Source organism: Lysinibacillus odysseyi 34hs-1 = NBRC 100172 (assembly GCF_001591965.1).
GTDB classification, from domain to species: domain Bacteria; phylum Bacillota; class Bacilli; order Bacillales_A; family Planococcaceae; genus Lysinibacillus_B; species Lysinibacillus_B odysseyi.
On the sequence record NZ_BCVX01000001.1, the window covers coordinates 1 to 57,671 of the forward strand.

The window sequence follows — 57,671 nt, forward strand, 5'->3', positions numbered from 1 at the left end:
GAGTTTTCATGTTGAGCGCGTTCTTCCTTCACTGCTGTCATTAATTGCGGGAAAGCCTCCACATGTGCATGTGTGTCATTTACATGAAGAATTGATAAATCAAACGCTTCTTCTTCAGGTGTAGTTGTTGGCGGTTGTGTATTTTTTTCAGCCCAATCTAAACCTCGAACAACAAATGATGCAAACTGACCACGTGTTACATTCGAATAAGGACTGTATGTAGTAGCAGATGTACCTTTTGTCAGTCCATTTTCATACAAAGCTACAATTGAGTTATAGTATTCGTGCCCAGTAGAAATATCTTTAAAAGGTACTGTTCCTTCACCAGTTAAATCTAGAATTTTTGTCAGCATTTTAGAGAATTGGCCGCGTGTAATCGCCTGGTTCGGCTTGAATGTACCATCGGAATATCCTTTAATAATCCCTTGGCTTGCCAATGTTTGAATAGCATCATGATATTCATTTGAAGCTGCTACATCAGTAAACGGAGAGCTTGCCGTACCTTTTTCTAATTTAAATGCACCTACAAGCATCTTAGCTGCCTGGCCGCGTGTAACTGCTTGTCCTGGCTTAAAAGTACCATCTGAATATCCTTTAATAATTCCAGCTTCTTGTAAAGCAAGAATATTCTCGTAGTGAGAATTTGTTTCTTTCACATCTGTAAACCCTGTGTTCGCTGATACTCCAGTAACAGCTACTAGGCTGGCTGTCACAGCGCCTGCTGTGATAAATAACTTACGTTTCTTCAATAAAAACCCTCCATTCGAGATAATTACCACGTTTTTATTGTACATAATAAGTCTCAATTATTCTACAACTATTCTTTTCAATTATCCCAATTTACTAAAATTAATAGTTTCCAGCCTTTTATCTACTTGCCTAGAAGAGAAAAACTCCAAAGACTTTATGTCTTTGGAGCTATTTTCCTAAATTTGTGCTTCGGGAGTATTAATATTCGAAGAGAACGATTTGAAGCTGATTAAGAATACAACGAGTGCCAAGATTGACGATACGACCAAGAAGATCAGTAGCACTAAAGCATTAGACGATAGTAAGGTAGTATCCCCAAGTGAAATGATCGCCTTGAACCCTGCATTCGAGTACGTAAGTGGTAAAAACTTACTGATGGCCTGCATATTTTCAGGCAGCATCGGAATTGGTAAATTCGATCCTGTAATCGATAATTGCAGGACGATAAACGCCAATCCAATGAAACGTCCGATATTATTGCCCACTGCAACGAGGAAGAAAATAATCGTCATAAATGTTAAGCTGACAAAAATAGCGAACAGTATAAAGAGCGGAATATTTGTGACTGATAGCTGAAGGACAGTTAATACAAATAGGGATACGAGTAAAGCCTGCAGTACCGCAAATAATGCCAGCTTCAGCCACTTGCTAATATACCAGCTGATAGCTGAAGAAGGACTTGTCGCCGGCTGTTTAAAATCAATGAAGAACGATAAAATCAGCATACTCACAAACAATGCCAGCGATAAAATATATGGAGCTGTAGAATCACGATAATACGTATACGGATTTACATTTTCGCCTACCAGCTTTACAGGGCTTGCAAACATTGCAATATTTGATTCGGACACCTGTACTGCACTTACTTCCTCTGCCCCGCCTGCTAAAGCGGTTGCCAGTTCTTTGCTCCCATCCTGCAGACGAATCGTACCATCATTTAACTGTGTCACACCGTCTGTTAACGTATTCCAGCCGGATGCCACCGTTGCATTCCCATTGCTGATTTGTGCTGTTCCTGCCTTCAGCTCAGCAATACCATTGCGTAATGTCGTCCATGATGACATAAGCTTCGTATTGCCTGCCGCTACTTGGTTGGCACCACTTACAAAAGTCGATGCACCTGCATTTAATTTTGCAGCCCCATCTGCCAGAGAATTTGCTCCCCCGGCTACCTGCTGCTGACCTGCAACAAGCTTATCAACGCCTGCTACCGCCTGCTGCTGACCTGCTACTAACTGATCAATGCCGCCGACAACAGATGTTTGACCGGCTACTAATTGGCCCAGCCCTTGATTTAATGATTGACTTCCCTCAACAGTTGCGCCAACACCTTGGTTCACCTGTGTTGCTACGCCTGCCAATTGTGTCAACCCTCCAGAAAGTGTCTCGACTTGCTTTGGTAATGCCCCGACATTTTCCTTCATTCCTTGAAGATTTGAGCTGATTCCTTCAGCAAGCTTTAATAATTGCTGATACTCCTGCGTTTGTGCGAGCTGGCTGTTCGCTCCAGCGATGGCTTTTGCCAATTGGTTTAACTGGCCTGCTGCAGTCCCCAGTCCATCGATCCCACCTGTTAGTGTTGGGATTGACTTATTCAGCGCCGAAACTTGTGTTGCGATCGAATTCAAATTCGTATCAAGAGCACTCGTACCTTGCTGGACTGTCTGTAAGCCCGTTACTAACTTTTCAGAACCAGCCTGAGCTGACTGGATTCCTTGTAATACTTGCGGAGCACCGCCCTGTAATTGCTGAAGACCGCCAAGCACTTGATTTTGACCGCCTTTTAAATCATTCAAGCCCGTCAGCACCTGATTAGCACCCGCACCAAGCGATTTTGCCCCAGTCGCAAGCTGTGAAGATCCTGTTCCGATCTGACCAGCACCTTTGGCAAGCTGTCCAGAACCGTCTGCTAAACGCTTAATATCGCCTGTGCCACCGTCAACAGCATGTAATAAAGTTGCTGCGCCGGTATCAGCCTGTTTTGCCCCAGTGGCCAATCGTTCAATATCGGGAGCCTTTTCCGTCAAGGAAGTTAAAATTTGATCAGTACCTTCCGACAAAGCGATTGTTCCATCCAGGATTTGCTGAGAACCATCTGCTCCCGCCATAAATCCTTCCGCTATTTCTGGAAATTTGCCGAACACTGTAGAAGCAAATGTTGCCGTAATTTTATCCCCAAGCTGCTCCTTAATGCGCTCGACCGCACTGTTTGTTACTTGCGAAGCCATAAAGTTCATACCCTCATTTTTAATATAGCGGATTTCGGGTATTTGAGGTTCCGCATCCAACACTGTCGTAATTTTCTGTGAGAAATCTTCTGGAATTTCAATTACCATATAGTAGTTATTCTTTTTTAATCCGGCATCCGCTTCTTCTTTTGTGACAAAGTGCCAGCCGAGTGTCGGACTACCCTTTAGCGTATCTACCAGGTCATTTCCCACATGGATTGGATTCCCATCCGATACAGCGCCTTTGTCACTATTAACAATAGCCACCGGAAGATTATCCATGTTGTCATACGGTCCCCATTTCGCAGACAACAATACTGCTACATACACAATCGGAATTAGCAGCACACCAATCAGTGTAAAGAGCAGAGCCTTATTGCCGATCAGCCGTTGAAGCTCTGACCGAAGTAAACTAAATGCCCCCATTCAAAACCCCCCTCAATTTTTTTGAACCGAGATAGTCGCCTATCTCTATATACAATATATTCTATTAATTTCAAATTTTCCATCACTTTTTACTTATTTTTCTGCTTAATGTATACATTTTTGTCGTTTAAATAATATTTTCCTGCATCATTATAATTTTGAAATACCATTTCAATGATTATATATGCCTATATAATTAGGTTTTAGCATCTGATTCATTATTCAATCTGAATATTGTGAAAATTTTAACAAAAGTATTATTTTTCACCAGTTCTTTTCCTTACTGCTTATTTTTTTTATATATACATAAGGAACGTATTTGCTAGCCGTTATAAAATTAATTCTTTGGTATCTTATTGGAAATATTTAGATTATAATTAGGAAATCGTTACTCACCTTTTTCCAGCTGTTTTTCTGACTTCTTTATCAAGTAATCCTTTATTTTCCCTTGCTCCTCTTAAGCTGTTTTCTGATCATTGGCAGATTCAAAGAAGTGAATAATCGAATATATGGAGGCAACATTTTATGCTGTATGATGATAATAGTAAAACGATCACAACCAAAAGACTTCAATTAAGACTTTTCACAAAGGCTGACGCTCCGAATGTTGCCAGGCTGTGTAATAATTACAATATTTACAAAAGTACAATGTATCTCCCCTTTCCGTACAATGTAGAGGATGCCTTGAGTTGGATTGATCGGCATCTGGATAATTTCGAGGAGCAGAGATCCTATGAATTCGCTATAACGGACAAGGAAAACGGCGAATTATACGGTGCCATTGCCCTTAGTCATAACCATCATTATAACAACGGTGAAATCGCTTATTGGATCGGTGAAGAATTTTGGGGGAATGGCTTTGCTACAGAATCAGCGGAAGCGCTAATCTATTTTGCCTTTGAAGTAAAAAGGCTTCATAAAGTATTCGCGCGGTACTTTGCTTCAAATCCAGCCTCAGGAAAAGTAATGGAAAAGCTGGGCATGAAAAAAGAAGGCGTTCTTCTCGATCATATAAGAAAAGACGACCGTTACGAAGATTTACTCCACTATGGTATTCTGAACCTGAATTGATAAACTCTTTACAAAAAGAAAATCTGAATAACGAAAAAATGCTTATCAGCACATAGCTTGATAAGCATTTTCTGTCTTGTTATTCCATTTATACAATCGACATGATTTCTGGTAGTGACTCTATTACATAATGCGCATGCTTTAATTCATTTTCCTGTGAAAAATCAAAGCGAACACCAATCGATATCAAACCACTATCTTTCGCCGCCTTGATATCAGATGCCCGGTCACCAACAACAAAGCCCCGTTTAATCTCATTTTCTGTTTTAACCAGCTGCACAAGCTCCGACTTATTCCCAGAGTCAATACGCTCAATACTATATGTTTTTTCGATAAAGCGCTCTAAATTGTACTTCTCTACAATTGCCTTCAAATATTCTACCTGGCCATTGCTTGCAATGTACAAGTGGTACTTGCCGTGTAGCTGTGCTAGTGTTTCTTCTACCTGATCATAGAGAGCGCCTTTTCCACTCTTTATTAATTGGATCAACTGCTTATGAAAGAGTGCATTACTTTTCTTACGGACTTCTTCTGAATGATTCGGACATAACGCCTGCCAAACTTCCGGTAACGTAGCTCCCATTATGTCGCGGTATTGACCGATCGGCGTATCACCCGTCCATAGGTTTTGACTGCGTAATACTTCAAAAGTCGCCTCAAGCGCCGGCTCCAAAATAAGATTTGTTTGAAATAACGTACCGTCCATGTCGAAAATTACAGCTGATTTCATAACTGCTTGCTCCTTTGTTTTGCAGATTCATTAAAGGCTATTTAATTATTTTTACTATACGATTCATGTACTGATTGAAGAGCAGGACTAACGATTTTTTTCCTTATCAACGTTTTCTACAAGCTCCTCAAATGTGTTTTCCCTTCAATAGAAGGAAAAGGACTGCTGGATAAGGCAGCCTGGAGCTGTGTGTATGTCTCAGTTCCGCTGTTTCTGCAACAAATTTGCCGGCATATATAAGCTGGAACCTAAACAGTCTTCAGCTCTGCCCTTTCAACAATTAGCTAATAATTAATAAAATCTGCATTTGTCATAAAGCCACCGTCATTATCCAGCTTTAAAATACTGCGTAATTCCGCACTAACACTTTCAAGGCTTTCTTCCTCTGGTATATAATACGAAGTCCTATCGATGATTTGATCTGTCCCTTTGATATCTATAGTTTGTATTGATAAATCCTCAGATTTTGAGAATTGCTTTTGCAATGCATAGATTTGCTTGGCTGTTAAATCTGTTTCTATATTATCCCCTAAAATATCAGTGATTTGGCCAATCTTAAATATGGTGCCTGCAGACATTGCCTGATCGATTGTCGCTGTTAAAAACTGCCGCTGTCTTTCCTCACGCGAATAGGCAGCATTGACCGCCAGTTTTCTCATACGCACGAAAGCGAGTGACTCTTCGCCATTCAAATGGGCTGTCCCTTTCTTGAATTCAATTTTGGATCGATCGTAAAAGTTCTCTTCCCAAAAATCCTCTTTTATATCAATTGTCACGCCACCGAGTGCATCCACAATATCACGGAACCCATCAAAATTCACAGCAACAAAATTATCGATCGGAATATTAAGGAATTTCTCAACGGTCTCTACTTGAAGTTTGATTGCTCCATAACCTGTAATTGCTCCGTAGTTATACGCTGCATTCAACTTATGTATCCCTGAATACTCTCCTGCGTTTTCAATATTGACTCTCGTATCTCTTGGTACTGTCACCATATGAATTTCAGATGTTGAAGGATCGATCGTTATAACGATTTGAGTATCGGCCCGGCCGCTCTTATCTCCGCTTGAATAGTTTTCGACACCTAATAATAAAATAGAAAAAGGATCACTAAATGTAATTTCCTCCTCCCTGAGATTGGATTTGCCTCCCTCTCTATTTAAATCGACCTGCGAACGGTCATAAGCATTTTTTGCTTTCACAAATGTGTAAATACCAAAACTTGAAATGACTAGAAACAATAAAATAGCTACTGCTAAAGTAAACTTTAATGTCTTTTTCTTAGAGCGAACTCTCCTGGACATTCTTGATTTCCTCTCCACTGCCAACCCTCTTCTGCGGATAAACACCGCCATTTATTTCCTACAGACAATTTTACATAAAAAATATAAAACTTATACTTAAATTTACATTTAATAATATACCAGACATTTAACTTAATTCCACTTTTTGTTTCTATTTGTTATAAATAGTATTATTATAGGGATATTTGTAGTGAGTTATTTATAATAGATCTAGTAAATTACAAAAATATGTATATTACGAGGATAAAGAGTAAGAGTATAATAGCATGTTAATGGGGGTTTCTATGTTTTCTTTTAAAGTAGATGAAGAGATTGAAATGGAATTGCTGCAGCAGCATCATAAGGAGGAATTATTTGAATTAATTGATCGTAACCGACAGTACTTGCGTCAATGGCTTCTGTGGGTGGATAAGAGAACCTCGGCTGAAGATTTTGAACCGATTATTCCCATTTGGCTAAATAACTACGCTGACAATAACGGGTTCGATGCAGGTATTCGGTATAAAGGAAAGCTGGTAGGTATGATTGCTCTCCACTATATTGATTGGAAAAACAAGGCGACAAGCATTGGGTATTTTCTAGCGGAAGATGCACAGGGAAATGGTATCATTACGAGAAGTGTAAAAGCCTTGATAAACTACCTTTTTGAAATACTGTCTCTTCATCGTATCGAAATACAGTGTGCAAAAAACAATACGAAAAGCATCGCAATTCCCGTGAAGCTGGGCTTTGCCGAAGAAGGCATAAAACGTGACGGACAATGGCTTTACGACCATTTTGAAGATATCGTTACTTACAGTTATTTAAAAAGGGATTGGCTTACAGACGGAGATAAATGATTCATTCCTTCAGTGCAAGAGTAAAGTGTTTTTTCATAAAAAGCGTTTCCGCAATGACCTGTACATTCCGTTGGCCATTCGGAATACGCTTGTTTTAATATGGTACGGCATCAATTTTACTTGGTGTCAGCCGGTTATTCTCCCAGTCTTCCTTTATCGCCCCGTAAAGTACCGTGTCGGAAATTGTACCGTCCGCATTTTCCCAGGCATTCCGCAAGTACCCCTCTTTTACAAAACCGGCTCTAGTAAAGCATTTCCTCATCCCTAGATTGTCCGCTCTTGTATAGCCTTCCACCCGGATTTTTTGCTTTGTCCCAAAAAGATAGTCCTGCAGCCATTTAAGCGCCTGCATGCCATAGCCTTGGCCCCGGTATTTTTCATCCAGCCGTATATCAAACAACGGGATTGTATCGTCAATATCATGAATTAATAAAAGCCCAACTTTCATGCCATTATCGATTATCCAAAACGTTTCGCGGTCCTTATGATAGTATCCTTCGTGAAAGAATTTTCGAATGGATTCTTCCGACACCTGGTTATTTCCGTGATACGGCCAATTGTTTTTTGTATAAAGCTGGACCAGTTCATCTATTTCATTTTCTAATAGTTTATATTCCATAGGGGTTCCTCCAGTCAGAGGTAAATTAGTTTCCTATTCATTTTGGCCAACAATGTTAAAGCACCTTTGTTGAACGAATCGTCCTAACTACAAGAAAACCGATTTCTTTATCTTTTTCCTTCGTATTGTTTACTGTCCACCACAGGGTAACTGAAAATTCAGCTTTGATAGCCTTCTTTTTCTCCTTTATATAAAATATCGGCAATTGGATGTTCATTGTCGTTGATTTGTGAGAAAAAATGATTATCCGAAGGAAGCTCAAGCTCTATAAATGGTATATAGGAAGTCTCCTCTCCACGAAATGCTTCTCACTGCTAACACCAACATTGCAAAAAGCAATCACGCAAACAATAGCTTTTTCACGTACAGTCCCCTATTCCCAAACATCGTCCAAATGCTCGGCATAGAACTCTATTGCTTTTTTATAACTTTGAATTTCCTTGTCAACAGTCTGATCAGCAATAGTTTTAAGCAAAACATTCATTGCCTGGCTATGGTCCTGTAGATTATAAAGTGTCATCGCATAAAATACCTTCATGGCACCGTTTTGCGGAAAATGTGATAATCCGTTCTTCAGCAGTTCTCTCGATTCTTCGTACCGCCCAAGTGTACGATATGTGCTGCCGAGCCCGATAATTGCCCCTTGCAGGTTTTCCTCATCCAGACCTAGCTTGATCGCCTGCTCATAATGAGGAACAGCATTTGCTTCCTCGCCAAGTATATCGAAGCTCCATGCTGTCTGATATTGGATATATGCATCATGTGGATGGAGGTCTGCCAGCTCTACTAAAAGCTGATTGGACTTCTTGACATCACCTTCCTGTCTTAATAGTAATGCTCTTTGCATTGTTTCTTCCATTATTTCTCCTCCTGACCTTTTTGCCTGTCCAACGCCAGTTTGCCAACCATAATATATGTCATTTAAAGGCCCGGCATCTCTACTTTAAAGTTCATTGTATAATACCGGGCGCACTATAAAACTAATAGGAACTGCTCCAACCTGTTTCAATACAAACCTTTGTGTTCAATAGTACCGTATTTACGAAAGACTTGCCTCGGCCACCAATTTCTCCATCAGTTCTTTAACCGGCATAGCCCGGACTCTTTGAAAGCCTTCACCAGCCCACATCGACATCGCCTGGGTATTTTCGCTTGCTAACGCTTTTTTTCTTATTGATTGAGTTAAAAAATGTAGTGTCGGATAAACTGCTGGAGCAACGGCTTCATAACGGTGCATAAAATCATTTTCGAGACCCCGTGCAAGTCTTCCTGTAAAAGTACGTGTTAATTTTGTGCTCGTAAACTGGCGCTCTATTAAAGCACGCTTATATAGTTGGTTGGCCCCGCTTTCTTCACAGCAGATGAACGCCGTACCAAGCTGGACAGCTGCCGCGCCAGCCTGTATAAGTTCAGCTATCTGCCACCCTTCCATTATGCCTCCTGCCGTAATAACAGGAATTTCCACCGTTTTTCTTACTTCCCGAAGAAGATCAATCAGCGGTCTGCTTTCTTGAAGGTCCGAATTTTCAAATGATCCCCGGTGCCCGCCTGCTTCTATGCCTTGCAAACATACTGCATCTGCCCCTGCTTGCTGCGCAAGGCGTGCCTCATTAGCATCAGTTACCGTTATAATGATATATATGCCTTGTTCCTGTAAGTCTTTTATTATTTCTTTATTTGGACAGCCAAATGTAAAGCTTGCTGCGGGTACTTTATAACGCTTCAGTAAGGTAAGTTTTTGCTGCCATTCATCATCAGACCATGCCGGCAGCTCAAGCTCCATGTCCCAATCCTTTTCGAGCAATGTTTTATATGTGCCGACGTCCTGCTCGACAGGTTCTTTCGACGGAACGAATACATTAACACCGTATAAAACGCCTATCTGCTCCATCTCCAATATTTCTTTTTCCAAAGCTCCAGCTGTTTTATAACCTGCAGCCAAAAAACCAAGACCTCCATTTTTGCTGACGGCTGCTGCCAATGCGACCGTGGATATTCCTCCAGCCATTGGTGCCTGGATGATTGGGTATTTACATTTCTCTAGCATACTGATCCTCCGTTCATTTGTTTGTGTATTATTTTGTAGCTCCTTCTTATCGTAACAACTTTCAGATATAATATAAAATTCATTTATTATATACTTGGTATTAATAATATTAATACCTGGAGGATGAGTAGATGGACATCGAGGCATTACGGGCTTTTAAATATGCAGTAGAATCAGGCAGTATTTCACAGGCTGCCGAAAGATTAAATTATTCACAATCAAATGTTACTACTAAGATACATAAGCTGGAACAACAGTTGAAAACGACGTTACTATACCGTCATAACCGAGGATGTTCTGCAACACCAAAGGGAGAGGAACTGTTTCAATACGCTGTCCAGATCTTTAAAACAATTGATCTCGCTGAATATGCGATGCAGGATGAAGATCACCCAAAAGGTACCTTGAAAATCGGCTCCATGGAAACAACGGCTGCTGTTCGTCTGCCTGAAATTTTGGCTGACTATCACAGACAGTTTCCGCTGGTTGAGCTTTCCTTACAGACATGTCCGACAAAGCAGCTTGTGGAATCCATTTTACAGTTTGACATCGACGCAGCATTTGTCACAGGACCAATCGTTCATACAAGCCTTCTTGCAGAAACCGTGTTTAGGGAAAAAATGCTGCTTATTTATCCGCAAGATAAGCCAGATTTCAATTTGGAATCTGCCACAATTCTAGTTTTCAAAACCGGCTGCTCGTATAGGTTCCAGCTCGAGAAATATTTACGGTGTGAAGGCATTACATCTTACAGGTTGATGGAATTAGGCTCACTGGAAGCAATTGTCGGCTGTGTGGCTGCGGGCCTCGGCATTACCCTGCTCCCCGAAGCAGTTTATGAAACATATGCTAAATACTATGAACTCTCATACAAAGAGCTTCCTCAAGAGTTTGCGGTAATTGATACACAGCTCATTTCCCATAAGGAAAATCCTTCTGTCCCGCTTCAGCGCTTTTTGCAGCTGTTGAGAAAACAGTGTGTCATGTAAAATTCAAGCTGCCATAATAGAAGCTGCTGATTAAACTTAGCTGCTATTGGCAGCTCTTTTTATAGTTTGGAAGCAATTAATAGACAATACCCGATCGATAATAGGCAAAATGAATGCGTTAATAGAAAATTCTCTATGATTAATAGACAATTTTTATATAATAATAGACAATTCCATGCGATTAATAGACAATACCACTTTTTAAAGGGTCATCTCACCGAGGACATTTTTTCAAGCAGGAGAAAATCCTTCGTTTTATTATAGGAAATGTTATTCGCTTCACAAAAAGCTATTAGTTCTTCCATTAATGTATCTGGCATAAAAGAAACAAGGCGCAGCGGAAATCCTCCATTCATTTTAATGGCTGCCGATTTAGTCTTCCATCCTGCACGCTTGAAAATAATTTGTTTGATGCGTATTTTATCAGCACGCTTTACATATAATTTCAACTGAAAAAGATATATGCTAAACGTTATAAAATCTGCTCCAATGATGCATTTATAATTTATAAAAGTGCGAGAATATTGATTATCATGACGACCATAATCGCTGCTCTCATATAGACAGAATCCCATGCCAGCAGTAATAAAGGCATTAACATAAGTGCCAATAAAAAATGTACTCCGCGCTGCGGCCTTGTCTTGTAAATCACGAAGCTTCTCCTGAACAGTCGCTGCATGAAATGTTGACAGCCCTCTTGGCAAGCATTTTATCTAGCTGTCCGACTGGCATTTGCTTGTCCGACGGCTTAACTAACGTAACGGAAAATCGTTCACCATCTTCAACCATTCTTCCACACTTTGAACATATTAGTTCTGCCTCTTTAAAGTGGTCTTTTAATTTCTCCAGCATTGCTTGTCTCCCTTCTAGATAACTCTTTTTTCCTTATTATAAGGGATAAGTAAATACATTGTTAGTTTTCCTATATACTAACCTTCATAATCCCACTATATTTTTAACAACAACCCTATCCATTTCTGAACTCCCAAGAACGCTCCCCAGCAAATCAAACCAACTGTAAAAGCGAAAAGGATATGCACGTTATGTTTAAGGGCTATATAAACACCTGCAAGTAAAGCAATCGTTGCAGGCAGACCGATGATGACGCCTAGCAGGAACTGCTGAAGATGGGCGGATGGCTGCCCCTGTATTTTTAGCCATACCAAGCTCAGTAAACTGACTAAAGGCAAAGCAGCTATTATTCCGCCGTACAATGGATATCTTCTTGCGAGTTCCGTAACTGCCCCTATTAAACAAGCTGAAACAACTATCTTAACGACCGTATACATCTTTTGCTGCCTCACTTAACATATAAAATGCTTCTTCTACTTGCTTCTGCTCTTCGACAGATAAACGGGCAAAAACCAATGCTAGTTTCTCCGCATCAAGCTCCGTATTTTCCTTTACAACTTTCAATCCCTGCTCACTCAATGTCAGGTTGACAACCCGCTGATCATTTTCAGAGCGTTTCTTTACGACCCAGCCTTGCTGCTCAAGCTTTTTAATATGTTCTGAAGCTGTATTATGCGAAATTTGAAACGCATCCGCAACCTTTCTGACAGTAACGTCAGGTTCCTTCTGTATCAACTGTAAAATCCGCACACTTTGATGCGTAATCGTCTGCTGCTGATGTTCCGGATGCAGGTAATAATAAATCGAAGTAAAGTATTCGTTTAGTTTTTTCACTACCTTATTCACTCCTTTTATATCTAATATGACGATTATATCGTATTAAGCGATATAAATACATAAAATAATTACGTCTCAAATAAAAATGACCTCGCACTTGAGGTCCATTTTTTGCTGTCTTATTATATTTGACCGATTAGTATCTCAGCCGTTTCTGACGACGCCTCTTGGTTTAGTTTCACATACTCATTGTTCTTTCTTAGCTCAATAGTCTCACCATCAGGACTTACCCAAAGTTCGTACGGTACTGCTTTTGCCTCAATATTTGGGTTTTTAAACTGAAAGAAAAAGTGGTAATCCGGATGACGCTCCATCTCTACTTTTGCCTTTTCCCAATCAGCACTATGAAGAATTGCACGCACCTTTTCGACTTTCTTTTGCTCTGTCACTTCGTTGAATTCTTCATAATGATTGTCCATTCCAACACGTTTCTCAATTAGTATATACTGTCCACCATCAAATATAGTTTTTGAGCATGCCGCCAATAAAATGAAGCATATCCCTATTAATATAATGGAATAACACAGTTGCTTCATTCTAATTTTCCCTTCTAAACATAAGTCGTTTGAGTATCGGGGAGTTACAACTATCTTATTATAAAATGAATATAGGAATATTCAGCATCAAAGAATTTCCCTGCTAATCTATTTGCTTTATTATCTCTAGGTATTCTCTATGAAAACCAACATGGATCAAATGTGCGCCTTTTTCATAAAAAACAATTTGACCCTCACCGCCTATCCTCTGCCACCCACTCTTTTTCAGCATAATCCGGTAACTGAGCGGGACCTCTGTTCCTGTGGACTTCTTCCATATATAGTGTTTACTATTAGTTCTCTCCATATCCAGAACTGCCTCGCTTGGTACAGGGAAATCATGAAATTCTTCTAAAGCATTATATTGCACATCGACAATTATATAATAGTAAACTCCCGCTGCTGCTAAAAGTACAATTAATACAACCAGTGGCGTCCAACGTTTCATAGTACCTCCCCTTACTATTTAACCGCTCCTTACTAGCTTCTACCTACAAATCCAGCGATAATCTCACCATGTCTACACACTGTATGCCATTTTCAAAAATGGGCTCCTCATAATGCCGTACGAAGAAATCCCGGTCAATATGGGTCATTCGAAAGCCGCATTTTTGGTACAGGGCAAGCTGCGCAATACTAGAATTCCCGGTCCCAAGCTCGACTGTTACGTAACCTTGGCTGCGTGAAGTTTCGATTGCATGTTGAATCAGCATCTTTCCGTAGCCCTTATTCTGCTCGGATTCAGCGACTGCGACATTTACGAGTTCAACCGTACCGGGGCGAGTCGGCAGTAAGCTATAGACGCCGACTATACCCCCTTTTTGTTCCAGCACAAAGCACTGTGCCCTTGCCATATAATCAAGTACTATCTCTTCCGATGGGTCCGCCAGCAACAGTAAATCCATTGGCAGCGGCTCTGTTTTCTCTAGTTTTCTAATCATTGCTTTCACCTCTTGCTATGCTTTGTACCAGGCTGGGATACTTTTCGTGAAGCCTTCGTGATCTCGCATGAAGCGCTCGATATGGCGAAGCATCACTTCTTCGTTACCTTGGATATGTCCCCAAACAGCAGAAGAAAAAACGTTCATGGCCAAATAAAGCGCATACAGCTCCCAAAATAATTGCGGTGGTTTTCCGCTATGGTATCCTTCAATCAAACCAACTGCAAAAGGGACGCTTTTTTCCGTACTGAACATCCCAAGCTTAATGAAATCACATACCGGATCCCCCCAGTCAAAACGCCCGAAATCGATGGCACCAGCATACTTTCCGTTATGGATAATCAGGTTCGATAGGTGGAAATCATCATGCTGCAGTACACTCGGCCGCTCCTTCATCAATGGAATCCGCTCCTCGATAAAGCGAATAACCTGCTCGTCTCCCACTATTTCCATCGGTAATTCCCGGTACCGTTTCACATATTTCTCGTATTTAGCCAGCTGGTAGTCATACCATGTATTTTCCTCCGCCTTGATAGAATGAATTTTCAAAAGGTCCCGACTTACTTCCCAGCCAATGGCATATTGCTCTTCTTCCGTTAGGTTATCGATGGTCTCCTCTGCATCAGTTCCTTCGATAAAAGAAGTTACCATTTTTCCTTCTTCAATACTAATGGCGCGCAACGTATTGGCGCCAAGCCGCTCAAGCATACGTAATATCCGAAATTCCTGCTCCCGGCGTTCCTGATTGCCCTCAAACAACCTTACAATTACTTTTTTACCCCCGTCCTGTACGACAAACTTTTGGTCATTTGAAAATCCCTTTGTAATAGGATGGAGTACTGTATATTCATTCAGCATAATCTCTCCCCTTATTCGTCTAACACTCAGTAATTTCCACTTTCCAACAGATCTTCTGATAAAGAAAAGCCTCTTCCCTTCTCCGCCACCCATTCCTTGAACAGCTTAAAATCTGTATAGACAAGCTTTTTATATGCCATCGCCTGGAGGATCGTGCTTTCTACAAATAGGTCACGATGCAGGTCAATTCGTTTCAAAATCTCATCTTCACTATGATAGGTGAACACGTCTGAGTAATCGATATCTGCTCTTGCATGCACTTTTGCCGCGATTTTCCCCATTATCCCCGCTGTTACGATATAATCCTCGACTGATTTGTAATGCTTTGGCTTAACTTTTTTCTTATAAGGCGAACGTTCCCGAACATAATATTCCTGCCCATCCATTGTTACATAAGCCAAATGCGGATCCTCCAAATGGTGCATCGCTTTTTGTGTTCCTACGACACGGGCTCCCTGATGCTCGAAAGCAGACCAAAACTTCTCTGAATATGAGAGGAAATAAGCCGGGATTGCTGTTCGTACTTCCTTCATTTCCAATACAAGATCCTCTTCCCCAGCCGCGTCTTTCTGCCCTTCAACTAAAATATAATAGCGCTTCAGACCGATGGAGGCTGTCCCGGATCCGTATTTCAGTGCGATGTCCTTGATGATATAGTTTGGGAGCGCTTCTTGTATAGCTGTATAGATTTCTGCCGAAACAGGCTTAACTTCATCACTCCATATAAAGCCCCTTTTGCCATTTTGTATTTCTGTAATATCTTCAAGCAAATGGGAGCGCTGGCAGCTTTCCAGTTTTTTTAATAGTTTTTTTATAGGGCCTTTCGTGTTGTCCTTTGTGAAGCTAAGGGTAAATGCATCATCCTTTTTCTTCTGGAAGCGTGCAAGCTGCTTAACATAGCTGTTTAAAAAGGATTGGATCACAAGCTTCTGTTCGGCTTCATTGATTTGCTGCTCATCCATATATAAGCCAATGCTGATACTCATACGGATAACATCATAAAAATAGGAGCCGACATATCCTTCGTCAAAATCGTTCACATCGTATACGATCTCTCCTTTTTCATTTTGGAATGCGCCAAAATTATCCATGTGCATATCGCCCATAATCCATGTCGGTTTTTCATCTGGCGCATGGAAAAGAGAGGGAGTTGTCGTCATGTCATAGTAAAATAAATAGGCCGAACCACGGAAAAAACGGAACGGGCTTTCCAGCATTTTATTATATTTTTCCATCCGTTGTTCAAGCGTCAGCTGCATGCATTGTGTATCGAACTCTTCGAAAATCATGGCAATCTGCTGTGCCCTTAATGCCAGTCTTGTATTTTGTACGCGTGATAGTAAAGCCTCTTCCAACATAATTCCCCCTGTTTTTATAAACGTTTCTAACCTTCCCATAATCATTTAGCAGCGCTTAATTTGGAAATTTTATCTATCTATAGCATATCATAATTCGTGGCTTGCTGAATGAATATTTAGTCATTTCCCATTATGAAACAGCGAGCAGAAAAACAAAAAGAACGAGAAATCCATGCTCCCGTCCTTCACCTTTTTATTATTTATCGCCATCGTCTTTGTCCGACATTTTACGGCTATTCCGTTCTCGTTCCTCTCTCTTACGTTGCTGATCCAGCAGACGATCCACATACTCCTTTTCTTCCTCAGGTGTTAACAATCTTGTAGCTTTACCGATTGTCCCGTCCTGTGAAGCCCAAATTTCATTATGAACCTCAACGGCATTCGAGAAATCTCCCCTCTTCCAAGCAGTAAGTGTCTCCTCGTAAAAGGAAGCATTTTTGAAGTCATCCTTCTGCTCCTCTAGCTTTTGCATCATTGCATCAATGAGTTCTTCTGTCACAATGACCTCGCCCCATTTATCCGCTGCATATACTTTTTGATGTGTCATCGCATGGATTTCCTGTTTGAAAACCCATTCCGGTGTGTTTTCCTCTACTGTTTCCAGACTGTATTCCATCTGGTCCTTCTTATAAAACTGTTGTCCTACTAGAATACAAACAGCAATAATTCCAACTGCAAGGATGACTATAATACCTTTTTTCATATTACCCCCTATATATTTTTCGTTTTCCATAAATAGTAATATAGTTGACTTCCTTTTTCAAATTATCTCTTAATAGGTAAGGTTATAGTGAATGTTGAACCTTGCTGCAATGCACTCTCCACTGTGATTACACCTTCATGTGCTTTAATCAAACTTTTCACAATCGCCATGCCTAAACCTGTTCCTTCAGATTTTTGTTCCGTAGTTGTCCCGCGATAATAACGGTTAAATAAATTTTGCTGTATTTCTTCTGTCATTCCGACCCCATTGTCCTTGATAAGTATTGTTAGCATATTTTGTTGTACTTCCAGAATGGTTTTAATGATGACAGGCTTTCCGTTGTGAATTATCGCATTCAAATAAATATTTTGCAGTGCCCGTTTTAATAAATGGGGATCAAATTCCATCGTTAAATCATTTAGTTCTGTGTGTAACTCCAGTTGATGCATTTGTGCGCGTACATCATTGCTAATATCAGCTAAAACTTGTTGGACGAACGTTACAATATCTTCTGTTGTTTTACGTATAGGTACAGTTTCGGAACCATCAAAGCGCATTGCTAAATTTAAGTCTTGGACAAGCTGTTCCATATGTGTTCCCTTATCATCAATTTCCTGTATAAAGTCACGCTGTTCTTCCCTTGACCAGTTATAATCAGGGTTTAATAATAATGTAGAGTAGCCTTTAATATAAGTCAGCGGTGTCTTTAAATCATGTGAAATACCCGCAATCCAGTCACGCTTCGCTTTCTCCAGCTGAACTCGTTCACTCTCTGCTTTCTGCAATTGCAGCCACATATCGTCAAGTTGAACAGTCACTTCCTGGTATAAGCGGAAACGCATTTTTAACTTACCTTTGCGGTTATATATTTTTTCACGTTCTTTAAGAGGTGAATAATCTTCATTCGCAAGCTGTGCAATCCATTTCAAAACCAGCAATAACGGGCTGCCAAAGTACCAGCCAAACCATAATATGCATATGACTGTATCTATACCAATGATAATCATGACAATCCATTCATACTGTTCTGCACCGTACCCTAATTTAGGTAAAATCCCCTCCATTATAATTGGTACAGTAATGGCTAAAAGCACTAACCAAACAACAAAACCTAATAATAAGTGCTGAATAAAGCGTTGTTGGATTTTCATGTAATATCCCCTGCTGGTGGAGTAAATTTATAGCCGATGCCCCGCAAGTTTACAATAATAGTTGGTTTTCTCGTATTATCCCCGAGTTTTCTACGTAATTTTGCGATATGAATGGTAACGGTTTTTTCTTCACCGAATACATCTTCGCCCCACACAAGCTCATAGATCTGCGAGGTCGTAAATACACGGTTCGGATTTCTGCAAAAGAAATGCAGAAGTTCTAATTCTTTTGCGGTAGCTTGTATTGCTTCACCATGAACAGTTAACAAAGCTTGGTCCGGTGAGAATGTGAACGTATTATATACATAGTTTTTTTCTTCAGTTTGTATATTTTTATTTCCATATACGTGCTGACGCCTTAATATTGCACGTATTCTCGCTACAACTTCAAGCGGATTGAAAGGCTTTGTAATATAATCGTCGCCTCCTACACTAAGCCCCGTTAATTTATCAAAATCACTGGATCGTGCACTGATAAATAAAATGGGTGCTGTCGTTTGTTGACGGATGGCTGAACATAGTGCAAAGCCATCACCATCCGGCAGCATTACATCCAATAAAATAATATCGAAATCTTTCTCCGCTAGAGCTTCCATTGCTTCCTTTTTCGTAGATGCAGTTGTTATATGTGTAAAATGTTCTTTTTGCAAGGTAAGCTCCAACATTTTTAAAATGCCGATTTCATCATCTACAATTAAAATCTTTTCATTATCTTTCATACGATTGCCTCTTTTTTTATCTCTATCCTACCAAACTTTCTCAACAGGACATACCTATTATGTAAAAATTACGTACACTTTCCTGCCTGTTTACTTTATTTTTACTTTCGTCTTTTACGATGGTATTAATCAAGTATAAACAGGAGGTCTTATCTGTGGGATATATTATTCAAACACAGCAATTAACAAAGCATTTTAAACATGCACCAATTATCAACCATGTAAGTATGAACATTAAAGAAGGCGAAATCTATGGTTTTTTAGGTCCAAATGGGGCCGGTAAAACAACGATTATGAAAATGCTGCTAAATTTAGTTAAACCAAACTCAGGTGTAATTCATATTCAAAACGAACCCATTACAGCGACATCGTATAAATATTTAAAAGATATAGGAAGCCTTATCGAATATCCGATTTTTTATGAGGAACTAACCTCTTACGAAAATTTACAAATCCACTGTGCTTATATAGGGTATGAGGACCAAAGTCATTTAAAGGAGGTACTGAAGATTGTCGGTTTACAGGCCGCCGAGAAGAAAAAGGTAAAGGAATTTTCCCTCGGTATGCGTCAACGGTTGGCGATTGCACGCGCCATTGTTTCCAAGCCCCGTATATTAATTTTGGATGAACCGATTAATGGACTAGATCCAATCGGAATTAAAGAAGTAAGGGAATTGCTTGTTATGCTAAAACAGCAATATGGCATGACAATTTTGATTTCAAGCCATATCGTCTCGGAAATCGAATCTATTGCAGATACGATCGGCATATTAAACAACGGTGAACTGCTTGAGGAAATATCGATGCACTCCTTGCGTGAAAAGCACAGTTCAACGGTTGAAATGGTTGTAAGTGATACGGCAAAAGCAAAAAAATTGTTAGAAGAAGAATTCAATGCTGAGGTACAGGTCATCAATGCCGCAGTTTTGCATATTCAGAAATTAAACGAAAAGCCCTCAATTTTAACAAAACGCTTAGTACTCCATGGAGTGGATGTAGAAAAGGTTGAGACAATACATCAATCGTTGGAAGAATATTTCGTAAATCGGATAAATGGAGGAAGACTACATGATTAATCTAATGAAATTGGAATGGCGCAAGCATCGTTTAGTACATTATTTCAAAGGCTTTTTCTTATGTTTCATAAGCATCTACGGCTTTGTGTTATTGATTTCCTTTGGAACGAAGGAGGAAGCGGAAGATGTAATGAGTTCATTTCAGGAATTTATGACTCCGGTCTATATCTTTTCTAATATTACATTCATTATATTCGGCAGTGTACTTTTATCCCGTCTTGTCATCGCGGAGTTTCGCACAAATACAATGCAGGTATTATTTACCTACCCTATCCATCGAAAAAGAATACTATTTGCGAAGCTGATGCTCACTTTCTTATTTACTACGGGCAGCCTATTTACTAGCATCTGGATCATTCAAATACTCACATATTTTTTACAGCCTTCACTTGGCTTTTTTGAAGGCACAGTCACTATGCAAAATCTATTGGCAACATTGCCACAAACAATCACTAACGCACTCATGATGGGGGCCATCGCCTTAATTCCATTATTTTTCGGCATGCGAAAAAAATCAACCGCTTCTACAATCACGTCTGCCGTTATCATTGCCTTTCTGATTAACTCGACAATCTCAAATGGAAGTGAATCCTTCAGTCTGATGGATGTATTATTTATCCCTCTCATATTGGCACTACTGGGAGTAGGCATTGCCTATTTATCATTCCGCAATATTCATATAAGGGATTTAACATAATGATGAGAAAAATGTTAGTTATGTTATTGCTGCTCGGATTGATTTGCACATTCATAATTTTTTTCTCAAGGCAATCCCCTGAGACAATATCAGTTGGCAGTTTTGAGGCGTTTGCTACTATTGATGTAGACATTGTTGAGTTCAAAACTACGATTATCGACTCTCCTGACAACAAAATACATGTAAAGCTACAGGGACATAAAATAAACAAGGATATGCTAAAGATCAAGGAGGAAAACAACACCTTCTTCATCAAAGAAAAACAAGAGAAGAAAAAATGGAACGATTATATTAGTTTAAGTTCAAAACCGTCTATTACTATACAGCTGCCAAAGACTTATAGTAAAAACCTCATAATTAGCAGTGTGGATGGAGAATTTGATATAAAAGAATTGATGCTGGAAAAAGTTCTACTGGATATATCGTCAGGTGCTGCTACTCTAAAAAATGTGTCTATCCTACATGCGGAACTTTCTACGAAAGACGGCAATATATCAGTCGATAAAAGTACTATTGATAATTTATTTATTTCATCTAATGCAGGGGATGTTCTTCTTAAAGAAGGTGCCGGTTCTAGTTATAAAATAGAGACAATTGATGGACAAATCAAAATGACCGATGCTATTGAACAAGAAAATGTCTCTATAAAAAGTAATTCAGGCGATATTCGTATTCAATATAAAAAAGCACCCGTTTCACTTCTATTAAAAACAGAAACTACTGGTGATACGAAAATTAAACTACCAAATTTCAAGTATGAGACAAACCTAATTGGAAAAGGTGCTAATACGCTTTCTGTTGAATCAAAAAACGGATCTATTTTTATAGAATAGAAAATTGTTATAAAAAAGAGAATGAACTGCTATCAAACACTTAAAAGACAGAACCACTAACAAAATGGTTCTGTCTTTAAATATGTGGCTCACTTCCATGTTAAGCATCTTATTCTTCAATATGCCTGCAACTACATAATTGCGCCTGATTGTGGAATATTTGATCAATTAAAACACTTCATCATTTTAACTAATCCTGAGCTTCCACCGAAATATTTAGCTGTTTTAACAAAAGCTCAATAACCTCTATAGCTTCTTCTCTTTGCTTATAATCGGTAGTACAAAACCTAATCATTTCTAGATCAGTCGCTGCTTTTCTAACAATATTAGCTAGCTCTTTGGGAACATCAATCCAAGATAAGTTACGTTCTAAATCTGCAATATGATATGTCCCTTCTTTAAACTTTCTACACGCTAATTTCACTTCATATAAATTATCTTTAAAAGTTTTCCAATCAGGGTCTCTTTTTTCATGGGAATTAGGTTTTCTAACATTTTCAACAAAACTTTTTTCACAAGCGCCATACCTAATATAATTCATTTGAGCTTCAATTAGAGGTATCTGGTTAGCGCCTGTGGCATACACATCTTCTTTTTGAAAGGGATCATCCTCCCAAAAGCAAATTGTACATATTTCATAGTCACCATCACTATCCAATGTTTGATAACCACAACATATGCAGGTGTTTTTGTTCATAAGACACCTCTCAGTCACCTTTTCTATACTCATAATCATGTTTATAAACGGCTTTATTGAAGTATATACGTTTCCCATGCTTCACCTGTTTCAACATCAATAAAGCTAAATAATTTCATCGCATGCCAGTCAGTTGTATCCACTTCCAGCGCCAGCGTTGCTACGCCTTTTTCCGATAAGCTTTCCAGCTGCTTTTTCAGCAGCCTGCGAAGCAGGGTTGGCTCTGTACTCTCGCTTATTCCAAGCCATCCCACTTCATAGTGCCGGCTATCTACCGGATGCATCATGATGAAGCCATCAATACAATGATAATCATGGCTGATGAGACTGTGCTCTTGATCAGGTGCATCATTTAATAAGATGTCTTCCCACTCTTCCAATGAATAGTTATTGACCGGATTTACCTGATGAGTGGCGGTGTATGTCTCTTTTAACAATGTAAAAAAGCTCTGTTTCATTTCTGTATTATTTAGAAGCTCTTTTAAGGATATATAGTTATCAGCTTTCTCTACATTTTTGAAGTGCTTCTGGATATCATTCATTTGCAGGGTGGGCATGTATGTCTTACGTATCAATCGAAATCCATTCCGAATAAGAAACGTACTCATCGATTCGTCTGATTCCGAGCCAGCCCATATCCATTTATCCTGATGAACAGTCGCAAGCTTTATTTGATGAAAAATCGCATCTGCCATTCTATCAGCATCTTGTGCTCGATCACTGATAAAAATCCGAAAATACATTGCTGTTGGATGAAATTCATTCACCCAACCGACTCCGATTCCTACAACATGATACTCATTTCTTGCAACGAAGAGGTGCTCGTATTTTTGGGTGTGTAGAATATGGGAGATATCCGACATTTTCTCTAGAAGGTCTTGTTCCAGCTGATCTGCTTCCAGCTTATCTATTTTCTTAATTTGCCAATTCATCTTCTCAACCTTCTTTTTTACTGGGTCGTTTGTAGATCAACATAAATACGTACTGGCCGATTAAATACTTCTGCCTCTATATAATTTTGAGTTGGCCGGCCTGTATGATAGGCAACTTCATTAAGCAGGACATTTTTCCGTAAAAATGCTTCATGGTTTTTAAGCAGTTCTGTAGATTCTTCATCTGTAGAAAAGCTGATGGAGATATATTGCTCTACCGGCAGGCCCCATTTCTTTCTTGCATCCTGAACAGCGCGGATCAGTTCTCTCATTTGTCCTTCCTGAAGCAATTCATCTGTCAAATTAGTATCGAGCAAAACGCGGCATGACCCTTCTTCTGCGAGAGCGAAATGGTTTTCTACAACTGATTCTTTTACGACATGCTCAGTAAGCAGGAGAAATTCTTCCTCCCCACTCGTTACTTTCAACGACCCTTCAAGCTGCAGCATTTTCTTTTCCGCTTCGCTCATTTGCGTAACATACGCCTTTACACTGTTGACATGTCTTCCGAAAGCCGCACCCGCTGTTTTGAAATTCAATTTATATTGAACCTTTTCATATGCGGAAAAGTCCTTCAGCCATTCGACCTTTTTTACATTTAGCTCTTCGCGGATGATTTCGTTATATTGCTCATGCGCCACTTCAGGCCCATCGATAGTTATAAGCATTTTAGCAAGCGGCTGCTTGATTTTAAGTGCCTGCTCATTTCGGATACTCCGGCCGAGCTCCACCACTGTTAGTACCTGCTGCATCTCTTTTTCAAGTTCTGTGTTCATCACATCTTTTTGCGCTTTCGGATAATTCTCCAAGTGGACGCTTCGGTTATGAAGCTGCCGGTAAATATCTTCTGCTATAAACGGCGTAAACGGTGCTAGCAGCAGGCTGATATTTGTTAAGACCTCATGCAGTGTGCTGAATGCGCCGCGTTTATCTAAAGACATCCCTTTTGCCCAAAACCGCGTACGCGAACGGCGAATATACCAGTTACTTAGTTCCTCCACTAATGCAGCAAGTTCCCTTACCGCCTGTGTAAACTGGTACTGCTCCATATGATCTGTTACGGCCTGCATCGTATGGTGGAGTCTTGATAAAATCCAGCGGTCCATTGTTGAACGTTCACCTGCATTGTTTGGGTCATAAGTGAAACCATCGATTTGGGCATACAGCTGATAAAATTTGAATGTATTATCCAATGTATCAACGAGCTTGGATTTTGCCTCTTGGACGTTCCGGGTAGAAAATCGTTTTGGATTCCACGGAGAACTGTCTACTAACAATGACCACCTTAGCGCATCCGCCCCGAATTGGTTCATTAATTCAACAGGGTCAAGTGCATTGCCTTTACTTTTCGACATTTTCTGTCCGTTTTCATCCAGTACATGCCCTAACGACAGTACCCTTTTATATGGTGCATTTCCTGTAAACAATGTCGATACAGCCATCAAACTATAGAAAAATCCTCGCGTCTGGTCAATTCCTTCGATAACGACATCCGCCGGAAACTGCTCCTGGAATTTCTCTTTATTTTCAAATGGATAATGGTGCTGGGCAAATGGCATGGACCCGCTGTCAAACCACACATCGATCACTTCCGGTGTGCGCTTCATATCACCGCCGCACTTTTCGCATACACAGATGACTTCATCGATATACGGCTTATGCAGCTCAAGCTCCTCACCAACCGGGGTTTTTGCCATAGCATGTAGTGCCGCTCTTCCCTGCGGTGCTTCTTCATGCCCGCAGTCTCCGCAGATCCACACATTGAGCGGCGTTCCCCAATAACGGTTCCGGCTGATATTCCAGTCAACCGCGTTTTCCAGGAAGTTGCCGAAGCGGCCTTGTTTGATATGGTCCGGATACCATGTTACCTGTTCGTTATTTTCAAGCATCTGTTCCCTTTGTGAAGACATATCGATGAACCAGCTGTCCGTCGCATAGTAAAGAAGTGGTGAATCACAGCGCCAGCAATGTGGATAGCTATGCTCATACTTTTCTTTTGAAAATAGCAGCTGGCGATCCGCAAGCAGCCTGATGATATCCACATCGCAATCTTTTACAAAGCGTCCGGCTAAATCCGTTACTTCCGCTGTATAGCAGCCTTTTGCATCTACAACATTCACAAAGGATAGCCCGTTTTGCTTCACTGTTTTATAATCGTCTTCCCCGTATGCTGGCGCGATATGAACAATGCCCGTTCCGCTATGCTCTGTCACATAATCGGCCAGAACGACTACATGCCCTTTATCCAACGTTACATAATCAAATGGTGGGAGATAAGCTTCTCCTTCAAATTCCTTACCGCTGTGTTCGCTCAATATATCGACCGGTTGCCTAAATACTTTTTCGACTAACGATTTCGCCAAGATATAGATGTCGTTTTCGTGTTTTACTCGGGCATATGTTAATGCAGGATTCACCGCAAGCGCTACATTTGCCGGTAATGTCCAAGGCGTTGTCGTCCAGCCGAGGAAGTACTCGGCGTGATCTTTCCTTTTAAATTTTACAGTTGCTGATAGATCCTTTACATCCTTATAGCCCTGTGCAACTTCATGCGAGCTCAGTGACGTCTGGCAGCTCGGGCAATACGGGGAAACACGATGCCCTTTATACAGAAGCTTGTTTTTATGGACATGGCTTAAAATGTTCCAGACTGACTCGATATAGTCATTGCTTAATGTTACATACGGATCATCCATATCCACCCAGTAGCCAAGCTCTTCGGTAAAAGAGCGCCATTTCTTTTCATACGTAAAGACACTCTCCCGGCATTTTTGGATGAACGCCTCTACCCCGTAATGCTCGATTGCCTGTTTACCCGAGATACCGAGTTCTTTCTCGACACCTAATTCTACTGGCAGTCCGTGGGTATCCCAGCCTGCTTTCCGTTCTACCCGGAATCCCTGCATCGTTTGATAACGGGCCACTACATCCTTGATTGTCCTGCCCAGTGCATGCCCTACATGCGGCAGCCCATTGGCAGTCGGGGGTCCCTCGTAAAAGACAAAAGCTTTTTGATCTTTGCGGCTTTCCACTGTCGCTTCAAACGTTCGTTCTTTTTCCCACAGTTTCCTGATTTTCATTTCACGTTCTACTGTTGTTTCTTTCTTTGATTCAGCTTGCATGTCGTGTTCCTCCTATACAAAATTGTATAAAAGGCATACAAAAAACCCCGTCCCAAGCAAGGGACGGGGTTAACCCGCGATACCACCCTAATTCTATTGAAAACGTTCCAATAGCACTCAGCGACGTACAATCATACGCGTTCCTTTTAACGGTAGACACCCGGATTGACCTACTCACACGTTCGGTCAATCTTCTCGGAGAGGATTTTCATGTAACATCTGCACACCGGCTTCCACCAAAATACCGGCTCTCTGTAGAACAAAATGAAACACTACTCTTTCTCGTCAACGAATTTTGTATGCTTTTTATTGGAAATTATCTTAACAAACGAAAAAACATATGTCAATAAGGAGAATGCCTATGTTTTTAGAGGGGAGGATACAATGTCATAGCAAGCTTTACACTTTCATTCTTATCGAATTTCAATCTGGATTGCTTTCATATGTCTTACCCAGTCCATTGCTTTTCTCACCAGTTCATCCGTATACTGCTGTTTGGCCTGCTGATATTTATGATGGTCTTCGAAAAAACGCTCAGCCAATTGCAGCTTATGTTCACCATACTTTCTCGCTTCGTCAGGATGCTGCTTTAAATATGCTTTAAAATTTAAATGGATATCGATATGTTCATTTTCTACCTGGAAGACATGCAAATGATGGGTTCTGTTATCTCCACCCTTTGTAAAATAACGCCTGCCGGAAATGTCATTCTCTCCTTTTGCGTAATAGCCAAGAACCGACATCTCTTCGTTATATAAATCTATTTTGTCTATATTCCTTACAACCATCAATATATCAATAATTGGCTTTGCATAGCCGATTGCCTGAATCGAGGTGCTGCCGATATGAAATAAATCAATCAGCTCCTCTTCGAAAATAGTTTCCAGCAGTAGCTTTTCCTTGTAGTAATCTTCATTCCATTGCGCAGTCCATTTCGTGATATTTGTTTTTCTCACCAAAGTACTCCTTCTTACTATAGAGTCCGTTTATTTCTTATTTCTACACCCCTACTTTTCTATATCATTCCATTATATAGAAAATAAAAATAAGATGGTATGGAAATAGGTTCTTCTACTATATTGCTTCTTGTTCTCTAATTGTCTTAAATTCGCTGAATATAATGAGAAAACTGCATCTGACTTCTGGACCACTCCTGAAGGCAGTTTCGTTTGCCTTCAATTTGGTTTCCCGATAAAATAAAACCGTTCAGACATTATAGTAAAAGAGAAATATATGAACGTATAACACGGAAATATAATATGGTTCCCCTTGGATTCATCAATAAATTGATTGCTATAGGTGAATTAGATTTATAGACGATTGCTTTCGCAGCAAAAACGGTGAATAACAGGAAAGGGACTGCTCTACTATTTTCAGACAAAGGAGGGATAGTAGATGGGTTTTTTATGGCTGGCAATAGCAATTATAGCCGAAGTATTTGGCAGTTCCATGCTAAAGCTGACAGAAGGTTTTAAGCGGCTCTTTCCCTCAATTGGTGTAATTGCAGGATATGCGGTTGCCTTTTACGGGCTTTCGCTTGCCCTCAAAGAACTTCCGCTGGGGGTAGCTTATGCGATATGGGCTGGGGTTGGTACAGCCTTAACCGCACTTGTCGGGATTGTTTTTTATAAAGAAGCACTTCATTTAAAAAAGGCGATTGGGATATTGTTGATCATCGGCGGGGTTGCCTTGTTAAATAGCGGGGTCTAGGAGGGTAATATGCGAGGTTATGTATATTTAAGTATATCCATACTTTCTGAAATAGTTGGGACTTTTTCCTTGAAGTTTTCCGAGGGATTTACCGTATTCGCCCCTTCCATCATTGTAGTGCTAGGATACGGATTGGCTTTTTATATGCTTGGTAAATCACTCGCCTATTTGCCCTTAAGCCTTGCCTATGCAATCTGGTCAGGGATTGGCACAGCTCTCACTGCTGTTTTGGGCATTGTCTTCTTGGATGATCCACTAAGCATAGGCGGAGTTTTAGGGGTTATTTTCATTATAGGCGGCGTTGTATTAATGAATAGTTCGTCAAGTGACACTGACAGCGGTTCTTTAGAGCAGGAGGCATAAATAAAATAAGAACTCGCCTCATTGAAATAGAAAAGGAGTACTCCTTTTCTATTTCTCATAATAAATAAAATAAAAACCCCTTGTTTCAGACCATTCTCCGTAATAGACAACACCCGGATCCGCTACCCCTTCCTTATTTAATTGTGCTAACAGCCACTCTTTCGTTTTTCCAGCCCTTATTACCTCTTTTTCTTTTATTTCTCCTTCATCCACGAATAAATATGTCGGCTCATTTTCCGGCGGATTAAGGTCTAACATCTCGGCAGTAACAGCTGTTTCTTTTACTTTCGGCAGTACGCTGAGCGCTCCATTTGTCTCTAACGTAGCATGTTCTATCTCAGACACAGAGAAATACCCTTGATTTCGAAGCAGAATTCGCAGCTGTTCCATTTCTATTTTATTTTTCTCTAAGGCTTTTATATTTACTTTTCCGTTCCTTATTAAATCCGTACATTCTCCTTTCAGCAGCTTTCTAAACCATTCAGATTTCAATGTTATTTTTTCGATAATATAAATTAATAGTCCCCATAGGAAAATCGTATAGGCTATGTGGAATATCGTCACATTTTTGTCATACATCCCTTCTTCCAAAAAGCCGCCCAGGACAAGTAAATAAACTATATCAAATGGTGTAACTTGCGAGATTTCTTTTTTACCGAGCAGGCGTATTACAATAAGTAAACTGATCAAACCGCCTATGGCTTTAATTGTAATCTCTGTAAACATATTAGGTCCCCCCCTTATTCAACACAAGCTAGCTAGCTTACTATCTTCATTCCCTTTTCTTCTTTTATGAACCTTCCAGTTAATGCTTATCAATGAATAAGTATTATCACTTCCCAAAATTTCATCGCCATATATTGGGAAGGTAAAGAACTTTGCTATCTACGGCTAGTTTGTTTTTGTGCTAGAAAGGCATTGGGAGAATGGGAGGAATACAAAAAAACCCTTGGTACCAATCGTTGGACCAAGGGACACTTTTCAATATTCAAGAACTTTGACTAGCATTTTTCTTTATGCCTCAATCAATAGACTGAGCGTTTTTTAGGCTCATTATCACTTACGTATGAATTTAAATCTTAAAATTATTCACTAACCCTTGTAAATCTATAGCCTGGCCGCTTAAATCGTTTGCAACTGCCGTAACTTCCTGTAATGTGGAAAGCTGCTGTTGGGAAGAAGCTTGTGAGCTTGCTGCCTGTTCTGCAGTCGCTTCTGATGATACGGCAATTTCTGTTACGGATTGCGATACATGCTTTGCAGAAGCTGATATTTCCTCCGTTACAGCAGAAATCTCCTCAATTTGCAGTTTCATATTATCAATTTCATTTACGATTTTTTGGAACGAAGCACCCGCATTGTTAATAACGTTTACACCAGTTTCAACTGTACGAAGACTTTCTTGTACAGCACGCTCCACATTTCTTGTATCTGCCTGAATTTCGTTTGTCAGCGTCACGATTTGCCCTGCTGATTGGCCTGACTCCTCAGCTAGCTTCCGTACTTCATCTGCAACAACTGCAAAACCTTTCCCTGCTTCCCCTGCCCGCGCTGCTTCAATGGCGGCATTTAAAGCTAATAGATTTGTTTGGGCGGTAATACTCGTAATGACCTTTGAAATATTTTCAATATCCTCCGACTGTTTGCTTAATCTTTGAATAAGGTCAGTTGTTAACTTTGTTGACTCATAAATGGCATCCATTTGCTGCCCGGCCGACTGAATGTCTACTGCCCCTTGATTGGCCACGGAAAGAGTACCGGCAGCACTATCCTGCAAAGTCGTGGAAGAATCTGCAATACGTTCTACTGCAGCAGCGGTTTCTTCCATAGCGACAGCATTTTCACGCGCGAACTTAGCCGAATTCATTGTATTATGAGATGTTTCTTCGGCATGGACGGCCAATTCAGTAGAAGATGCTGTAACTTCTTCCGTAGAGGCGCTTAATTGTTCTGCAGAGGCACTTAAATGCCTTGCATTATCCATCAGTTGGGATAAAAGCCCCTTTAATGTATTTTTCATTGTATTAAACGAAGCAGCCAGCTGCCCCAATTCATCTTTCGAACGAATTTGAAGATCATCACTCGTTAAATCGCCTGCTGCAATTGTCATGACAGCATTTTGCAACACACGGAGAGGTTTTGCAATCATATTATTCATTTTATAGGCAATAGCAGAACCGACTAAAATCGATAAGACAATTACACCAATGGCAATGAGAAATGCTTGCTTTGATCTCTTATCTGCCTCCTGCTGGGCTTGGTCAAAAAACACCTTAATTTCTTCTGATAATTCATTCGAAGCTGCTATAACCTCATCTCTTACTGGAAGTAAACTCCCTGTATAATAGGCAGCAGCTGCAAAAACATCTTTATTTTGATTGAGGTCTACCACGTGATCTATTTCCTTTTGGAAAGCTTTTACTTTTTCCTCCGTATTAGCAAGCGCTTTCTTCGACTTCTCTGTATTATATTGACTTGCTATGGACTGGAGCGTTTTGTTAATATTCCCCTCTGTTTCACGCATATGGTCCAAAGACTCTACATCTCCCAATAGATAGGTCTGGAGCTGTGAACCCTCTAAAACTATATATCGATCAAGATCACTTGTATCATAGATTTGGGGAAGCCCCTCTGATAAGGCTTTGTCATACTGCTGATCAATGTTTATTACTTGAAGATATATTCCTATCCCCGATAATACAGTAATTACCATCATCGTGATAAATCCCAATAATAACTTTTTAGTGATAGACATCTAATTTTACTCCTTTTTACATCCTTTAGAATTTTTTGCCTTTTTGAGTATAACTTCTTTAAGCCCTTTTGACTAGAGGGATTATTGGTAATTAGCATTATTTATTTTTTACAAGTATAAATAATTAGTATAGAAGGAAAATCTTACCCGTTATTTTTTTAAAAAAGGTGTGCTATTATCCCTATTATAGAAATTGGGTTTTGAATTATAGAAGTAACGGTAACGGTGACTTTTTCATATTTTCATTGTGGGTGAAATGATATTTTCGATGCAGCATTAAAAAGAAAGCGCACTGGTTTTTGTACTTTTGTATGAAACGAATTCAATCTATACATTATTTGGTGGAGGTTTTTTAATGAAAGCTATATCTTCTGTGGAAAAATTAGAGGACGCATTATCGGTTTTGGATCAGATAGAAGGAGTGAAATCAATTGATTCTATCCTTGATACGTTACAAGACCGGGATATATTCCCAGAAATAACTGTCCTAGTACTGAATTCACGTTTTGAGCTCCTATATCTTGTAGAGGAACAAAAAGTACTATTTTTAACACTTGAAAAGGCAATAACTTTAGATGTTGCATCTATTGATGAAATCAATCTTATATCTCAACATACACCTGCAATTGAAAATGCGCTAAATGAAATAGTTGAAGCTGGTGCTCTACGAACTCATATGTAATATTTCCGTGCCACACAACAAAAAGCCATTTTCAACAATGCCAATCGTTTAGATGAATGAGGGCATATAAGCAAGGGATCACGTAAGCGCTTTCTTCTCCAGCAGAAATGCAAACGTGACCCTTTCTAGAATTTTTAATGGTACATTCCCAGATTTTCCTTGCCGGTAATGTTCTCAATATCTACTTCAAATAATTCGATTTTCGGTAAAATGGGATACCCTTTTTTCTCAAACTCCCAATTTGGGTCACCGTACTTTTCGAGCAGCCTGTCAAAAAACCATTCTTTCATTGAATCATCCGTTATATGTTTGACTTGGCCAAATAACACAACACTTGTATAGACGAGTGCTGATTGACATGCATATTTCTTACCCGGATGTAAATCACCCATTTCACTTACTTCAATGCTTACTTTAGGGTTACTTTTAATGTTGGACCAGAAATGACTCTCACGAATATTTCCTATATGAAGATATAATTTTTTACCCCCGTCATGTATATACACAAACGGAATGACATATGGATAGCCGTCTTCGTCAACCGTTGCAACATGTGCTACTTTCCCGGCTTGTAAAAGCTGTAGTGCTTCTTCCTTTGGCAGTTCTACTCGTTTGTTTTCAATTAACCCTCTCATTCTCATGCACCCCTTCGAATTAATTTACAAAAAAAGAAATACTACTCAGTTAAACATATATTTATAATACATCTTTGATTACTCATTGGGAAGATTATTTGGAAAGTTTTGTTACAAAAAACACTTGCTATTAAACTATATTTGAATACTCTTTTAGCATTGTTTAAAAAGAAAAAAGAGCAAAATGCCCTTTAAATGAGCTGCTCTTTTAAACGTTTTATGGAGGAATGGACCGTTAACCGGTGGTAGCTAATAAGTTTGTTTTTAAAAATTACTCCATATACCCCGTACGGAGTTGGAGCGTATTCTAGTAACTGCTCCCGGGATTTTAAATCAATAATTTCCGGCAAGATGCCAAGCTTATTTGCCGCTTCTATCATATTTTGTGTGGCGATATCCAAATAAGGACATTGCTGTGTACGTATAATGGTTATATCTTCATAGCAAAGCCGCTCCTCCCAGTTACGCGGGAAATGCGGAAGCACTCCCTTTTGAAACGTATGGACGAGAAGCTCGAATCCATATGGTGCCTTGTCAATTTCCACGAAGTGATTTTTTATAAAGATGTCCTTGCTCGGCGTCCACGATGTTTCGGCATTTGTCAGGACGACAACGCCGTCTTTATTCTGCTGTTTTGCATCCTCGATACAGTGCTGGATTAGTGCTGTAGCATATCCCTTCCCTGCAATTCCTACCCATAGGCAGTGAATGACAAGGTAATTTTCACCGTAAATAACGCGGGAAGAATGCTCAATCGGTACATATTCTATGAATCCGGCCTGTTTCCCGTTCTCCAGCAATTTTACATATTTCAGCCCTTTATCAAAAGTATTTTGCAGCCATTCATTCTTTCCAAGATAGCCCGGGGACTGTGGCTTGCTCCGAAGGCAGTAACAGCCTTCGGAAGATACATTTTCTTCTGTCAACTCGATTATTTGCTTCAACTTCTATTTCCCCCGCTCTTATTTTCTAACCTTATTACCAAAGAGAATGGTTCCGATAATCATAACTAAAAGCAATGCAATACCCATTGGCAAAAAGATGTTTCTCTTTCCTTCTTTATACTCGTATATCCCGTCACTGTAAGCTTTTTTATACGTATGATCCTTCTGTTGAACGGCAATAGCTTTCCCCCATTCTACGCCTTTAATTGCATAATATTTTGTACCTTTTGGATAAGCGTTTGAAAAATTGCCGCCCTTTGGTTTCAAATCGGAGTAGCTGGTTACTTGTCCGATTTCCTCTCCTACCTCTGTCACATATTCCTCGCTCATTATATAAATGGTATCATTCCAGACAACAAAACGATATGCCCAATCCGTTGCTTTGCTTTGCTGCGGAAACTGTGTTGCAGAGATTGTACTGATTAACAGGGCCAAGAAAACAAACCTGACCTTTGCCATGTTTCTCCCCCTTTACAGCGCAATAAAATATGGGCCGCATTGTTCCTCGTGCGTCATAACAAATGTCCATTTCTGCTTCTCATCCATTACATACAGATCGTTTCGGTCCATATTAAATGAGTCGTATGGTAAATCAGTCAACGCTAAATTCTTTGCATTCCCTACCGAGTATGCTTTATCTATAAATTGATAGAAAATGATACATCTGTCTTTGTCTTGCTGCATGAAAAGTGCGACGGCCTCTTCTCCCGTTGCACACGCTGTAACACCCCAACTGCATGCATGCCATAAAAATTGATCTAAAAAGATTTGTTCCTTTTCTTTTTTCGATAAATGCCCAGCAAATACTTCTTCCCAGGCTTTACGAAAAACTGCCCCTGATTCAGGGCTTTCTGTTACTTGTAGTTCCTGGCTGAAAGGCATATACTTTATTCTCCTTGCTGCTAATAACGCTATATTTTGTTTTTTTCACATCTCAAAAACCATTATACATTATCAGGAAAATTTGGTACTGGTATTTTCAAATCGAACTGCCCGTTTTCTGATCAATTATTTTTGATAAATGAAGTATTTCTCCGGGGAATTTAAGCCTATTTTTAGCACCCGCTTTTCGTGCTACAATAAATCAGCAGCATCCAGCTGACTCCTTTTTTCGAAAGGGGGTGTACTGTTGTGCCTTTTCCATCACGCATGCAGAAGGCTAAAGCTGAAATGAAAAAGAAGCGTGAAGAAAGATTAGCCGTCTTTCGCTACGCTACGGATTTATTCCGTTTTGTTGATACGCTGTATCGTCTTTTTCGGATTATGCTGTAAAAAACCTTGCGTTTCACCGTCTGGTCCAGCCAACCAGGCGGTGTTTTTAACATGGAGATTGTAGCCCTAAAAAGGAGGACCGTTAATGGACTATCAAATTGAAATCGATTTACATCCAAATAAGGAATTTGCTGATTTTTTAAGTAAGATGATTAGGGAGTTCAATAATGAGCATTCGATTTATCATCTGGAAGCTAGAAAGAAAGGCGGAGTTCAGCCGATTAATCTCATTGTTTCCGATAGCAATAACGTCTGGGTTGGCGGCATAAACGCCGATGTGTATTGGGGATGGGTAGAAATCCATAATTTTTGGTTTCAGAACAGCTACCGCAACAAGGGAGTAGGAAGCCGTCTCCTCAAGCAATTGGAATTGATAGCAAAAGAGAAAGGCGCAACAAAAGCACTGCTGACGACTTTTGAATTTCAGGCACGCTCCTATTATGAAAAACATGGCTATCAAGTCGTTGGAGAAATAAAAGATTATCCTCCCGGGAGCAGTTACTATACGATGGTAAAGCAATTCTAGCAGGTTAGTTATTTCCCAAATAATCGCTCAAATAAAAGCGGAAGTTCTCTCAAAAGTTTATGTCTAACAAAATTCAAAGTATAACGCCTGATCTATCCTCAAAGTAATTCAATTTAGTTCGTTTTTGTTATTATATAATTGTCTTTTATCAGCAGAGGCTATTTATGAAAAAATTAGGTTTGCATCATATCGTTAAGTCAAATATCTATAACAAACAATTTTATATCGCAAAGGACGGATTTGAATTGACCAAAAAGTTTGGGCTAAGATTAGCCTTTGCCATAATCGTTGTTTTTCTTATTTTCATAAGCTATTCAGCTATTAGTATTTGGTCTTTTGGTAACAAAAATCAATTAGTTAAAACTGATGCGGCTGTAGTACTTGGTGCTGCTGCCTGGGGTGATAAACCCTCTCCTGTTTTGCGTGAGAGGATAAATCATTCTATCTGGCTTTATGAGAACGATTATGTAGAAAAAATTATCTTTACTGGTGGCAAGGGCAAGGATGATGACTATGCAGAATCCGAGGTAGCAAGAGATTATGCTATTAAAAACAATGTTCATTCAGAAGATATTCTTATTGAGACTAAATCAAAAATTACAGAAGAAAATCTAAAATACGCTTATGAAATTGCGAATGAGCAAAACTTGAATACTTTTACTATTGTAAGTGACCCATTGCATATGAAAAGAACAATCTTATTAGCAAAAAATATTGGAATGGAGGCATATTCGTCACCTACTCAAAGTTCAGTTTATAAGACATTGAATAGTAAAGTGCCATTCTTCTTCCGAGAGTTGTTCTTTTATATTGGTTATATCTTCAGTTTGCCATTTAGATAATTGTTGCCTGAAAAGGACTACTAGGTGCTTTTTCTTTCGGCATAATATCAACACTCTTATTTAACAGAGCCTTTTAATAAAAAGTATGGAGCATGTTTAATCATAACAACAGGTCATGCCTTGAAAAGAAAAAACGACCGGGAGCCACCCGGTCGCTGTGTACTGCTGTTCGATCCATCACGCATGAATCTTGCTACCTTCATTGTATGGTTGGTTTCCAATCATGTCAATGAATTGCTATTATTTTATGCAGTTATTATACAAAAAACCGCATTTTTTCATTTTATAATGGCTTTGTAAAGCAGATAATCCGATTCGCCTCTTGAAATCCAAGCTTTATATGCATTTGCAGACTCTCGTCATTATCCAGCTCACAGTCGCTGGCAAACTCCCTGCAGCCTTTTTCTTTTGCCCACTTCTCGCATTCTCCTGTCAGTTTTTTCGCTACCCCCAGCCTACGGTATTCTTCCTTTACATACAGCCCTTCCAAATATCCAACAGGGCTGGTGCTGGTGCCTTCCACATAATCATGCCGCAGCTGGCATTGGGCAAAGCCGATTACTTCATTTTTTTCATACGCTAACATGATGACTGCTTCCGGTTGGACAATCAGCTCTGACATTTCCTCGATGAATGTCTCTAAATCATTATCCGGCCAAAGCGTCAGTGCCAGCTCAGCGGCATCTTTTGCCTGTTGTGCTGTTGCTTTTTGTATCATATGATTTCCCCCCTTCTTTCAAGTGTTTAGTCATCAAGCTGGTTCTAATCTTCCCAATAAAAAACGGCGTCCCATACTAAATACTCCCGTGGCTTTCTAAAAATGGTTGGGATACTTGCCTTAAATGGTAAAGGTTTTTCCATCTCTTCTTTAAATAGTACCGTAAATTGGTATTTCATCACTACTCTCACTAATTGCTCATACAGTTCTTTAAACCTTGCCGGTATAACAAGTTCCTCGGGGAGCTGGAGCATAGATTTTGCGCCGCTTAGCCAGCGTCCGCCCTCCACTGCGTATGTATCATTGTTAATACCTGTTCCAATAATAACAACCGGCGCTAACGTGCTAATATTTAACCAAAGTCCTTCTCTTTCTACATCACGCGTGTATCGGTTTTCTGATATGCGGACATCCTGCTCTTTATAAAAGAACCAAGCTGCATATGAGGCATACCCGCTGCCAAAGTGCTCAGGCTCTGGTTTACATAGTATACGATACTTAGCAAATTCCGCCTGCATGCGTTTTATATGGGCTCTTACCTGTTTTTCATCTCCGGTATTATAAGGATAACTTTCGCCGATCATTCCCCCGTCTACTAGTTGTTTTAACTGTCCCTCTGTAAACAACTCTACCGCTCCCCTTTTTCATTAATAAGCCTTAAAAGACCTAAAGCCTTCTGTTTTACATGGCAGAAGGCTTTTGTTCATATGTTTTTAATCAGTGCCTACTTCACCCTAATAAGCCCTATTGCTTTTAAATATGCCCCTGGCGGATTTCTTCGATCAGTTCTTCAAGCCACTCAATCGTATGCTCACCTTTTGTCTTCATATATTTACCGATCAGATCTACAAGCGGCTCATTTTCTTTATCGATAGGAGCCTGCCTGCGAATTTCTTCTACCCGTTCTCTTCGGGCAATACGGCTTTCCAATTTCTGCTTCAGGATTTCTACAACCTTCTCCCTGTCTACATATTTTAAGTTTGCCAGGCCAAGCACCATATCCGTAATATTTTTGGCACCATCTAATAGCCTATAGATTCTTTTCGGGAGCTCTTCTCGTCCTTTTTCAGTTATCGCAAATACTTGACGTTCCGAGCTGTTTTCCTCTATCATAACTCCCGCCGGTTCAATCAATCCCTGCTTTACAAGTGATTCAAAATGGTAGGAAAGCTTGCTTTCCGTCAATCCTGCAAACGTATTCAGTGGAACAGGATTTGACAGCTGTTTTTCAAGTTCATAAGGGTAACTATTTCCCTTCATTAATTTGCTCAATATAAAAATTTGAATAGACATTCCCTTTACTCCTTCATGAAGACATACCTTCATTTTAGCAAAAGGATTTTAGTATTTCAGCAATATTCCTCTCTCATTTACATGTTATCCGCGAATGGCACGACAGAAGGATAGGTAGCTAGTCAACAAGTGTATTCCATGTAATGATATCAACTCCCTCTATATCCACTTGCCCAAGGCTGAGTAGATGCGGGATGAAATGGAACATACCAAACGGCTTCCCAGTATCCTTTTCCAATGAAAAGTATTCCACTGTGTCCGAAGGCATCTGCGTCATTTCCTGATATTCCTCTATGCTGACGAGCCTTATTTCCTCTTCCCGCAAATCTGCAGCCGGACCGCTGTAATGTTCCTTTGCATAAAGGTATAGAGCATTCTGATTATGCCGTAAACGTTCTATCGGAATTTTATAAAATGGTAGATTTGTTTTTGCATTTATACCTAAACTTTTTAATGCGTTATAGACGTGATACGGATGAAGCGGTAAAAAATGAAGCACATCATTCCATAAGCAATTCAGCTTCGGGACTTGTTTTGTCAAAAGCTTCGACCTTTCGGGATGATCAAAGTATTTTTTTGTATATTGTTCGTATAAACGAGGATGAACTTCCTTAAAAGCATTCAGCGGGATTAACTTCTCTCCGATCATTTCTGCTGGCACCATATGATAAACAAACTGCTGCATAACTGACACCCCTTATCTTCTTTTTAAAGATTACGTCTATCTATTGTTCAGGCAGACTGACTCTTTTTTATTGGAGAAAGCTGCGGATGGTAGCCGGCTGTCTCGTTTTCTTTGTAAAAATAATAATAGAGGGCTAGTTAAGTAAATAATAGACTGATATTTCCGTTTTTTGTATGTTATACTATTACTAAAGAAAAATATGTAATCGCCTGTTTCAAATAGAATCGAAACAAGCTTTTGTTAGTGAAATCTTCTATACACGATTAAGCTTACCGAACGAAAAATAGAAAAAGGCGGGTTTTGAGAAATTATTCTTCAAAACCCGCCTCTTTTAACATTAGATAAGCTTACATATCTAAATTTGTGAAAGCATGTGGTAATAAATCTTTTAATGTCAGTTCTAATATTTCTTTTTTCTCATTTGTTAAGTAGACTAGCATGTCAGGTGAACAAAATTCTACCAGTACTTGTCTGCAAATACTGCATGGAGGGAGAAAATCTGCTGTATCGCCTGCAACCGCAATTGCTGTGAAATCACCTTTTTTGTAACCGTTTGCTACAGCGGTGAAGATTGCTGTTCTTTCAGCACAGTTTGTAGCGCCAAATGAAACGTTTTCAACATTTACGCCATTAATAACCGTACCATCGTTTAGCAGCAATGCTGCTCCAACCGGAAATTTCGAGTACGGAACATAGGCATTTCCCTTACTATTCCGTGCGCTTTCCATCAATTGCTCTTTATTCATATGATCCATCCCTTTCAACGAAGAATGAACTTTTCAAGTTCCCTTAGCGCCAACCTGTCGATTGGCAGGATTTCCATCATATAATTTTTCGGAATATTTGTCAATAACCGGTTTCCCCTTTTGTTGTCTAGAAGAAATAGGCTGCTCGTCCCTAACATGCCCTTTGCTTTTCAGATGTCCTACAGCGCGGAGATAACTATCCGCCATAAAAAAACCCCATGCTTTCCTAATACAGAGGAAAACATGAGGCCGGGTTATTCTGCCTCCCGATAGCGCCCTTCCATAATCATTTCCTCCAATGGGCGACGGTCAGACGGCAGTTCGCGCTGCTGGAAATCTTCCGCTAGTGCTTCTTTTTCCCCAAGATAACCGATTGCAATAATAATCCGCGGCTCGAATGTACCCGGAATACCCAGCACCTCAGACGCCTTTTCCTTGTCAAATCCTCCTATTGCATGGGTAATCAAGCCTTCACGTGCTGCCTGCAGCGCCAGGAAGCCCCAAGCCGTTCCACTATCAAATGGGCTTACTGGAAATTCCGTATCGGAAATGAGCATAGCAAGCACGGGTGCCTTCTCACACCATAGCCGATTCCTCTCATTAATAAATGTGTGAAATCTATCACGGTCTTCGGATGTACGTGCAATTATAAAACGCCAAGGTTGACGGTTATTAGCCGACGGTGCCCAACGTGCTGCCTCAAAAATACGCATCAGCACATCCTCCGGCACCTCCTTATCCATATAAGAACGCGGGGACCAGCGCTGAAGATAAATAGGATCAATATCGTGCTCTGTGCGGCGTGTGTGGAACTCCTTCATGTTATAACCACCTTTCTTTGTATCCTCTGTATTGGTATCTCCGTTAATCATACCTAGATTTCAGGCTCTCTATTCTTTTGCAGCCTTCATTTCACTACTTTCCCTATTATAAAAAGCGTTAAAACATAGTCATTTATAGAACCATTTATAATTCCATTTTCTTTTGGCAAACATAGATCATTTCATAATGTTCCGAAGTCAGCGGTGTTTCCATCCAATCCCCATAAACTTCAATGATTTCAAAGCCATGCTTCTCAAGAAGGCGTTCCATTTCTTTCGGGAATACATATCTCAATTTAATATGTGTCCGCTGTTCATCTATTACATTTTCTTCTCTATCTTTATATTTACGGATTGTTGTATAGTGCTGAATTTGCTGTAGTGCATCATAGTGACTGATCGTATATAGGTCTACTTTTGTATCCCTGTCCTGGTAGCTTCTCCAGAATTCTTCAATAGGCGGCTGCAGCAGCTCCTCAGCGCTCGGAAATCTAGTACCGAATATGAAAACGCCGCCCTTTTCCAAATGTCGGCTTACTGAAGAAAGCAGTCCATCCTGATCTTCATTTGTTAAGAAATGCTGAAACGAATTCCCTACACTGAACATCAATTGTGCCCTCACATCTAATTGCAAGCTCCGGCCATCCTGTTCGAACCATTGGATAGATAAAGTTCCGGCTTTTTCTTTTGCTCTTTGAAGCATATGTGGATGGATATCCACCCCTATACAGTCAAATCCATGTCTTGCTAAAGGGATGGTCATACGTCCCGTTCCACAAGCAAGATCAATTATCTTTCCAGGATTTTTTGCAGCCCATTTGAGCAATAATGCCATTTCCGGCTGATACTCTTCATTCTCCTTATCATAGAGAAGCGGCTGCTCATATTCTTCAGCATTCTCCAGCCTTTTCCTACATACAAATAGTCCCCCACAATGAGACATCGGATAAAAGTTGATATAACAGAATTCTTCTACTAACGGTTTAAGCTCATCATGTACAAAGTAGTATTCATCATCGTCCCAATAGCGAATGCTTTCTTCCCTGCACCCCTCTAACTCAGCTGCTGTTGAAAAAGCAACATCTCCAATATAAAGCTTCCCGCCAGGCGTTAAAAGGTTTAGCAGCTTCTGAATCAACAGCACTTTTTCCCCATCGCGGAAATGATGGAGTGTATACGTACTGATGATTGTATCAAATCGCTGCTGCTCTATTTCCGGAGGGAGACCGTCTTGTAAATCCCACTCATATAATGCTGCCTGCGGAAGCTTCTGCTTTGCAGTCTCCAGCATAGCCTTTGAAAAATCCAGCCCTGTTATATGATGTCCATGGGCAGCCAACTGCACTGCCAGCACCCCGGTTCCGATCCCGATATCCAGCACATTCTTTTTACCGCCCTGCATCACTTCATTGAAAATAGATCCTAAAATGGCCTTATATCCTGCAAACGGATATTGTCCACTTTCTTCACTTACCTTCACTGATTTGTCATAATCATTTGCCCATAGATTAAACCCTTGTTTTGATAACAATTTATTTGCTCCTTTTCATTAGAAGCAAAACCGCATTCATGCTATTTTGCTTCACCTTTTTTAAAATGAAGTACCGCCATGATTTTTTTCATATGTATCACACCTTTCGATTGAGTATCCAAATTATAGCATAAAAAATATTTGAATAGTGACAACCTTCGGATTCCTCCGATTCTTTAACGTCTCGGCCTACCCGTCCATCTGCAAAAACAGCAGACTATCTCTTCTTTCGGTAACTGAATTTCCTATCTTTTGTAATAGACAAACACCTTCCTAAAAATCTCATAAGATGAGTTGGAGTTTCTATACAGTATTTACTTTCCTTTTATGAAACACTTCATTATTCTTATATCTAGGGAGGGAAATATATGCAGCTATCCATTTATACAAAAACACCGGACGCGCGAGCAGTATCTTATTTACTGGCGAAAAACCCTAACAATGTGTATGAGCGCTATTCGAAAAATCATGCGGTGCGCTTTGTCTATCATACGATGACCGATGATGAACTATATGCCACAATATTTGTTACGCCTGATGCCCTTTCGCTTGTTAACGATGAACAAGCTTACGATATCACTCATTACATTAATGACAGAGAGTTTGCGGTCAGTACAATCTTTTTATCGCTTATCCGCTCTGCGTTAGGTACCGCTCTAAACGGAAAACCAAAGGAAGAATACGAAAAATATGTATCACAACACTTCCCATTCACCTTCGAGGTGGGACCTGTTGCTACTTCGATGTCTGATGAAGACATTCGCCTACTATGGGAACCTCTTGGCTATGAGGTTGCGATTCAGGGAATTTCCGAACATAAGCGTGCACGCTTTTTGACGCTGACAAACTCCATTACTCTACAGCGGGCCCTGCAGCAGCTTTTCATTTTAATTCCGGTAATGGATGATTATAAGCATTACTTTATTGATGAAAAAGAACAGGAACGGCTGCAGCGCTATGGTGAAGGCTGGCTGGAGGGGCATCCGCTTCGCGATATGATTTACAAAAAAGCGCTGCGCTTCCGCCATTTACTAGACGAAGCACCGAAAGAAAAGCGTGTATCACTAAATACACAGCGCTATGAAGCTATCGTGAAACAGGTAGAAAAGCTTCCGCACCGCTTCGTAGTTGATATGGGGGCAGGAGAAGGAAAGCTGACAGAGCAATTAGCCCAGCTCAAGACAATTGATGCGTTATACGCGATTGATCCGAGTAATACGGCCCTTCTGAAGATGAAAAAGCGTTTTAGCGAAACGGACTTCGCTGTAGCACCTACCATTCAGTGGGGCTCTCTATATTATGAGGATGCTGATTTACGGGATGCCGATGTGTTCATTTTATGCGAGGTTATTGAACATATTAATGAAGACCGGCTTATGCCCATCATGACATTGATCACAGACAATTACACGCCGAAGAATATAATTATTACGACGCCAAATGCAGAATACAACACGGTGTATGAGCTGGAAGAAATGCGGCATGATGACCATCGTTTTGAATGGACGCGGGAGCAGTTCCAGGCATGGTGTAAAGCCGCTGCTCCGGGGTACGATCTTCACTTTGAAGGAATTGGTGAGAAACATGCAGTTTTCGGAACCCCAACACAGATGTGCGTGATGACAAGGAGGGATTAATGTGCAGCTTAAACTGCCGCAAGGAGCAATCGTTTTATGTATCGGGCCTTCCAACAGCGGAAAATCTACACTGCTCGAAAAGCTGATTGCCGAACAGCTGCTGCTACGATCTGAAGTAGTCAGCTCTGATACATACCGTGAGCTTGTATCAGATATTCAATATATCGATTTTTCAACCGTATCGCCCGAAGATCAGGATGTGCTTTATGAAGACTATCAGCAGCTTTCTATGGAAGCATTTCACGTATTGCATGAGGTGGTTGCGTCCCGTGCAAAACTGAATAAAGTGACATTTGTCGATGCAACACATTTACGGCAGGCTGAACGGGCCAAATATATGGAAATGGCGAAAAAGCACCACGTACCGCTTATCGCCCTCGTATTTGATATACCAAAGGAGGACATTTTCAAGCGGGATGAACAGCGTTTAGAGCCACGTGGGAAAAAACGGCTGGAGCAGCAAATACGGACGTTCCAGAATGAGCTTCGCCACATAAAAAAAGAGCCTTTTGCTAAACTTTATATATGGCGGGGCGAGGACCTCACGATTGCAAGACAAGCATCCCCTCACCTGCTGGATATCGGATCCGGCATTGATGTAATTGGTGATATTCATGGCTGTTTCGATGAAATGATGGCGCTGATCCAAAAACTTGGCTACGAAAAAAAAGGCGAACTGTATACCCACCCCCAGGGCCGCCGTTTACTATCAGCTGGAGATATTATGAGCCGCGGACCAAAATCGCTTGAGACAATGCTGTTTTGGCTGCGCCAGATCGAAGCGGGTGAAAGCTTTATGATCGATAGTAATCACGGCTGGAAAATAGCTCGCTGGCTTCAGGGACAAAAAGTCACGCTGCAGCACGGGGATGAACTTGTAGCACAGGAATTCGAACAATATGAAAAGGAATATGGCATGGAAGAGGCCGAAGCATTGAAAAAGCGTTTCGCGGACATGTTGCTTGCTGCCCCTTCTCACTATATCCTCGCAAGAAACAATATACGGAAGGCCGTTGTCGCACATGCCGGCATTTTGGACCGCTATATTGGCAAGGAGTCCAAGCGCATACGGGATTTTTGCCGCTACGGCGACGTGCAAGGGACTGACGAACGTGGTAAACCGATACGCGGTGATTGGTTTATGGATCATAAAACAAGCGAGCTGATTATTTGGGGACATGAGCCAAAGCTAAAACCGTTTAAGGCGAACCGTACCATTAATATTGACCAAGGTGTTGTATTCGGCGGACAGCTGACAGCCTTCCGTTATCCGGAAGAAAGCTTCGTTGCTGTAGATGCACAGCACAATTATGCTGGGGATGCTAGCAATCCATTACTAGAAGCGAAAAACAAACGTTTTGCCCCGCCGCAAGTAAAGCATTTCATCAACGGCTTCACAGTGCATACGGCAGCCGGTGAGGAATTTGCTATTCCGAAAGAAAAGGCACTTGCTGCGATGGACGCATTCTCCCACCATACATTGCCGCTGGAGCAGGTATTATATATACCCCCGACAATGAGTCCAACACCGCAAACATCTGCGTTAGCCGATTATTTAGAGCACCCTGCCGAGGCGTTTGCCTATTATAAAAAGCACGGCGTTACGCAAATGATCGCAGAGAAAAAGCATATGGGCAGCCGAGCGGTCATCTTTATTGCAAAAGATGAACAGGTGACAAAGCAGCTGCTGAATACTGAAGCGCTTGGCATCATTACAACCCGGACAGGACGCGCCTTCTTTGAGGAAGAGCTGCAGCGGGAAGTTTTACAAGCCATCCACCAGGAGCTCCTGGCGAAAAACTATTTTGATCGGTTCCAAACAGATTATGTGCTTATGGATGCCGAGATTCTGCCATGGAACCTAAAAGCACACGGCCTGATTGATAGGCAATATGCCAACGTTGCAGAGCAGGCATTAATGGATAGAAAGTTCCTGTTAAATAAGCTGCAGACAACAACGAATATCGATGTGTCAAATTGGGCGGAGGAATATGCCCATAAGCTGAAAAACGCTGCACGTTTTGATGCCGTGTATCAAAATTACTGCTGGCCGACAAACGAGCTTCAAGGTATCCAAATTGCACCGTTTCATATTTTAGCTCATAGCCAAACAACGCATTTTGACAAACCGCATACATGGCATATGGAAATGAATGCGCTGTTAGCTGAAGATAGTTCCCTGTTTCTCGCAACCGAATATCGTTTGATTGAGACAGAGCAGCAGGAACAAGAAGCGATTACTTGGTGGGAGGACATGACAGAGCTTGGACATGAAGGGATTGTTATAAAGCCTTTGCACTTTATCGAAAAAAGAAAAGGAAAACTCTTGCAGCCAGCGATCAAAGTACGAGGCCGTGAGTATTTACGCATCATTTATGGGATGGATTATACCGACGAAGCGCAGCTGAAGGCGCTCAAAAAACGCAATCCTTCCCGCAAAATGCGCAATGCCCTGCAGGAATTCAGCCTCGGTGTAGAAGGTATTGAACGTTTTGTACAGCAGGAAAGCAGTGCACGTGTCCATGAATGTACACTTGCTGCTCTGGCGCTTGAAAGTGAACCGATTGATCCACGGCTATAAAAGCGCAAGAAAAAGCCCAGCTCCATTCAAATGAAATGGCTGCTGGGCTTCTGTTGTTCCAGGCAGATAAAAGGCAGGAAAAGGTTAAATCTCTGTTTTAGTATACGTTTTCAGTATATACACCAGCCGCTTCTCCTCTTATACTTCTCATGACAACATTGCCAAACCCTCTTACATCCTCCAAGTAATCATACCCCGGAGGCGAACCGAAGCTGTTAAACGCCCGGACAGCGACCACCTCATATTGCGGGATAACGAGAATCGTCACGCCTGTATAGCCTAATAGCTGAAAAGCACCTGCCGGAATGTCCGGACTTATTTCCATACGCTTAGCCAGTATGCCTTGTTCCTTTTGCACAAACCAAAGATAGCCGTTTTGCGGATAATCAGCCGTGAGTGCCGGAGGAGTTTGCAAAGCTGTTGCCAAACGAATGATTTCTTCCTTTACCACTTGCCGGCCGTTCCATTTTCCTTTATCCAAATGGAGCTGTCCCCAGGCTGCCAGATCTCTGATTGAGACGTACATGTTCATTTCCGAACCGTCTGTATTTTCACTTGTCTGCCAGGCTGGATCGCTAGGAGAATGGATGACTTGTACAAAATTATCATGGTTGATACCATACCAGCCGGTCTCTTGTAATTGTAAAGGTTGGAATACGTATTCCTTTAAAATTGCGGCAATTTCCTTTCCGGTAGCTCGTTTGATAATATCCGTAAGCAGTGCTACTCCTATTCCCCGATACGCCCAATTCGTTCCCGGTTCAAACTCCCGGACAATTTCATTATGTATACTTCGCAGTCCGTGTGTATGTGTAAGTAAATGACGTATCGTCACATTTTCGTAGATTGCTTCCGTGCACTCGGGTAAGTATGCTGAAATCGGCTCATCAATCGAGGAAATCATTCCATGCTGCACAGCAAAGGCAGCGGCAAAGCCTATATATGATTTGCGGACAGAGGCAATATGAAATTGTGTATCTGCCTGAACAAGTCTGGCATTTGCTTCCTTCGACTGGGTACCCCAATACTGCTCTAACACCGTATTCCCCTTATGCATAACCATTACACCGGCACCTGTACAGTCAAGCTGGTTAGCCGATTCTCTTACATTCCGTAAAACAATATCAAATCCTTTTTGTTGATGCATTCGTACACCACCTTATGTATTCTTATTAGCATACTTTAATGAGGTGACTGTATTTCTTTCTGCACAGCCATTGGACACCATTATATTTCTCATCGGTACATTATTTATCTCTGTTGAACCTAAGTAAGTTTTCGCCTTCCATTCTTTTTGCAATCGGTGCAGCCCTATAAGATGCAGATTTTTACCAAGCCCTTTTCCGATAAAATCCGGATGCATGCCAATCCAAAACATACGCCCTTCCCTATCCGTATCAGGCTCTAGATGAGGCAATACTACACCGGCCGGTTTATCCTCTACATAATAAACAGTAAACATGTAATCCGCCTGCGACGGCAGCTCCTCTTTCATACTTTGTAAAAAGGCCATCGCCTCCTGTTCGCTTCTCCCCATTGTTTCAGATAAAAAGGAGATTGACTTTTTTTCAGAAACCGGCCATATGTCAAAAGAAGCGGCAGGATTATCTATGGTCTCTTTCAAAGATCTAGTATAGTTAACTCTCTGCCCTTCCACTATCATCCTAGTCTGCACCGTGTCCATTTTCTGCAGCAGATGTGCGGGACACTGGAAGATTACTGTTTTCTGCGTGCCTTCATTTATCGTATTTAGAAGACTATCAATAAGCCGGTCTATTTCTTCAGCATGCTGCACCTTAGTCTCCATAATTTCTAACATAACAGCAGTATTACTCTTTATACTATGTACACCTATTTGATGTAATTGCCTAAGTAAAGCATCCATTTATTTTCACCCCTTTGAAGCATAATCCGTTTAACAGTATTAAATAGAACATTTCATTCTTCTTTTCTCTTAAGAAAATTGAATGAATAAATGTAGATTCGAAACCTCTTGAGAGTTTGGCATTATCCATAATTCTTTTGTATATTTGTCATAAGCAAACATATCCCCATGATTCCCTGCCGCTTCGGTGGAAAATCTCATTCGCTTTGAAGCTATCGTTTTAAAATTTCTATCGATCGCTGCTTTACGAATTTTTAGGTTATGATTCTCCCCATTCTCTTCTTTTTTATAGACACTCGGATTATATTCCGGTGTAGCAAAAATAAGAAGATGCAAAGGCTTATCCGATTGGTTGTGGTAGCCATGAATATAATTGTTCCACCCGAAGACAATATCGTTTTCAACTGCTTCTATTTGACGGTCAAAGGAAATATCATATGTCAGCTCGCCACTAAGGACAATTGCGTGGTCTTCGCCATAAGGATGAAAATGCGCCGGGATCCCTTCCTCTTCCTTGTCCAGTTGAAAGTACAGTATACGATGATGTAAATTTTCGCTCTCCCAAACTTTTAAATATTTTTCTTTTGAATTTACCATCTTTCTGATATTTAGTTTTTCCATCCCATCACCCCTTTTCATCTTAGCAGAAGGAAATAATTGTTAGAATGCACCTTTCGACTGATATAGCAGTTTATTGATTCCATTTTTCTAAGCGTAAAAAAGGCAAGATCCATATTGGATCTTGCCTTTATTAGTTTACGAATTAAGCTTCTTGAGCTTTGTTACGTAATACCATTTGTAGGATACCACCGTGACGGTAGTAGTCTACTTCTACTTCTGAATCGAAACGAGCAAGAGCTTTGAACTCTTTAACAGTTCCATCTTCAGCTTTAGCAGTTACAGTTAGGATGTCACGTGGTTTTACATCGTCAGTAATGTTTACTGAGATTTCTTCACGGCCAGTTAAGCCTAAAGTATCAGCAGATTCGCCTTGCATGAATTGAAGTGGTAATACACCCATCATTACAAGGTTAGAACGGTGGATACGCTCGTAAGATTGTGCGATTACAGTTTTCACGCCTAATAGGAATGTACCTTTCGCAGCCCAGTCACGAGATGAACCCATACCATAGTCGTTACCAGCTAATACTACTAAGCCAGTACCTTGTTCTTGGTATTTCATACATGCATCATAGATGTACATTACTTCGTTTGTTGGCCAGTAAGTAGTGAATCCACCCTCTGTACCTGGTGCAACTTGGTTGCGGATACGGATGTTCGCGAATGTACCGCGCATCATTACTTCGTGGTTACCACGACGAGAACCGTAAGAGTTGAAGTCACGGATTGCTACGCCGTTTTCTTGTAGATATTTACCTGCTGGAGTATCTTTACCGATTGAACCAGCTGGAGAAATATGGTCAGTTGTGATTGAGTCACCGAACTTCGCCATTACGCGTAAGCCATCTAAACCTTTGATTGCTTCTGGCTCTTTAGAAAGACCAGTGAAGAATGGTGGGTTTTGGATGTAAGTTGACTTGTCATCGAATGTGTATAGAGATTCAGTTGAAGTCTCGATTGCATTCCATTTTTCGTTAGCAGTAAATACTGTTTCGTATTCTTTTTGGAATAGTTCACGAGTTACTACTTTGTTTAATACTTCGTTTACTTCTTCAGTTGATGGCCAGATATCAGCAAAGAATACTTCTTTACCTTCTGGAGTTACTGCGATAGCGTCTTTTTGTAAGTCGATATCTACAGTACCAGCTAAAGCGTAAGCAACAACTAGTGGTGGTGAAGCTAAGAAGTTAGCTTTTACTAGTGGGTGTACACGACCTTCGAAGTTACGGTTACCAGAAAGTACTGAAGTTACGAATAAGTCGTTAGATTTGATTGCATCTTCGATTTCAGGAAGTAATGGACCTGAGTTACCGATACATGTTGTACAGCCGTAACCAACTGTGTTGAAGCCGATTGCATCGAAGTATTCTTGTAAACCAGAATCTTCTAGGTAACCAGTTACAACTTTAGAACCTGGTGCTAAAGAAGTTTTTACCCATTTAGCAGGTTTGATGCCTAACTCAACAGCTTTTTTAGCAACTAAACCAGCAGCTAAAAGAACGTATGGGTTAGATGTGTTTGTACAAGAAGTGATCGCAGCGATCGCTACTGCACCTGCAGGGATTTCTACATCACCTTCTGCAAATTTAGCAGTAGATGTTTTTGTGAATTCCTCTTCAGTTAAACCGAAACCTTGAGTACCTTGTGGAGCTACTACTGATTCACGGTAAACTTTTTTCATTTCAGTTAATGGAATTAAATCTTGTGGACGTTTTGGACCAGAAAGGTTCGCTTCGATTTCAGCAAGGTCTAATTCAATAACATCAGTGTAAACTGGTTCTAATGATGGGTCGAACCACATGTTGTTTGCTTTTAAGTAGTTTTCTACTACAGCAATGTGCTCTTCGTCGCGACCAGTTAAACGCATGTAGTTTAATGACTCGTCGTCGATTGCGAAGAAACCACAAGTAGCACCATATTCTGGAGCCATGTTAGAGATAGTTGCACGGTCAGCAAGTGGTAATTTAGATACACCAGGACCGAAGAACTCTACGAATTTACCTACTACGCCGCGTTGACGTAATACTTGAGTTACTTTAAGTGCTAAGTCAGTAGCTGTTGTTCCGTTTGGAAGTTCGCCTACTAATTTTACACCGATAACTTCTGGAATTGGGAAGTATGAAGGTTGGCCAAGCATACCTGCTTCTGCCTCGATACCACCTACACCCCATCCAAGAACGCCGATACCGTTGATCATTGTTGTATGAGAGTCAGTACCTACTACTGAATCTGGGAACGTTTCGAAAGTGCCGTCAGCAGTTTCTTTAACGTGTACGATTGGAGCTAAATACTCTAAGTTAACTTGGTGAACGATACCAGTTGCTGGTGGTACAGCACGGAAGTTATCATAAGCAGTTTGAGCCCATTTTAAGAAGTTATAACGCTCAGCGTTACGTTCGAACTCAAGGTCCATGTTCGCTTGAAGCGCAGCTTCGTTACCGTATTTGTCAACTTGTACTGAGTGGTCAATTACAAGGTCAACAGGGATTGCCGGGTTGATTTTCGCTGGGTCTCCACCCATTTCTTTCATAGCTGAACGTAAAGATGCTAAGTCTACTACTACTGGTACCCCAGTGAAGTCTTGTAATACTACACGTGAAGGTTTGAATGGTACTTCAGCTTCTGTGTTAGCATCTTTGCCCCATTTAGCTAATTCGTTAACGTGGTCTTCTTTGATTACGTAGCCATCATATTGACGTAATACAGATTCTAATAATACTTTGATTGAATAAGGAAGGCGTGATACGTTTGCAATACCAGCTTCTTCGATTGCAGCAAGACGGTAGTAGTTATATGTTTTACCGTTTACTTCGAAAGACGCGCGGCTATTGTGTAAATTCTCTTGTGCCATTTAATGTGTCCCCCTAGATTTCTTTATTGAAAAGGCTGTGTAAAGCTTCTTTTCTCCATCACTTATCATAGCGCACTTTCAAACATAAGTAAATTACATTAATATTATCTTTTGCGATAAGTTTTCTTTATGACCCTTTAAGAATATGTCTTTTTTCTGCATGAACGAGCAGAATTTGTCGTTGCCGAATTATCCCTGCAAAACTTTACCCGTTTTCTCCGAAACGATTATATATTTTTGCGACGGTTTGGCTATACAAAGCGAAGAAATCGCTTGATCCCATTTGTTTGCTGTCATCCAGAGTGATAAGCAAATCATCCACTTGCAATTCAAATGGCAGCTCTTCTATTATAGTATAAATTAATCTGTTATACCAAGCTTCCACCGCCTCTTCCCCTGCATGAGGATATCTCGTCACGATCATCAGCGTATTTTCATGAAGCTGCGCAAAAATATATTGATCCTTTACTTGATGAACAATCGCTTCTTCAAGCTTGTCCTTAAAGGCCGTCATAAAATGAAGCCACTCAACCTGATTTACTTCTTCCCTCTTTCTCACTTGAATATGCGTACAGCAGAGAAATTCCCCATCTTTTGAGCGATCAAAAAATTCCTGCCCTTCCCGAAGAAAATGCTGGAGCGGATAAGCGCTTTTCTCTGCAGCGGAGTGTTCATAGGCCCCGGCTTTTTGATACGCCCATTGATAGCGCAAAACAGAATTTTTTAAATGTGCTTTTACTTCATTCACGGAATGCTTGTACAGTTCGTCCGTAATATAGTGAAGCTGTGTCTCGATATGCTCGCTTAAATATGTCGCATAAAGCAATGTTGCAGGCTGTTCGAATAACGTTAGCATTTCCCGATAAACACGCAGTCCCTGCTCCACTTCCCCTTCCTGGATTGTAAGCGTCGCTTCTATTATTGATAAAAGTATCTTTTCGCCTGCAGATTGACAATATTCACGCCGCCATTTATAACACTCGACATAGCTTTTAGCCTCTGCTGTATAACGCCCATCCAGCAAGCTAATGACAAGCTGCAGCTGAGCGTTGTAAAGGGAATAATTATCCTTAAGCTCCTTATCCTCTACAAAAAAACAAGCCATTGTCGCATAGTCGATGGCACGCTGGTACTTCTTTTCTTTTGCATATAGATAGCTCAGTATTTGATAGTACACACCAAGGAGTTCATCTTCATCATTCATTTTGGCGATCGGTATATCACGTTCAATCCGGCTTTTGGTTTCTTCTATTTTATAGTTGAAGGTTACAGCCATTCCTAAAGCTTTTGCGAGAGGTAGCTTATATGTTGCTAACTGCTGCTGATCCATCAGCTGCTCGGCATGATGCAGGATTGTCATTGCCTGTATGAATTTCCTATCGTTAAAATAGCAATGAAATTGTTCGATATAACATCCGAGCAGGGCAGGTAAATTATTTGATTGAAAAAAGCAGCGCTCCTGTTGCTTCAACTGCACGATATTAGCAGCGTTATTTGAATAGTCACTGAGGCGATTCATCTTTTTTATACACCTCCCGGCAGCTTAAAAAATGGTAGATTTTCTTCGCATCAAAAATCGCGTCTTCGATAAGCCGATTTATTACTGCACGATTTTTTTCTGTCGCTTCCATTAAGACCCTGAGCTTGCGCGCCTGCATACTGGCAAACTCTTTCGGATACCCTTCCGTTGTCTTTTTCTGTTCAACAAACAGCATGTAAAAATCAGAGGCCAAAAAATGCTCCATGTCGTCCACTTCCAACAGCTGCGGTGTGCACTCCCTGTGATACCAATAAAACAGTGCATTCGTTACATATATACTAGCTATAAATAATAGAGTGCGGTCTTTTCCGTAATTATGCTTAAAGTTGGCAACGGTATTGATATTTTGTACAGTAGCAAGCAAAAAAGCCGTGGAAGGGTAAATCATGCGCTGTTCAATATCGACGATTAACAGGCTGTCGTCATTCGATAGATATTGCCAAATATTAAATGCGACACGTCTAGTCATTAAAATATCTGACCCTTCCAGCAAAAGAAGATCTCGTATATGCTTATGCTCATCTGCAAGCCGGATGAATTCACCCAATTGTTCCTCGTTATCCAAAATAAATATAGAATGATGTTTTCTTATTAGGTCTTGCATAGTAAGACCCCCTATCATTAGATGCAATTTTCTTAATTTTCTCATATATAAGGGGAATAAACAATGGCAACTTGGGAAATATCATCTATGAAATTCCTCCAAATGCCATTTTTTTGTTACAAAAATCAACTTAAGAGAGCTTCATCCAGCGTTGAATAAAGATAGATGTGATACTGCGCAGCTTTTCATAACGGCTGGAAAACTTCAGTGTAAAGTAGAGTGTTTGCATGAAGTGAAGGATGTTGGTCCGCGCTCTGAACCATTCCTGTGTAAAGCCAAGCTCATAGCTGTATATCTCCAGCTTATCGAATACTTGCTCGACCCATTCTACAAGGATGTCTTCTTCAAAGCCTTTTTGAATCAATCCTTCTATAATTTTGACGAAGCGGTCCTCTTCATCATCTGTATATACCCGTCCCTTCCAGAATGCCTCTTTGACCTCCTGCAAAATATAAGGGCTGTTTTTCATATCAAAATGGCAGTGCTGGATAAGTGCAGCCAACAGGTCACTTACGTGGGCGATAGAATGCGCCCATCCCTTTTCGTCATTGACGAAGCTTCGCAAATCCCGTTCGCGCGCAAGGAGTGTTAGGGCACCCTTTGTCACAGCCGCTACTAATTCTTCATCAAGCAGTTCCAGCTGGCGGTCGGCATGTAAAATAGCCGTCAGCCATAACGCCGAGAACGATCTTGTAAATACTAAATCCCCCTCTTCTTCGCCAATTCCGGCTAGTAAATATGCTTTGCCGCTTAAGGAATGCGCAAAGCTTTTCAGCACCTCATGAGGAATCTGATCAGCCGATAATAGTTCCACGAACAACCGGTAATTGTACAAATCTCTTGTCTCACCATTAGGATGGCCAATATTTTGGAGCATCTCCTGTAGGAAATGGGGGTGCTGCTGTATGTATTCGCCCCGCTCTTCGTATGATAATGCAAGCACCTGCTCATAATTTGTTATCAAAAAAATTCCTCCTAAAACAATCGTTATTGTCATTGTAGAAGACAATGTGCGATTTTTCTAGGAGAAAGAACTAGGGTCTATTAATGTAGAGTAAATACCTCTTCTGCTTCAAACAATTCATTAACTTCAATTACCTTATCTGAAAAACTATTAACAAGCTCCATATCTACCGTGTTGATCAAGTTTGTCAGTACAATGGATGTACATTCAAACTTCCGTTTCTTTTTCGCTATGTTAAAGTCTTCTATAAATCTGCTCGATAAGAAGCTGGAGCCATCCGTCACAAATAGAATATCCGCCTCATTGAAATCACTCTTTCCTAAAATCTCAAGTGAAGCACGTAACGGTTTTTCATAATTCGTACCACCGCCGAGAAAGTGATTGCTGAATGTAATAATATCCTTTGACGAAGAGCGCCCTTTCGGAAAAATAAGAATTTCCCCAATATCACTGGCAAATGGAATAATGGCAAAATCCCGCTTTTGTCTTCGGGCAATCATTAAAAGGGCCAAACAGAATGCTTTGCTTTCTTCCATAATAGAAGTCATCGAGCTGCTTTCATCCATACAAATAATAATGGGTCCCCGCCCTTTTCTATTTTTCCCCTTTGTATCAAAAACAAAGGTTTGCTGCTCGGCGTATCTTCTTAAAAAATCCAGCTTGGAATCCGGCATGATGAAGTTAGCTACCTCGGTTGGCAGAAGTCTTGCTACCTCCTGTCCAAGCGTAACATCCTTACGTTCCATCGTCACCTCGTGCTTGACCTTCATGCGTTTTTTGGCAATCCGTTTGAACTTCCCTGTCATTTCGGCAATTTTCTTTAATGTATCATGCTTTTGAATATGTTCTACTAGCTGAAACTGCTCGCTCATCGGTAATTGGTCTGATTTCTTCCCATCGATTGTGCCGATTTCAAACAGTGCCTGCTTCGTTTTTTTAGTCTCTTGCTTAGTCTCCGCCAATATTTGCTGAAGCTGCTGACCTGTGATATTTTGGAATGCCTCTTGAATCGCTCGTTCTGCCTGAATTTTATCTTGCATGGCATAGGATAATTGCTTTTGGACAAATTCCCTTTGCAGCTCCGTTCGTTTTTCTTCCTGGCTGCCTGCTGCCGCAAGGTTATTCATATGACCTAACCGTGCCTTCGCCCTTTCTTCACTTCGCAGGGCACGTTGCTTCTTCAGCAGGGCTTCCTGTACTTCGGTATTATAGGAAAGCAACTCCTTCAAGCGCTCTCCCACTGCCACAGCTGTCAGGACAGCCAGTAAATCATCTGAAGCAGTGAGCGTATGCCAGCGTGCAAATTCTTCTGTCTGCAGCAGCTTCGACAGCAGTCCATACTGGGTCGGATAGCGTTCTTTTTTTCCTTGGTCAAGCTGGGGAGCGGAAGTGTAAAATGCATACCAGATATCACCGATTATATTTGTGTATCCATTGAAAATTCTTTCCCCGTCCTGACACACCTCCTGCAAAACCTGGGCAAGTTGGGCCAGCTCATTAAACCGTTCAAATTGCCGGCTTGTTTCGATCAATACTGTCTCTTCATACATCTTTCTGTCTAGTTGTTTATTCATTCTCTCACCTACAAAAAGAAGCGCTGAAAAAGGCGCTTCCGTTTTATGATTTTTCCCTTTCTCTTGGCGAACTGCTTTCGGAAGCTAAAAGCCAATGACTTCGCTCGTCATTTTCAGTAACCGCTGGTGCATCTCGTTCTTTAACGAGACAAGCTCTTGGCGGTTCGGCATTTGCTTATTCATTTCCTGTACTTCCATAAATAATGTCTTTCCTTGCATCAGCAGTTCACTAAGCCTTGCACGTGCTCCCGGTGTCCGATTACTCAAAGTACTTTGAGCATGTAATACAATTACTTCAAACTCGGGAACGACCCGGTTAATAAATGTTTCCACTGTATCATGAACAATCTCATACAGAATTTCCTTTGTTTTTTCCTTTTGATCAATAGACTCCCACAGGGCATGCTCCAAAATGGCCAAATCGGTACGGTTTACTTCAAAACGCCCATCAAGATAAGCCTTTGCACGGAGTAAGGACAGCGTTTGTTTAAAGCGGCGGTCAGAAGGGCGTATTCCTTCATCCCGCAGTTTACTGCGGATTTTAGCTAATGTTTTAAAAATAATGTCAGGAATTTGGACGGATTTCACTCGTTCCTGATGTTGAAGAAGCTCCGACAATGTCAGCTTCGGTACAATCACTTCTTTGTCATCCTTCAGCATGGAAATAAATACGTCCTCTTGCCGGATGTACTCAACCTCATATCTTAGTAAAAATCGGTCAAATAATGCTTCTAACCCTTCCCCTTCTTCAATATATTCATTAGAAGAACCTACTAGGGTCATAAGCGGTGTCGGAATTGGGATGCCGTTATTGTAATAAACGCGTTCATTGATCAGTGTGAGAAGCGAGTTCAAGATAGCCGAATTTGCCTTAAAAATTTCATCGATAAAAGAAAAATGGGCTTCTGGCAGCATCCCTTCCGTATTTCTTTTGTAAATCCCCTGCTCTAAATCCTTCAGTGATAGGACGCCAAATAGCTCTTCAGGGGTACTGAAAGGGGTAAGCAGGTGCTGGAAGTAGTAGGTTCCTTCCACAATTTCACCCAGCATACTTGAAAGCGCGCTTTTTCCAGTACCCGCCGGACCGATAAATAAAATATGCTGCCGGGAAAGAAGAGCTGTCATGAGCGCTTCTATCTCGGTCTCCCGGTCATAGAATTTACTGTTCAAAGCCTGTTTTATTTTTTGCAACCGCATATATGACATGTTCCACTCTCCCTTCTCTTATATGTATGTACTTGTATCATCCGTTACGCCTTCGTATAATTACCGCTGTTTAATGAAACACTCAGCAGCTGACCCGCTGTACAACTCTCTTTGCCCATATTTCTGCTGCTTAGCAGGAAAACAGCGAGATGAAAAGGTGGAAATATTCTGATTTTATTTCGTACTATAACTTTTCACTTAGAGAGCGCTTTTTAAACCTTCATCCGCTTATCTGCTGGAATTATTCTCCTCTATTTTCCCACCTGGCAGGACCACTTTGTATCGCTTTTCATAGTTGTCTTCATTTTGTCATTCTGTCACCTTTTTTATCAATATTTTTTATTAGTAGGTTAACAATTTGGTTTTT

The 57,671-nt window shown here is 40.6% G+C and carries 60 protein-coding genes, 1 pseudogene and 1 other annotated feature; of the genes and pseudogenes, 14 read left to right on the forward strand and 47 right to left on the reverse strand.

What is annotated here, in order from left to right:
- Together BOD01S_RS00005 and BOD01S_RS00010 are read right to left on the reverse strand one after the other, a co-directional pair.
- A partial coding sequence (locus BOD01S_RS00005) for an S-layer homology domain-containing protein (protein ID WP_174523051.1) occupies window positions 1-749 on the reverse strand: 749 nt, incomplete at its 3' end.
- Between the two features lie 177 nt (window positions 750-926).
- Window positions 927-3,404, reverse strand: coding sequence for a YhgE/Pip domain-containing protein (locus tag BOD01S_RS00010; protein ID WP_036159280.1), 2,478 nt, complete (start codon window positions 3,402-3,404; stop codon window positions 927-929).
- 525 nt (window positions 3,405-3,929) lie between these two features.
- On the opposite strand from BOD01S_RS00010, the gene BOD01S_RS00015 reads away from it, so the two are divergent.
- Window positions 3,930-4,475: a GNAT family N-acetyltransferase gene (locus tag BOD01S_RS00015; protein ID WP_036159282.1), complete on the forward strand. Its 546-nt coding sequence runs from the start codon at window positions 3,930-3,932 to the stop codon at window positions 4,473-4,475.
- Between the two features lie 88 nt (window positions 4,476-4,563).
- On the opposite strand, the gene BOD01S_RS00020 is transcribed toward BOD01S_RS00015, so the two are convergent.
- Together BOD01S_RS00020 and BOD01S_RS00025 are read right to left on the reverse strand one after the other, a co-directional pair.
- Entirely contained in the window at window positions 4,564-5,205 is a 642-nt protein-coding gene (locus BOD01S_RS00020; protein WP_036159284.1) for an HAD hydrolase-like protein, read from the reverse strand.
- A gap of 284 nt (window positions 5,206-5,489) precedes the next feature.
- Window positions 5,490-6,512 (reverse strand): LCP family protein, encoded by a 1,023-nt coding sequence (locus BOD01S_RS00025; protein WP_036159286.1) that lies wholly within the window; start codon window positions 6,510-6,512, stop codon window positions 5,490-5,492.
- Between the two features lie 284 nt (window positions 6,513-6,796).
- Here BOD01S_RS00025 and BOD01S_RS00030 point away from each other — a divergent pair, with 284 nt between their 5' ends.
- Window positions 6,797-7,351 (forward strand): GNAT family N-acetyltransferase, encoded by a 555-nt coding sequence (locus BOD01S_RS00030; protein WP_036159288.1) that lies wholly within the window; start codon window positions 6,797-6,799, stop codon window positions 7,349-7,351.
- Between the two features lie 94 nt (window positions 7,352-7,445).
- On the opposite strand, the gene BOD01S_RS00035 is transcribed toward BOD01S_RS00030, so the two are convergent.
- The 3 genes from BOD01S_RS00035 to BOD01S_RS00050 all read right to left on the reverse strand — a co-directional run bounded on the left by BOD01S_RS00035 (window position 7,446) and on the right by BOD01S_RS00050 (window position 10,017).
- The gene (locus BOD01S_RS00035) at window positions 7,446-7,970 is read right to left on the reverse strand and encodes a GNAT family N-acetyltransferase (RefSeq protein ID WP_036159289.1); all 525 of its coding nucleotides are present in this window, start codon (window positions 7,968-7,970) and stop codon (window positions 7,446-7,448) included.
- A gap of 373 nt (window positions 7,971-8,343) precedes the next feature.
- Window positions 8,344-8,829 carry a tetratricopeptide repeat protein gene (locus BOD01S_RS00045; RefSeq protein WP_036159294.1) on the reverse strand — a complete coding sequence of 162 codons (486 nt, stop codon included), beginning with the start codon at window positions 8,827-8,829 and terminating at the stop codon, window positions 8,344-8,346.
- 180 nt (window positions 8,830-9,009) lie between these two features.
- The gene (locus tag BOD01S_RS00050) at window positions 9,010-10,017 is read right to left on the reverse strand and encodes an NAD(P)H-dependent flavin oxidoreductase (protein WP_036159295.1); all 1,008 of its coding nucleotides are present in this window, start codon (window positions 10,015-10,017) and stop codon (window positions 9,010-9,012) included.
- A 131-nt stretch (window positions 10,018-10,148) separates the two neighbouring features.
- On the opposite strand from BOD01S_RS00050, the gene BOD01S_RS00055 reads away from it, so the two are divergent.
- Window positions 10,149-11,006 carry a LysR family transcriptional regulator gene (locus BOD01S_RS00055; protein ID WP_036159297.1) on the forward strand — a complete coding sequence of 286 codons (858 nt, stop codon included), beginning with the start codon at window positions 10,149-10,151 and terminating at the stop codon, window positions 11,004-11,006.
- Window positions 11,007-11,215: 209 nt separating this feature from the next.
- Here the strand turns inward: BOD01S_RS00055 and BOD01S_RS23150 are convergent, their stop codons facing one another.
- From BOD01S_RS23150 to BOD01S_RS00115, 13 genes are all read right to left on the reverse strand, one after another.
- A complete protein-coding gene (locus BOD01S_RS23150) occupies window positions 11,216-11,455 on the reverse strand; it encodes a hypothetical protein (RefSeq protein ID WP_036159299.1) in 240 nt (79 codons plus the stop codon).
- Window positions 11,456-11,511: 56 nt separating this feature from the next.
- Window positions 11,512-11,658, reverse strand: a complete 147-nt coding sequence (locus BOD01S_RS22770; protein WP_156117074.1) for a hypothetical protein — start codon at window positions 11,656-11,658, stop codon at window positions 11,512-11,514.
- A complete protein-coding gene (locus tag BOD01S_RS00065) occupies window positions 11,655-11,858 on the reverse strand; it encodes a hypothetical protein (protein ID WP_036159302.1) in 204 nt (67 codons plus the stop codon). The genes BOD01S_RS22770 and BOD01S_RS00065 overlap by 4 nt, the downstream gene beginning before the upstream one ends.
- Window positions 11,859-11,953: 95 nt before the next feature.
- The gene (locus tag BOD01S_RS00070) at window positions 11,954-12,295 is read right to left on the reverse strand and encodes a DUF3147 family protein (RefSeq protein ID WP_036159304.1); all 342 of its coding nucleotides are present in this window, start codon (window positions 12,293-12,295) and stop codon (window positions 11,954-11,956) included.
- On the reverse strand, window positions 12,279-12,692 hold the full coding sequence (locus BOD01S_RS00075; RefSeq protein WP_036159306.1) for a MarR family winged helix-turn-helix transcriptional regulator: 414 nt from the start codon (window positions 12,690-12,692) through the stop codon (window positions 12,279-12,281). The genes BOD01S_RS00070 and BOD01S_RS00075 overlap by 17 nt, the downstream gene beginning before the upstream one ends.
- A gap of 125 nt (window positions 12,693-12,817) precedes the next feature.
- Window positions 12,818-13,231, reverse strand: a complete 414-nt coding sequence (locus BOD01S_RS00080; protein ID WP_036159308.1) for a hypothetical protein — start codon at window positions 13,229-13,231, stop codon at window positions 12,818-12,820.
- A gap of 103 nt (window positions 13,232-13,334) precedes the next feature.
- The gene (locus tag BOD01S_RS00085; RefSeq protein ID WP_036159310.1) at window positions 13,335-13,679 is read right to left on the reverse strand and encodes a hypothetical protein; all 345 of its coding nucleotides are present in this window, start codon (window positions 13,677-13,679) and stop codon (window positions 13,335-13,337) included.
- A gap of 43 nt (window positions 13,680-13,722) precedes the next feature.
- Complete coding sequence (locus BOD01S_RS00090) at window positions 13,723-14,172, reverse strand: GNAT family N-acetyltransferase (protein WP_036159312.1); 450 nt, start codon at window positions 14,170-14,172, stop codon at window positions 13,723-13,725.
- A gap of 15 nt (window positions 14,173-14,187) precedes the next feature.
- Window positions 14,188-15,030: a phosphotransferase family protein gene (locus BOD01S_RS00095; protein ID WP_036159314.1), complete on the reverse strand. Its 843-nt coding sequence runs from the start codon at window positions 15,028-15,030 to the stop codon at window positions 14,188-14,190.
- 26 nt (window positions 15,031-15,056) lie between these two features.
- Window positions 15,057-16,385, reverse strand: a complete 1,329-nt coding sequence (locus BOD01S_RS00100; RefSeq protein WP_036159316.1) for a DUF2252 domain-containing protein — start codon at window positions 16,383-16,385, stop codon at window positions 15,057-15,059.
- A 199-nt stretch (window positions 16,386-16,584) separates the two neighbouring features.
- The gene (locus tag BOD01S_RS00105; protein ID WP_052125016.1) at window positions 16,585-17,091 is read right to left on the reverse strand and encodes a DUF6241 domain-containing protein; all 507 of its coding nucleotides are present in this window, start codon (window positions 17,089-17,091) and stop codon (window positions 16,585-16,587) included.
- Between the two features lie 62 nt (window positions 17,092-17,153).
- Entirely contained in the window at window positions 17,154-18,242 is a 1,089-nt protein-coding gene (locus BOD01S_RS00110; RefSeq protein ID WP_036159317.1) for a sensor histidine kinase, read from the reverse strand.
- The gene (locus tag BOD01S_RS00115; RefSeq protein ID WP_036159319.1) at window positions 18,239-18,961 is read right to left on the reverse strand and encodes a response regulator transcription factor; all 723 of its coding nucleotides are present in this window, start codon (window positions 18,959-18,961) and stop codon (window positions 18,239-18,241) included. Before BOD01S_RS00115 ends, BOD01S_RS00110 begins: the two co-directional genes overlap by 4 nt.
- Window positions 18,962-19,116: 155 nt before the next feature.
- On the opposite strand from BOD01S_RS00115, the gene BOD01S_RS00120 reads away from it, so the two are divergent.
- The 3 genes from BOD01S_RS00120 to BOD01S_RS00130 are packed head-to-tail and all read left to right on the forward strand — an operon-like array spanning window position 19,117 to window position 21,567.
- The gene (locus BOD01S_RS00120; protein ID WP_052125017.1) at window positions 19,117-20,037 is read left to right on the forward strand and encodes an ABC transporter ATP-binding protein; all 921 of its coding nucleotides are present in this window, start codon (window positions 19,117-19,119) and stop codon (window positions 20,035-20,037) included.
- Window positions 20,030-20,734 carry an ABC transporter permease gene (locus BOD01S_RS00125; protein ID WP_036159321.1) on the forward strand — a complete coding sequence of 235 codons (705 nt, stop codon included), beginning with the start codon at window positions 20,030-20,032 and terminating at the stop codon, window positions 20,732-20,734. Before BOD01S_RS00120 ends, BOD01S_RS00125 begins: the two co-directional genes overlap by 8 nt.
- Window positions 20,734-21,567, forward strand: coding sequence for a DUF4097 family beta strand repeat-containing protein (locus tag BOD01S_RS00130; protein WP_036159323.1), 834 nt, complete (start codon window positions 20,734-20,736; stop codon window positions 21,565-21,567). The genes BOD01S_RS00125 and BOD01S_RS00130 overlap by 1 nt, the downstream gene beginning before the upstream one ends.
- A gap of 448 nt (window positions 21,568-22,015) precedes the next feature.
- Here the strand turns inward: BOD01S_RS00130 and BOD01S_RS23590 are convergent.
- From BOD01S_RS23590 to BOD01S_RS00150, 4 genes and pseudogenes are all read right to left on the reverse strand, one after another.
- Window positions 22,016-22,264 (reverse strand): annotated as a pseudogene (locus tag BOD01S_RS23590) (CPCC family cysteine-rich protein); the annotation flags it as partial.
- A gap of 53 nt (window positions 22,265-22,317) precedes the next feature.
- Window positions 22,318-23,196, reverse strand: a complete 879-nt coding sequence (locus tag BOD01S_RS00140) for a hypothetical protein (protein WP_036159325.1) — start codon at window positions 23,194-23,196, stop codon at window positions 22,318-22,320.
- 17 nt (window positions 23,197-23,213) lie between these two features.
- Entirely contained in the window at window positions 23,214-26,318 is a 3,105-nt protein-coding gene (ileS, locus tag BOD01S_RS00145) for an isoleucine--tRNA ligase (RefSeq protein ID WP_036159328.1), read from the reverse strand.
- A gap of 56 nt (window positions 26,319-26,374) precedes the next feature.
- Window positions 26,375-26,616 (reverse strand) — a binding site (T-box leader).
- 115 nt (window positions 26,617-26,731) lie between these two features.
- Window positions 26,732-27,274: a GrpB family protein gene (locus BOD01S_RS00150; protein WP_036159330.1), complete on the reverse strand. Its 543-nt coding sequence runs from the start codon at window positions 27,272-27,274 to the stop codon at window positions 26,732-26,734.
- Window positions 27,275-27,713: 439 nt separating this feature from the next.
- Here BOD01S_RS00150 and BOD01S_RS00155 point away from each other — a divergent pair, with 439 nt between their 5' ends.
- Both BOD01S_RS00155 and BOD01S_RS00160 read left to right on the forward strand, forming a co-directional pair.
- Window positions 27,714-28,028: a DMT family transporter gene (locus BOD01S_RS00155; protein ID WP_036159332.1), complete on the forward strand. Its 315-nt coding sequence runs from the start codon at window positions 27,714-27,716 to the stop codon at window positions 28,026-28,028.
- Window positions 28,029-28,037: 9 nt separating this feature from the next.
- Window positions 28,038-28,391, forward strand: coding sequence for a DMT family transporter (locus BOD01S_RS00160; protein WP_036159334.1), 354 nt, complete (start codon window positions 28,038-28,040; stop codon window positions 28,389-28,391).
- A 48-nt stretch (window positions 28,392-28,439) separates the two neighbouring features.
- Here BOD01S_RS00160 and BOD01S_RS00165 read toward each other — a convergent pair whose 3' ends face one another.
- Both BOD01S_RS00165 and BOD01S_RS00170 read right to left on the reverse strand, forming a co-directional pair.
- Window positions 28,440-29,117, reverse strand: a complete 678-nt coding sequence (locus BOD01S_RS00165) for a DUF421 domain-containing protein (RefSeq protein WP_036159336.1) — start codon at window positions 29,115-29,117, stop codon at window positions 28,440-28,442.
- A gap of 346 nt (window positions 29,118-29,463) precedes the next feature.
- Window positions 29,464-31,146 (reverse strand): methyl-accepting chemotaxis protein, encoded by a 1,683-nt coding sequence (locus tag BOD01S_RS00170; RefSeq protein ID WP_036159338.1) that lies wholly within the window; start codon window positions 31,144-31,146, stop codon window positions 29,464-29,466.
- 355 nt (window positions 31,147-31,501) lie between these two features.
- Between BOD01S_RS00170 and BOD01S_RS00175 the strand changes: the two genes are divergently transcribed.
- A complete protein-coding gene (locus tag BOD01S_RS00175) occupies window positions 31,502-31,828 on the forward strand; it encodes a hypothetical protein (RefSeq protein ID WP_052125018.1) in 327 nt (108 codons plus the stop codon).
- A 134-nt stretch (window positions 31,829-31,962) separates the two neighbouring features.
- Here the strand turns inward: BOD01S_RS00175 and BOD01S_RS00180 are convergent, their stop codons facing one another.
- The 4 genes from BOD01S_RS00180 to BOD01S_RS00195 all read right to left on the reverse strand — a co-directional run bounded on the left by BOD01S_RS00180 (window position 31,963) and on the right by BOD01S_RS00195 (window position 34,289).
- The gene (locus BOD01S_RS00180) at window positions 31,963-32,463 is read right to left on the reverse strand and encodes a pyridoxamine 5'-phosphate oxidase family protein (protein ID WP_036159339.1); all 501 of its coding nucleotides are present in this window, start codon (window positions 32,461-32,463) and stop codon (window positions 31,963-31,965) included.
- Window positions 32,464-32,654: 191 nt separating this feature from the next.
- Window positions 32,655-33,407, reverse strand: coding sequence for a GNAT family N-acetyltransferase (locus BOD01S_RS00185; RefSeq protein WP_036159342.1), 753 nt, complete (start codon window positions 33,405-33,407; stop codon window positions 32,655-32,657).
- A gap of 18 nt (window positions 33,408-33,425) precedes the next feature.
- Window positions 33,426-33,866, reverse strand: coding sequence for a hypothetical protein (locus BOD01S_RS00190; RefSeq protein ID WP_052125019.1), 441 nt, complete (start codon window positions 33,864-33,866; stop codon window positions 33,426-33,428).
- 12 nt (window positions 33,867-33,878) lie between these two features.
- The gene (locus tag BOD01S_RS00195) at window positions 33,879-34,289 is read right to left on the reverse strand and encodes a DUF4275 family protein (RefSeq protein ID WP_036159345.1); all 411 of its coding nucleotides are present in this window, start codon (window positions 34,287-34,289) and stop codon (window positions 33,879-33,881) included.
- A gap of 267 nt (window positions 34,290-34,556) precedes the next feature.
- Here BOD01S_RS00195 and BOD01S_RS23775 point away from each other — a divergent pair, with 267 nt between their 5' ends.
- The 3 genes from BOD01S_RS23775 to BOD01S_RS00205 all read left to right on the forward strand — a co-directional run bounded on the left by BOD01S_RS23775 (window position 34,557) and on the right by BOD01S_RS00205 (window position 36,047).
- Window positions 34,557-34,679, forward strand: a complete 123-nt coding sequence (locus BOD01S_RS23775) for a hypothetical protein (protein ID WP_280520952.1) — start codon at window positions 34,557-34,559, stop codon at window positions 34,677-34,679.
- Window positions 34,680-34,764: 85 nt separating this feature from the next.
- Window positions 34,765-35,205, forward strand: a complete 441-nt coding sequence (locus tag BOD01S_RS00200; RefSeq protein ID WP_081978068.1) for a GNAT family N-acetyltransferase — start codon at window positions 34,765-34,767, stop codon at window positions 35,203-35,205.
- Between the two features lie 164 nt (window positions 35,206-35,369).
- A complete protein-coding gene (locus BOD01S_RS00205; protein WP_081978069.1) occupies window positions 35,370-36,047 on the forward strand; it encodes a YdcF family protein in 678 nt (225 codons plus the stop codon).
- Between the two features lie 283 nt (window positions 36,048-36,330).
- Here the strand turns inward: BOD01S_RS00205 and aac(6') are convergent, their stop codons facing one another.
- From aac(6') to BOD01S_RS23900, 8 genes are all read right to left on the reverse strand, one after another.
- On the reverse strand, window positions 36,331-36,765 hold the full coding sequence (gene aac(6'), locus BOD01S_RS00210) for an aminoglycoside 6'-N-acetyltransferase (RefSeq protein WP_036159347.1): 435 nt from the start codon (window positions 36,763-36,765) through the stop codon (window positions 36,331-36,333).
- A gap of 44 nt (window positions 36,766-36,809) precedes the next feature.
- Window positions 36,810-37,391: a hypothetical protein gene (locus tag BOD01S_RS00215; RefSeq protein ID WP_036159349.1), complete on the reverse strand. Its 582-nt coding sequence runs from the start codon at window positions 37,389-37,391 to the stop codon at window positions 36,810-36,812.
- 127 nt (window positions 37,392-37,518) lie between these two features.
- Complete coding sequence (locus tag BOD01S_RS00220; protein WP_036159351.1) at window positions 37,519-38,058, reverse strand: PadR family transcriptional regulator; 540 nt, start codon at window positions 38,056-38,058, stop codon at window positions 37,519-37,521.
- Window positions 38,059-38,176: 118 nt separating this feature from the next.
- On the reverse strand, window positions 38,177-38,743 hold the full coding sequence (locus BOD01S_RS00225; RefSeq protein ID WP_036159353.1) for a hypothetical protein: 567 nt from the start codon (window positions 38,741-38,743) through the stop codon (window positions 38,177-38,179).
- Window positions 38,744-39,090: 347 nt separating this feature from the next.
- Complete coding sequence (locus BOD01S_RS00230) at window positions 39,091-39,489, reverse strand: cytidine deaminase (protein WP_036159354.1); 399 nt, start codon at window positions 39,487-39,489, stop codon at window positions 39,091-39,093.
- Window positions 39,490-39,522: 33 nt separating this feature from the next.
- A complete protein-coding gene (locus tag BOD01S_RS22780) occupies window positions 39,523-39,696 on the reverse strand; it encodes a hypothetical protein (protein WP_156117075.1) in 174 nt (57 codons plus the stop codon).
- A gap of 47 nt (window positions 39,697-39,743) precedes the next feature.
- On the reverse strand, window positions 39,744-40,361 hold the full coding sequence (locus BOD01S_RS00235) for a nitroreductase family protein (protein ID WP_407655982.1): 618 nt from the start codon (window positions 40,359-40,361) through the stop codon (window positions 39,744-39,746).
- A gap of 94 nt (window positions 40,362-40,455) precedes the next feature.
- A complete protein-coding gene (locus tag BOD01S_RS23900) occupies window positions 40,456-41,841 on the reverse strand; it encodes a methyltransferase domain-containing protein (RefSeq protein ID WP_174523052.1) in 1,386 nt (461 codons plus the stop codon).
- A 368-nt stretch (window positions 41,842-42,209) separates the two neighbouring features.
- Between BOD01S_RS23900 and BOD01S_RS00250 the strand changes: the two genes are divergently transcribed.
- Together BOD01S_RS00250 and BOD01S_RS00255 are read left to right on the forward strand one after the other, a co-directional pair.
- Window positions 42,210-43,478 carry a methyltransferase domain-containing protein gene (locus BOD01S_RS00250; RefSeq protein ID WP_036159358.1) on the forward strand — a complete coding sequence of 423 codons (1,269 nt, stop codon included), beginning with the start codon at window positions 42,210-42,212 and terminating at the stop codon, window positions 43,476-43,478.
- A 1-nt stretch (window position 43,479) separates the two neighbouring features.
- The gene (locus BOD01S_RS00255; protein WP_081978070.1) at window positions 43,480-46,059 is read left to right on the forward strand and encodes a polynucleotide kinase-phosphatase; all 2,580 of its coding nucleotides are present in this window, start codon (window positions 43,480-43,482) and stop codon (window positions 46,057-46,059) included.
- A 97-nt stretch (window positions 46,060-46,156) separates the two neighbouring features.
- Here the strand turns inward: BOD01S_RS00255 and BOD01S_RS00260 are convergent, their stop codons facing one another.
- The 9 genes from BOD01S_RS00260 to BOD01S_RS00300 all read right to left on the reverse strand — a co-directional run bounded on the left by BOD01S_RS00260 (window position 46,157) and on the right by BOD01S_RS00300 (window position 57,295).
- Window positions 46,157-47,206, reverse strand: a complete 1,050-nt coding sequence (locus tag BOD01S_RS00260) for a serine hydrolase domain-containing protein (protein WP_052125020.1) — start codon at window positions 47,204-47,206, stop codon at window positions 46,157-46,159.
- Between the two features lie 12 nt (window positions 47,207-47,218).
- Complete coding sequence (locus BOD01S_RS00265) at window positions 47,219-47,944, reverse strand: GNAT family N-acetyltransferase (protein ID WP_036159362.1); 726 nt, start codon at window positions 47,942-47,944, stop codon at window positions 47,219-47,221.
- A 69-nt stretch (window positions 47,945-48,013) separates the two neighbouring features.
- Complete coding sequence (locus tag BOD01S_RS00270) at window positions 48,014-48,541, reverse strand: cupin domain-containing protein (protein WP_244887219.1); 528 nt, start codon at window positions 48,539-48,541, stop codon at window positions 48,014-48,016.
- Window positions 48,542-48,707: 166 nt separating this feature from the next.
- Window positions 48,708-51,416 carry an aconitate hydratase AcnA gene (acnA, locus tag BOD01S_RS00275; protein ID WP_036159365.1) on the reverse strand — a complete coding sequence of 903 codons (2,709 nt, stop codon included), beginning with the start codon at window positions 51,414-51,416 and terminating at the stop codon, window positions 48,708-48,710.
- Window positions 51,417-51,621: 205 nt separating this feature from the next.
- Window positions 51,622-52,935: a hypothetical protein gene (locus BOD01S_RS00280; protein ID WP_036159368.1), complete on the reverse strand. Its 1,314-nt coding sequence runs from the start codon at window positions 52,933-52,935 to the stop codon at window positions 51,622-51,624.
- Complete coding sequence (locus tag BOD01S_RS00285; protein WP_036159369.1) at window positions 52,919-53,560, reverse strand: hypothetical protein; 642 nt, start codon at window positions 53,558-53,560, stop codon at window positions 52,919-52,921. Before BOD01S_RS00285 ends, BOD01S_RS00280 begins: the two co-directional genes overlap by 17 nt.
- Window positions 53,561-53,690: 130 nt before the next feature.
- The gene (locus tag BOD01S_RS00290; RefSeq protein ID WP_036159371.1) at window positions 53,691-54,524 is read right to left on the reverse strand and encodes a DUF2785 domain-containing protein; all 834 of its coding nucleotides are present in this window, start codon (window positions 54,522-54,524) and stop codon (window positions 53,691-53,693) included.
- Window positions 54,525-54,604: 80 nt separating this feature from the next.
- A complete protein-coding gene (locus BOD01S_RS00295; RefSeq protein ID WP_036159373.1) occupies window positions 54,605-56,098 on the reverse strand; it encodes a vWA domain-containing protein in 1,494 nt (497 codons plus the stop codon).
- Window positions 56,099-56,182: 84 nt separating this feature from the next.
- Window positions 56,183-57,295, reverse strand: coding sequence for an AAA family ATPase (locus BOD01S_RS00300; protein WP_036159758.1), 1,113 nt, complete (start codon window positions 57,293-57,295; stop codon window positions 56,183-56,185).
- Between the last annotated feature and the right edge of the window lie 376 nt (window positions 57,296-57,671).

Bases quoted from the DNA above. Each gene is read 5' to 3' on its own strand.
- BOD01S_RS00025 (WP_036159286.1), bottom strand. From the start codon at position 6,512: ATGTCCAGGAGAGTTCGCTCTAAGAAAAAGACATTAAAGTTTACTTTA.
- BOD01S_RS00045 (WP_036159294.1), bottom strand. From the start codon at position 8,829: ATGGAAGAAACAATGCAAAGAGCATTACTATTAAGACAGGAAGGTGAT.
- BOD01S_RS00115 (WP_036159319.1), bottom strand. From the start codon at position 18,961: ATGAAAGATAATGAAAAGATTTTAATTGTAGATGATGAAATCGGCATT.
- acnA (WP_036159365.1), bottom strand. From the start codon at position 51,416: ATGGCACAAGAGAATTTACACAATAGCCGCGCGTCTTTCGAAGTAAAC.
- BOD01S_RS00265 (WP_036159362.1), bottom strand. From the start codon at position 47,944: ATGGATGCTTTACTTAGGCAATTACATCAAATAGGTGTACATAGTATA.
- ileS (WP_036159328.1), bottom strand. From the start codon at position 26,318: ATGCAAGCTGAATCAAAGAAAGAAACAACAGTAGAACGTGAAATGAAA.
- BOD01S_RS00205 (WP_081978069.1), top strand. From the start codon at position 35,370: ATGAAAAAATTAGGTTTGCATCATATCGTTAAGTCAAATATCTATAAC.
- BOD01S_RS00170 (WP_036159338.1), bottom strand. From the start codon at position 31,146: ATGTCTATCACTAAAAAGTTATTATTGGGATTTATCACGATGATGGTA.
- BOD01S_RS00095 (WP_036159314.1), bottom strand. From the start codon at position 15,030: ATGCTGAATGAATATACAGTACTCCATCCTATTACAAAGGGATTTTCA.
- BOD01S_RS00065 (WP_036159302.1), bottom strand. From the start codon at position 11,858: ATGCTGGAGAAATTAAAAGACCACTTTAAAGAGGCAGAACTAATATGT.
- BOD01S_RS00070 (WP_036159304.1), bottom strand. From the start codon at position 12,295: ATGTATACGGTCGTTAAGATAGTTGTTTCAGCTTGTTTAATAGGGGCA.
- BOD01S_RS00085 (WP_036159310.1), bottom strand. From the start codon at position 13,679: ATGAAACGTTGGACGCCACTGGTTGTATTAATTGTACTTTTAGCAGCA.
- BOD01S_RS00165 (WP_036159336.1), bottom strand. From the start codon at position 29,117: ATGTTTACAGAGATTACAATTAAAGCCATAGGCGGTTTGATCAGTTTA.
- BOD01S_RS00030 (WP_036159288.1), top strand. From the start codon at position 6,797: ATGTTTTCTTTTAAAGTAGATGAAGAGATTGAAATGGAATTGCTGCAG.
- BOD01S_RS00035 (WP_036159289.1), bottom strand. From the start codon at position 7,970: ATGGAATATAAACTATTAGAAAATGAAATAGATGAACTGGTCCAGCTT.
- BOD01S_RS00260 (WP_052125020.1), bottom strand. From the start codon at position 47,206: ATGCATCAACAAAAAGGATTTGATATTGTTTTACGGAATGTAAGAGAA.
- BOD01S_RS00225 (WP_036159353.1), bottom strand. From the start codon at position 38,743: ATGCAGCAGTTTGTTTATCATATGGTGCCAGCAGAAATGATCGGAGAG.
- BOD01S_RS00020 (WP_036159284.1), bottom strand. From the start codon at position 5,205: ATGAAATCAGCTGTAATTTTCGACATGGACGGTACGTTATTTCAAACA.
- BOD01S_RS00200 (WP_081978068.1), top strand. From the start codon at position 34,765: ATGGACTATCAAATTGAAATCGATTTACATCCAAATAAGGAATTTGCT.
- BOD01S_RS00055 (WP_036159297.1), top strand. From the start codon at position 10,149: ATGGACATCGAGGCATTACGGGCTTTTAAATATGCAGTAGAATCAGGC.
- BOD01S_RS00295 (WP_036159373.1), bottom strand. From the start codon at position 56,098: ATGAATAAACAACTAGACAGAAAGATGTATGAAGAGACAGTATTGATC.
- BOD01S_RS00080 (WP_036159308.1), bottom strand. From the start codon at position 13,231: ATGAAGCAACTGTGTTATTCCATTATATTAATAGGGATATGCTTCATT.
- BOD01S_RS00230 (WP_036159354.1), bottom strand. From the start codon at position 39,489: ATGAATAAAGAGCAATTGATGGAAAGCGCACGGAATAGTAAGGGAAAT.
- BOD01S_RS00300 (WP_036159758.1), bottom strand. From the start codon at position 57,295: ATGCGGTTGCAAAAAATAAAACAGGCTTTGAACAGTAAATTCTATGAC.
- BOD01S_RS00090 (WP_036159312.1), bottom strand. From the start codon at position 14,172: ATGATTAGAAAACTAGAGAAAACAGAGCCGCTGCCAATGGATTTACTG.
- BOD01S_RS00010 (WP_036159280.1), bottom strand. From the start codon at position 3,404: ATGGGGGCATTTAGTTTACTTCGGTCAGAGCTTCAACGGCTGATCGGC.
- BOD01S_RS00125 (WP_036159321.1), top strand. From the start codon at position 20,030: ATGATTAATCTAATGAAATTGGAATGGCGCAAGCATCGTTTAGTACAT.
- BOD01S_RS00015 (WP_036159282.1), top strand. From the start codon at position 3,930: ATGCTGTATGATGATAATAGTAAAACGATCACAACCAAAAGACTTCAA.
- BOD01S_RS00180 (WP_036159339.1), bottom strand. From the start codon at position 32,463: ATGAGAGGGTTAATTGAAAACAAACGAGTAGAACTGCCAAAGGAAGAA.
- BOD01S_RS00195 (WP_036159345.1), bottom strand. From the start codon at position 34,289: ATGCCTTTCAGCCAGGAACTACAAGTAACAGAAAGCCCTGAATCAGGG.
- BOD01S_RS00130 (WP_036159323.1), top strand. From the start codon at position 20,734: ATGATGAGAAAAATGTTAGTTATGTTATTGCTGCTCGGATTGATTTGC.
- BOD01S_RS23775 (WP_280520952.1), top strand. From the start codon at position 34,557: ATGCAGAAGGCTAAAGCTGAAATGAAAAAGAAGCGTGAAGAAAGATTA.
- BOD01S_RS22780 (WP_156117075.1), bottom strand. From the start codon at position 39,696: ATGGCGGATAGTTATCTCCGCGCTGTAGGACATCTGAAAAGCAAAGGG.
- BOD01S_RS00285 (WP_036159369.1), bottom strand. From the start codon at position 53,560: ATGCAAGACCTAATAAGAAAACATCATTCTATATTTATTTTGGATAAC.
- BOD01S_RS00155 (WP_036159332.1), top strand. From the start codon at position 27,714: ATGGGTTTTTTATGGCTGGCAATAGCAATTATAGCCGAAGTATTTGGC.
- BOD01S_RS00250 (WP_036159358.1), top strand. From the start codon at position 42,210: ATGCAGCTATCCATTTATACAAAAACACCGGACGCGCGAGCAGTATCT.
- BOD01S_RS00050 (WP_036159295.1), bottom strand. From the start codon at position 10,017: ATGCTAGAGAAATGTAAATACCCAATCATCCAGGCACCAATGGCTGGA.
- BOD01S_RS00110 (WP_036159317.1), bottom strand. From the start codon at position 18,242: ATGAAAATCCAACAACGCTTTATTCAGCACTTATTATTAGGTTTTGTT.
- BOD01S_RS00160 (WP_036159334.1), top strand. From the start codon at position 28,038: ATGCGAGGTTATGTATATTTAAGTATATCCATACTTTCTGAAATAGTT.
- BOD01S_RS00190 (WP_052125019.1), bottom strand. From the start codon at position 33,866: ATGGCAAAGGTCAGGTTTGTTTTCTTGGCCCTGTTAATCAGTACAATC.
- BOD01S_RS00220 (WP_036159351.1), bottom strand. From the start codon at position 38,058: ATGTCTATTCAAATTTTTATATTGAGCAAATTAATGAAGGGAAATAGT.
- BOD01S_RS00105 (WP_052125016.1), bottom strand. From the start codon at position 17,091: ATGAAAAAAGGTATTATAGTCATCCTTGCAGTTGGAATTATTGCTGTT.
- BOD01S_RS00140 (WP_036159325.1), bottom strand. From the start codon at position 23,196: ATGAATTGGCAAATTAAGAAAATAGATAAGCTGGAAGCAGATCAGCTG.
- BOD01S_RS00175 (WP_052125018.1), top strand. From the start codon at position 31,502: ATGAAAGCTATATCTTCTGTGGAAAAATTAGAGGACGCATTATCGGTT.
- BOD01S_RS00235 (WP_407655982.1), bottom strand. From the start codon at position 40,361: ATGATTAACGGAGATACCAATACAGAGGATACAAAGAAAGGTGGTTAT.
- BOD01S_RS00280 (WP_036159368.1), bottom strand. From the start codon at position 52,935: ATGAATCGCCTCAGTGACTATTCAAATAACGCTGCTAATATCGTGCAG.
- BOD01S_RS00270 (WP_244887219.1), bottom strand. From the start codon at position 48,541: ATGGTAAATTCAAAAGAAAAATATTTAAAAGTTTGGGAGAGCGAAAAT.